The 57671-nt window shown below is 47.2% G+C and carries 57 protein-coding genes and 1 riboswitch (2 of these 58 running past the window's edge); of the genes, 1 reads left to right on the top strand and 56 read right to left on the bottom strand.

The window, feature by feature from the left end:
• From KIK04_RS12155 to KIK04_RS11940, 44 genes are all read right to left on the bottom strand, one after another.
• A protein-coding gene (locus KIK04_RS12155; RefSeq protein WP_232278476.1) for a rod shape-determining protein crosses the window boundary here: on the bottom strand, positions 1-149 show its beginning. Its footprint begins 850 nt before the window's first position; 149 of the gene's 999 nt are visible here — the first part of the coding sequence; it begins with the start codon at positions 147-149; the stop codon falls past the left edge of the window.
• A gap of 218 nt (positions 150-367) precedes the next feature.
• Positions 368-655 (bottom strand): sporulation transcriptional regulator SpoIIID, encoded by a 288-nt coding sequence (gene spoIIID / locus KIK04_RS12150; protein WP_028543932.1) that lies wholly within the window; start codon positions 653-655, stop codon positions 368-370.
• Between the two features lie 232 nt (positions 656-887).
• A complete protein-coding gene (locus KIK04_RS12145; protein ID WP_232278475.1) occupies positions 888-1679 on the bottom strand; it encodes a M23 family metallopeptidase in 792 nt (263 codons plus the stop codon).
• Between the two features lie 135 nt (positions 1680-1814).
• On the bottom strand, positions 1815-3182 hold the full coding sequence (gene spoIID / locus KIK04_RS12140) for a stage II sporulation protein D (protein ID WP_232278474.1): 1368 nt from the start codon (positions 3180-3182) through the stop codon (positions 1815-1817).
• A gap of 307 nt (positions 3183-3489) precedes the next feature.
• A complete protein-coding gene (locus tag KIK04_RS12135) occupies positions 3490-4878 on the bottom strand; it encodes an Ig-like domain-containing protein (RefSeq protein WP_232278473.1) in 1389 nt (462 codons plus the stop codon).
• Between the two features lie 346 nt (positions 4879-5224).
• The gene (gene murA, locus KIK04_RS12130) at positions 5225-6547 is read right to left on the bottom strand and encodes a UDP-N-acetylglucosamine 1-carboxyvinyltransferase (protein ID WP_232278710.1); all 1323 of its coding nucleotides are present in this window, start codon (positions 6545-6547) and stop codon (positions 5225-5227) included.
• 370 nt (positions 6548-6917) lie between these two features.
• Positions 6918-7178 carry a DUF1146 domain-containing protein gene (locus KIK04_RS12125; protein ID WP_232278472.1) on the bottom strand — a complete coding sequence of 87 codons (261 nt, stop codon included), beginning with the start codon at positions 7176-7178 and terminating at the stop codon, positions 6918-6920.
• A 40-nt stretch (positions 7179-7218) separates the two neighbouring features.
• Positions 7219-9642: a S8 family peptidase gene (locus tag KIK04_RS12120; protein WP_232278471.1), complete on the bottom strand. Its 2424-nt coding sequence runs from the start codon at positions 9640-9642 to the stop codon at positions 7219-7221.
• A gap of 210 nt (positions 9643-9852) precedes the next feature.
• Entirely contained in the window at positions 9853-11406 is a 1554-nt protein-coding gene (locus KIK04_RS12115) for an NADH-quinone oxidoreductase subunit N (protein ID WP_232278470.1), read from the bottom strand.
• Positions 11407-11410: 4 nt separating this feature from the next.
• Complete coding sequence (locus KIK04_RS12110) at positions 11411-13036, bottom strand: complex I subunit 4 family protein (RefSeq protein WP_232278469.1); 1626 nt, start codon at positions 13034-13036, stop codon at positions 11411-11413.
• A complete protein-coding gene (gene nuoL, locus KIK04_RS12105) occupies positions 13037-14983 on the bottom strand; it encodes an NADH-quinone oxidoreductase subunit L (protein WP_232278468.1) in 1947 nt (648 codons plus the stop codon).
• 15 nt (positions 14984-14998) lie between these two features.
• Positions 14999-15310, bottom strand: coding sequence for an NADH-quinone oxidoreductase subunit NuoK (gene nuoK, locus KIK04_RS12100; RefSeq protein WP_232278467.1), 312 nt, complete (start codon positions 15308-15310; stop codon positions 14999-15001).
• A gap of 1 nt (position 15311) precedes the next feature.
• Positions 15312-15836: an NADH-quinone oxidoreductase subunit J gene (locus tag KIK04_RS12095; protein ID WP_232278466.1), complete on the bottom strand. Its 525-nt coding sequence runs from the start codon at positions 15834-15836 to the stop codon at positions 15312-15314.
• 1 nt (position 15837) lies between these two features.
• Complete coding sequence (gene nuoI, locus KIK04_RS12090; RefSeq protein ID WP_232278465.1) at positions 15838-16281, bottom strand: NADH-quinone oxidoreductase subunit NuoI; 444 nt, start codon at positions 16279-16281, stop codon at positions 15838-15840.
• Positions 16282-16297: 16 nt separating this feature from the next.
• Entirely contained in the window at positions 16298-17308 is a 1011-nt protein-coding gene (nuoH, locus tag KIK04_RS12085) for an NADH-quinone oxidoreductase subunit NuoH (protein ID WP_232278464.1), read from the bottom strand.
• Positions 17308-18408, bottom strand: coding sequence for an NADH-quinone oxidoreductase subunit D (locus KIK04_RS12080; RefSeq protein ID WP_232278463.1), 1101 nt, complete (start codon positions 18406-18408; stop codon positions 17308-17310). Before KIK04_RS12080 ends, nuoH begins: the two co-directional genes overlap by 1 nt.
• 5 nt (positions 18409-18413) lie before the next feature.
• Positions 18414-19304, bottom strand: coding sequence for an NADH-quinone oxidoreductase subunit C (locus KIK04_RS12075; protein WP_232278462.1), 891 nt, complete (start codon positions 19302-19304; stop codon positions 18414-18416).
• Entirely contained in the window at positions 19301-19819 is a 519-nt protein-coding gene (locus KIK04_RS12070; protein WP_232278461.1) for a NuoB/complex I 20 kDa subunit family protein, read from the bottom strand. Before KIK04_RS12070 ends, KIK04_RS12075 begins: the two co-directional genes overlap by 4 nt.
• Positions 19795-20178, bottom strand: coding sequence for an NADH-quinone oxidoreductase subunit A (locus KIK04_RS12065; RefSeq protein ID WP_232278709.1), 384 nt, complete (start codon positions 20176-20178; stop codon positions 19795-19797). The genes KIK04_RS12070 and KIK04_RS12065 overlap by 25 nt, the downstream gene beginning before the upstream one ends.
• 589 nt (positions 20179-20767) lie before the next feature.
• Positions 20768-21742 (bottom strand): MraY family glycosyltransferase, encoded by a 975-nt coding sequence (locus KIK04_RS12060; RefSeq protein ID WP_232278460.1) that lies wholly within the window; start codon positions 21740-21742, stop codon positions 20768-20770.
• 165 nt (positions 21743-21907) lie between these two features.
• Complete coding sequence (locus KIK04_RS12055) at positions 21908-22318, bottom strand: F0F1 ATP synthase subunit epsilon (protein WP_232278459.1); 411 nt, start codon at positions 22316-22318, stop codon at positions 21908-21910.
• Between the two features lie 66 nt (positions 22319-22384).
• Positions 22385-23791, bottom strand: a complete 1407-nt coding sequence (gene atpD / locus KIK04_RS12050; protein ID WP_232278458.1) for a F0F1 ATP synthase subunit beta — start codon at positions 23789-23791, stop codon at positions 22385-22387.
• A 35-nt stretch (positions 23792-23826) separates the two neighbouring features.
• Entirely contained in the window at positions 23827-24687 is an 861-nt protein-coding gene (atpG, locus tag KIK04_RS12045; RefSeq protein WP_269671020.1) for an ATP synthase F1 subunit gamma, read from the bottom strand.
• A 108-nt stretch (positions 24688-24795) separates the two neighbouring features.
• The gene (atpA, locus tag KIK04_RS12040) at positions 24796-26310 is read right to left on the bottom strand and encodes a F0F1 ATP synthase subunit alpha (RefSeq protein ID WP_232278456.1); all 1515 of its coding nucleotides are present in this window, start codon (positions 26308-26310) and stop codon (positions 24796-24798) included.
• 35 nt (positions 26311-26345) lie between these two features.
• Complete coding sequence (locus KIK04_RS12035; protein ID WP_232278455.1) at positions 26346-26894, bottom strand: F0F1 ATP synthase subunit delta; 549 nt, start codon at positions 26892-26894, stop codon at positions 26346-26348.
• On the bottom strand, positions 26891-27376 hold the full coding sequence (atpF, locus tag KIK04_RS12030) for a F0F1 ATP synthase subunit B (RefSeq protein ID WP_232278454.1): 486 nt from the start codon (positions 27374-27376) through the stop codon (positions 26891-26893). The genes KIK04_RS12035 and atpF overlap by 4 nt, the downstream gene beginning before the upstream one ends.
• A gap of 134 nt (positions 27377-27510) precedes the next feature.
• Entirely contained in the window at positions 27511-27735 is a 225-nt protein-coding gene (gene atpE, locus KIK04_RS12025; RefSeq protein ID WP_232278453.1) for a F0F1 ATP synthase subunit C, read from the bottom strand.
• Between the two features lie 104 nt (positions 27736-27839).
• On the bottom strand, positions 27840-28649 hold the full coding sequence (atpB, locus tag KIK04_RS12020; RefSeq protein WP_232278452.1) for a F0F1 ATP synthase subunit A: 810 nt from the start codon (positions 28647-28649) through the stop codon (positions 27840-27842).
• A gap of 35 nt (positions 28650-28684) precedes the next feature.
• Positions 28685-29059 (bottom strand): ATP synthase subunit I, encoded by a 375-nt coding sequence (locus KIK04_RS12015; RefSeq protein ID WP_232278451.1) that lies wholly within the window; start codon positions 29057-29059, stop codon positions 28685-28687.
• Entirely contained in the window at positions 29052-29294 is a 243-nt protein-coding gene (locus KIK04_RS12010) for an AtpZ/AtpI family protein (protein ID WP_232278450.1), read from the bottom strand. The genes KIK04_RS12015 and KIK04_RS12010 overlap by 8 nt, the downstream gene beginning before the upstream one ends.
• A gap of 175 nt (positions 29295-29469) precedes the next feature.
• Positions 29470-30633, bottom strand: a complete 1164-nt coding sequence (wecB, locus tag KIK04_RS12005; RefSeq protein WP_232278449.1) for a non-hydrolyzing UDP-N-acetylglucosamine 2-epimerase — start codon at positions 30631-30633, stop codon at positions 29470-29472.
• A 54-nt stretch (positions 30634-30687) separates the two neighbouring features.
• The gene (gene upp / locus KIK04_RS12000; RefSeq protein WP_232278448.1) at positions 30688-31317 is read right to left on the bottom strand and encodes a uracil phosphoribosyltransferase; all 630 of its coding nucleotides are present in this window, start codon (positions 31315-31317) and stop codon (positions 30688-30690) included.
• A 354-nt stretch (positions 31318-31671) separates the two neighbouring features.
• Positions 31672-32730 (bottom strand): glycine-rich domain-containing protein, encoded by a 1059-nt coding sequence (locus tag KIK04_RS11995; protein WP_232278447.1) that lies wholly within the window; start codon positions 32728-32730, stop codon positions 31672-31674.
• Between the two features lie 153 nt (positions 32731-32883).
• Positions 32884-34134 (bottom strand): serine hydroxymethyltransferase, encoded by a 1251-nt coding sequence (gene glyA / locus KIK04_RS11990; protein ID WP_232278446.1) that lies wholly within the window; start codon positions 34132-34134, stop codon positions 32884-32886.
• 285 nt (positions 34135-34419) lie between these two features.
• A complete protein-coding gene (locus KIK04_RS11985; protein ID WP_232278445.1) occupies positions 34420-35064 on the bottom strand; it encodes a TIGR01440 family protein in 645 nt (214 codons plus the stop codon).
• 44 nt (positions 35065-35108) lie between these two features.
• Positions 35109-35567, bottom strand: a complete 459-nt coding sequence (gene rpiB / locus KIK04_RS11980) for a ribose 5-phosphate isomerase B (protein WP_232278444.1) — start codon at positions 35565-35567, stop codon at positions 35109-35111.
• Positions 35568-35779: 212 nt separating this feature from the next.
• Positions 35780-35860: riboswitch (ZMP/ZTP riboswitch) on the bottom strand.
• A gap of 42 nt (positions 35861-35902) precedes the next feature.
• A complete protein-coding gene (locus tag KIK04_RS11975) occupies positions 35903-36484 on the bottom strand; it encodes a low molecular weight protein arginine phosphatase (protein WP_232278708.1) in 582 nt (193 codons plus the stop codon).
• A gap of 66 nt (positions 36485-36550) precedes the next feature.
• On the bottom strand, positions 36551-37117 hold the full coding sequence (locus tag KIK04_RS11970; RefSeq protein ID WP_232278443.1) for a manganese efflux pump MntP: 567 nt from the start codon (positions 37115-37117) through the stop codon (positions 36551-36553).
• 98 nt (positions 37118-37215) lie between these two features.
• Positions 37216-38451, bottom strand: coding sequence for an L-threonylcarbamoyladenylate synthase (locus KIK04_RS11965; protein ID WP_232278442.1), 1236 nt, complete (start codon positions 38449-38451; stop codon positions 37216-37218).
• A 183-nt stretch (positions 38452-38634) separates the two neighbouring features.
• Positions 38635-39462 (bottom strand): stage II sporulation protein R, encoded by an 828-nt coding sequence (locus KIK04_RS11960; protein ID WP_232278441.1) that lies wholly within the window; start codon positions 39460-39462, stop codon positions 38635-38637.
• A gap of 309 nt (positions 39463-39771) precedes the next feature.
• A complete protein-coding gene (gene prmC / locus KIK04_RS11955; RefSeq protein WP_232278440.1) occupies positions 39772-40710 on the bottom strand; it encodes a peptide chain release factor N(5)-glutamine methyltransferase in 939 nt (312 codons plus the stop codon).
• Positions 40707-41780, bottom strand: a complete 1074-nt coding sequence (gene prfA, locus KIK04_RS11950) for a peptide chain release factor 1 (RefSeq protein ID WP_232278707.1) — start codon at positions 41778-41780, stop codon at positions 40707-40709. The genes prmC and prfA overlap by 4 nt, the downstream gene beginning before the upstream one ends.
• Before the next feature lie 53 nt (positions 41781-41833).
• Entirely contained in the window at positions 41834-42934 is a 1101-nt protein-coding gene (ychF, locus tag KIK04_RS11945; RefSeq protein ID WP_232278439.1) for a redox-regulated ATPase YchF, read from the bottom strand.
• 211 nt (positions 42935-43145) lie between these two features.
• Positions 43146-43934: a Calx-beta domain-containing protein gene (locus tag KIK04_RS11940; RefSeq protein ID WP_232278438.1), complete on the bottom strand. Its 789-nt coding sequence runs from the start codon at positions 43932-43934 to the stop codon at positions 43146-43148.
• Between the two features lie 199 nt (positions 43935-44133).
• On the opposite strand from KIK04_RS11940, the gene KIK04_RS11935 reads away from it, so the two are divergent.
• Positions 44134-44277: a hypothetical protein gene (locus KIK04_RS11935; RefSeq protein ID WP_232278437.1), complete on the top strand. Its 144-nt coding sequence runs from the start codon at positions 44134-44136 to the stop codon at positions 44275-44277.
• A 138-nt stretch (positions 44278-44415) separates the two neighbouring features.
• Here KIK04_RS11935 and KIK04_RS11930 read toward each other — a convergent pair whose 3' ends face one another.
• The 12 genes from KIK04_RS11930 to KIK04_RS11875 all read right to left on the bottom strand — a co-directional run.
• The gene (locus tag KIK04_RS11930; RefSeq protein ID WP_232278436.1) at positions 44416-45597 is read right to left on the bottom strand and encodes a hypothetical protein; all 1182 of its coding nucleotides are present in this window, start codon (positions 45595-45597) and stop codon (positions 44416-44418) included.
• A gap of 503 nt (positions 45598-46100) precedes the next feature.
• The gene (locus tag KIK04_RS11925) at positions 46101-48689 is read right to left on the bottom strand and encodes a beta-ketoacyl-[acyl-carrier-protein] synthase family protein (protein WP_232278435.1); all 2589 of its coding nucleotides are present in this window, start codon (positions 48687-48689) and stop codon (positions 46101-46103) included.
• Positions 48690-48703: 14 nt separating this feature from the next.
• Entirely contained in the window at positions 48704-49882 is a 1179-nt protein-coding gene (locus KIK04_RS11920; protein WP_232278434.1) for an aminomethyltransferase family protein, read from the bottom strand.
• A gap of 57 nt (positions 49883-49939) precedes the next feature.
• Positions 49940-50422 carry a 3-hydroxyacyl-ACP dehydratase FabZ gene (fabZ, locus tag KIK04_RS11915; protein ID WP_442951153.1) on the bottom strand — a complete coding sequence of 161 codons (483 nt, stop codon included), beginning with the start codon at positions 50420-50422 and terminating at the stop codon, positions 49940-49942.
• A gap of 17 nt (positions 50423-50439) precedes the next feature.
• On the bottom strand, positions 50440-50727 hold the full coding sequence (locus tag KIK04_RS11910; RefSeq protein WP_232278433.1) for a phosphopantetheine-binding protein: 288 nt from the start codon (positions 50725-50727) through the stop codon (positions 50440-50442).
• A 27-nt stretch (positions 50728-50754) separates the two neighbouring features.
• The gene (gene fabG / locus KIK04_RS11905) at positions 50755-51525 is read right to left on the bottom strand and encodes a 3-oxoacyl-[acyl-carrier-protein] reductase (RefSeq protein WP_232278432.1); all 771 of its coding nucleotides are present in this window, start codon (positions 51523-51525) and stop codon (positions 50755-50757) included.
• Positions 51494-52459 (bottom strand): ACP S-malonyltransferase, encoded by a 966-nt coding sequence (gene fabD / locus KIK04_RS11900; RefSeq protein WP_232278431.1) that lies wholly within the window; start codon positions 52457-52459, stop codon positions 51494-51496. The genes fabG and fabD overlap by 32 nt, the downstream gene beginning before the upstream one ends.
• Complete coding sequence (locus tag KIK04_RS11895; RefSeq protein WP_232278430.1) at positions 52456-52884, bottom strand: acyl-CoA thioesterase; 429 nt, start codon at positions 52882-52884, stop codon at positions 52456-52458. Before KIK04_RS11895 ends, fabD begins: the two co-directional genes overlap by 4 nt.
• 366 nt (positions 52885-53250) lie before the next feature.
• On the bottom strand, positions 53251-53454 hold the full coding sequence (locus tag KIK04_RS11890) for an AbrB/MazE/SpoVT family DNA-binding domain-containing protein (RefSeq protein ID WP_232278429.1): 204 nt from the start codon (positions 53452-53454) through the stop codon (positions 53251-53253).
• A gap of 144 nt (positions 53455-53598) precedes the next feature.
• Entirely contained in the window at positions 53599-54951 is a 1353-nt protein-coding gene (locus KIK04_RS11885) for a sodium-dependent transporter (RefSeq protein WP_232278428.1), read from the bottom strand.
• 499 nt (positions 54952-55450) lie between these two features.
• Positions 55451-57217 carry a methyl-accepting chemotaxis protein gene (locus KIK04_RS11880; RefSeq protein ID WP_232278427.1) on the bottom strand — a complete coding sequence of 589 codons (1767 nt, stop codon included), beginning with the start codon at positions 57215-57217 and terminating at the stop codon, positions 55451-55453.
• Between the two features lie 204 nt (positions 57218-57421).
• Positions 57422-57671, bottom strand: the 3' portion of a protein-coding gene (locus tag KIK04_RS11875; protein WP_232278426.1) for an energy-coupling factor transporter transmembrane component T family protein. Its footprint extends 575 nt past the window's final position; only the last 250 of its 825 coding nucleotides appear in the window; the start codon falls outside the window, past its right edge — the gene reads right to left on this strand; the stop codon is at positions 57422-57424.

Genomic DNA, 57671 nt, shown 5'->3' with positions numbered 1-57671 from the left:
CTACGAGCCTCTTCACCAACTGCCAATACGCGCTTTGAATCGCTTTCAATGGCAACAACTGACGGCTCGTTTAACACAACCCCTTTCCCTTTGACGTGAATCAGAACGTTCGCCGTTCCTAAGTCAATTCCGATATCCTTGCTAAACATAGGTTCGAGAGCCTCCATAATCATTTTAATCAGTAATATATCGATGATTTCCGACCAAATCCTGCAAAATATTTACTCATCGTTTACCATATCATACTACATGCTCTCGGTTCAATGCATATATTATCGATTAGTGCGGTATAGGATTAGCTTACGTCACACCATGTTCACGCAAAGTAAAATTTGGATATTACATACAATAATTTCGTTTAAAAAAGTTAGGACTTACCCGCAGTGAGTACTTCTCGTTTTTTCGTACTCGTCTTCTTATATTTAATCTTGGTCGCTTCCCCACCACGCAAATGACGAACGGACTTATGATATTCGAGAATGTGCTTCACTTGGTCCGCCAAATCGGGATTAATCTCAGGAAGCCGTTCGGTTAAGTCCTTATGCACTGTACTCTTGGACACGCCGAACTCTTTGGCGATTGTGCGAACCGTATGCTTAGTCTCAACGATGCAGCGGCCAATTTTAATGGTCCGTTCTTTGATGTAATCGTGCACGTTCCCGCCTCCCTACTCGGTTTAATTGGTACATTATATGAGGGGGCGGCCCACTTATGCGTTGTAACCAAGCCTGACAAGCTCGGCTTAACCGATTATTTTGCCAAGTTCGCATGTAGCAGGATACGGACAAGGGTCAATTTTTCAAAATAAAAACGGCGGGAATGTTCATCCCACCGTTATCGTGTATATAGAAGTACCTTCTCTTCACTTCTAATCCACCACGTGTATTTTAGTTTTTAGCTAACAGCGTAGTTGGGTTTACAGGCTTGTTGTCCTCATAAACTCCGAAATGCAGATGGTTTCCTAAACTTTTCTCCATCTCACTCCGACCTGCTTTGCCGATGACGTCGCCCTTCTTGACTTCGTCACCTTTTTTCAACGTCACATCAGTCAAGCTTTGATATACGGTTTGAACTCCGTTCCCATGGTCAAGCTCGACAACTTGTCCCATAACGGGGTTATGCTCTGAACGCGTTACTTTGCCACTTAAAGCTGCCAGTACATCAAACGGTTGCTGATCTTTACGTGCAAGATCGATACCGACATTCGGTGTAAATGTTTGTTTGTACTCAACTGTTGCAGCCACTTGCTCTTCTTTTGAAGCATTTGCATCAAAGAAAGACATAACGACCTCAACATCTTGCGCGTTCGCTACCGGCCATCCAAGCGCTTCGGTGGAAGCTATAACTTCTAACGCTTGGCCTTCACCTTTTTCCGCTGTGCCTTGGCCTACCGTTTGACCAGCTGTCTGCTTCGCTCCTGTGTTCGGATCGAGCGGCTTCTGGTTCGCACCTTGGTAGACCCACACTAACGTTAAGATGATTGCTGCTGCGGCCATGTAAGTTGCTGGGAACACCCATTTCTTCGCCAACAGCTTTCTCCAACCGGAAGTGTGAACCGCTTGTGCTTGTGTCCCCTCATGCTTAGGAGTTTCTGGCGTATTTGCTGTATGTGTTGTATTCGTAGATGAACTTGATGTCGTTTGGTCTTTTGAGTTTTGATTTTGGTTTTGTTCACTCATTTGTGATCACCTCAGTAACCAGTGTTACCGCGGCTATCACTTTTATACACACCATTTGCTAATTTTTAAGTTTTGAAGCTAGTACGATATGAATTTTAAACGTTCCACCTGTTAATGCCTTATTTGTCATCCTATTTAATTAATATCGTTTAATATTTTTGAAGCCTTAGCGAATTCCACTTCTTTATAGTAGTAAGTCAAAATATGAGCCGCATTCAATCCTTTCTTCGCTAACCCTTGCGCTCCGTACTGACTCATCCCTACACCGTGGCCGTATCCGTAAGTCATAATAAGCAGTTCGTTCCCATCCAACTTCCACTCTATTGCACTAGAACGTAATGCCAGCTTCTCTCTTAATTCTCTCCCTGTAAATGTATAGGTGCCGACGCGAGCCTTGGCTACTCGTTTCCCTTCGGTATAGGCTAAGATGCGCAAATGGTCTGTGGATGCTGAAGAAAGGATAGCTGCCGAATCTACTGTTGCTTTGGACTTCGAAGCTTGTTTAAATGCAGGTACAGATTGAATATCTATGCCAAGCTTGGCTAGGAAGGTGCCTACATTCAATCGCACCGTCTCTTTGTAGCGAGGTGATATATGTTTGTCCCACGGACTTGGTACGCTGCGCAAGTAGGGAATAGGATTGCGCCAGTAATCCTCCGCATTTTCGGTAAAGCCGTTACTAGTGGAAAAAAACGATGCGATGATCGGCTCGCCCTTATAGGTGAGCACGAGGTCGCGTGTTTCGTCGATGGCACGATTCAGCTTTGTCGTTGTACTATCGGGCAGTTGGTTTAGTTTGGCGAGAGGCAAGTATGCTTGGTGAGTAGTTGTGCCCGTTACGTCAGCATTTGCGCCAGCGGCTTGCGGTAATCCGCTGCGGTCTTGCTTCACTAGGCGGCGGACGATATAGGTGCGGGTGGCAATGGCCTGTGCTTTGAGCGCTTCGAGTTCAAAGCTGGCTGGCATCTCCGCTGCGACGACGCCGCGTACGTACTGCTCCAGCGCGACTGTTTCTATGCGCTGCTTGTCCGGTAAATAGACGCGAACTTGCTGCTCTGTGAAAGCGGTGCCCGTTGTATCAGGTAGCGAAGTATTCGGTGAGCTTAGCTCCGATTGCTTTGAGTTGGGTTGTCGCTGACCATGTATGTCGGGCTCAGTAGAACTCAGGTTAGCCTTTTTCGATCCATGCGAGTTGGTGTTCGTTTCGACGAAAGCCTTCTGCCCATCTGGTGCTGACGGCGGATTTTCAGGCCCAGTTCTTTCATTCGTACCCATTCCAACTATACTGGATACATCCTCATTCAAGAGCAGCGGTGGGACGAGGAGAGAGAATATCATCAATGTACATCCAAGTACCATCACCATCTTGATTCCAGGCATTAGCGAACGATTGCTAGAGCTTGACCGACTCCACAGCCCATTACGCCGTCTCACGCCTAAGCGCCAATGAAATCCACTTTGCATTTTATATATTTTCCACCACTTTTTTATAAATGAGAGCATAACTCCTTTCACCTCCTACTTTTTAATTTACAATTAGAAGTCTCGTGATTTCTTAACTCGTTCTTGTTTAAACTATGTTAATTTAGTAGATAGTAGAACCTCGTGCTTTTAAGTGTGGCCCTACCATTTCATTTCATTGCCTTCCATATATATTCACACAAAAAGGGCGTCTCAACAGTCATTAAAATGACTGCCAGACACCCTTCTCTCCATGTTGGCAAACAAATAGGTTTGTTCTTGTGTGACGGAGGTCCAAAAACGTAACCCCTCATTGGTTATTCTCCGAAATCGTCCGAGTCCCTCTAACTTACTTCAGCACCGTAACACTCAACGATGCGCTCTTGCCACCGTAAATAAACTTTACCGATGTCGTTCCTTTACTTAAAGCTGTTACCGTACCATTTTCCACCTTTACAATGCTCTTCGAAATTTTCACTATAGCTTGCGACGTGACATTGACCGTTTTGCCGCCACTGTACACGGCATTTACTTGATAGGTAGAAGCTTGATTAGCAGCCAGCTTCATCTTCGTAGGCGACACCGTTAGCTTCACAAGCTTCGGACTAACGTTAACCGACACTTCAAAGGTTCTGCCTTGGTACGTACCTACTACTATCGTCGAACCTTCGCCGATAGCTTTGATCGTGCCGCTCTTGCTTACTTTTGCAACAGACTCATTGTTGGACTTCCATTGGATGTGCTGATGAAGCGTAATCTTCTTGCCGCTGCTATAAACACCGAATAACTTAATCTGTTTCGTAGCTCCTGCAATCAGATTCGTACTCGTCGTCTCCAAATTGTAGCTCGTCAATTGTTCATTTACCTTAACCGAGATAGAAGCCGTCTTACCACCAAAAGATACACTTACCGTTGCACTTCCCGGGCTCACAGCTCTCACTTGCCCAGCAGATACTTGAACAACTGCCTTCGAAGTCTTAATCACAGCTTGCGTCGTCACATCCGTAATTTTTCCACCTTCATATACGGCCTGAACAGTGAAGGAAGCCGACTGTCCTGTAGAAAGGTTCATGCGAGCAGGCGTAACAACCAACTTCTTCATTTTCGGCGTAACTTTCACTGGAATTTGAAATGTGCGATCACGGAACGTTCCAACTAAGTTAGTCGTTCCCTCCGCAATTCCCTTAACCGCGGTACCGCGAACAGTAGCGACTTGCCCGTTGCCCGATGTCCATTTCACTTTGCTACCTAAAGAAACCTTTTTACCACTGGCATAAATGCCATTTACTTTAATCGTTGTAGAAGAGCCCGCACCAATCGTAATTGAACTAGGCACAATTTCATAATTAGCAAAATCGTCTAGAATCTTAACCTTGACCGAGATGGTCTTGTTATTGTAGGAAGCTTTCAACGTCTCAGATGATGCAGCCATTCCTTTTACTTTACCTCCGGAAACGACTAGCAATTGCGAACTTGTATGCCATGTTACATCTTTCGTTACATCTACCGTCCGCCCATCGGAATATACAACTGATATGACAGGGAGTGCCGTCTCCTTACCTACTGCCACTTCCAAACTGCTCAACGATGCTTTTAACTTAAATGTTTCCTTTGCGCTCGCAGCTAACAACTGCTCACCAGATATAAAACTAACAAACAGCATAGCAACGAACAGAGCGACTACCAATCCGCCCTGTTTCCGTAAACGTTCATGTAATGCTTGGACTACTGATCCCATTAAAAAATAACTCCTTTCGAATTTGAGTGGATGGCCAATGGCCTTCAATAGCCTTCAATAGCCTTCAATAGCCTTCAAAGACCTTAAACGACCTTCATTGACCTTCAATCACCTTATACGCCCTACAAAGATCTACAAAGATTTACAATGTCCTACTATATATAACGAACGATTCCACTCTTTTTTGAATACCTGAACAGTCATTTTTACAAAAGAGCCAGTAACCTGTAATAAAAAATGAACACCGCCGTTTAATAAATAGAGGCTTAAACATAAAAAAAAGACCGTCTCATAAGAGACAGCCTGGTTCACCCTATATTAAATACAGTTATTTATTTACGTTTAGTTATGCCCACGTCGGCTGAACGTTAAGAAGTTTACCTTCCGCTTCAGCTTTCGTAGATTCTTCTTCTAAGGATACGCGGTAAATGTCAGCACCTAATGCAGACAATTTCTCCGCCAAATGAACGTAGCCACGATCAATATGATGAACGCCGCCTACTTCAGTTGTACCTTCCGCTACCAAACCAGCGCAAATCAGCGCTGCGCCTGCGCGCAAATCAGTCGCACACACTTTCGCTCCAGTAAGCTTTACTTTCCCTGGAACGACAGCCGAACGGCCTTCAACTTTAATATTTGCGTTCATTAAATTGAACTCATCCACATGCATAAACCGGTTCTCGAACACGGTTTCTGTCACGACGGAAGCACCTTCCGCTACGAGCAGCAGCGCCATCATTTGCGACTGCATATCCGTAGGGAATCCTGGATACGGCAATGTCTTCACATCAACCGCTTTGAGTGGTTTGTCCGCGCGCACGCGAATACCGTTCTCATCAGGTTCGATCGTTACACCCATTTCCTCCATCTTGGAAATGACCGGACCAAGGTGGTCAGCGATCGCTCCCTCTACATATACGTCTCCACCCGTCATTGCAGCGGCAACCATATATGTGCCCGCTTCAACGCGGTCAGGAATAACGACATGCTCAGCAGCACGCATACGTTCTACACCTTCGATACGAATAACACCTGTACCTGCACCACGAACTTTAGCGCCCATTTTGTTCAAATAGTTCGCCAAGTCAACGATTTCAGGTTCACGCGCAGCGTTCTCAATCGTAGTCGTACCTTCTGCCATCGTTGCAGCCATCATAATGTTCTCTGTAGCACCAACGCTTGCAACGTCCAAATAAATTTTTGCGCCCTTTAATCGGCCATTAACTTTAGCTTCAATATACCCTTGTCCGAGTCCGATCTCAGCGCCCATTGCCTCAAACCCTTTAAGGTGCTGATCAATCGGTCTTGTGCCGATAGCACATCCGCCCGGCAAGGAGATGCGTGCATGTCCTGCGCGCGCCAACAGTGGACCCATGACGAGAAACGACGCTCGCATTTTGCGAACGAATTCATACGGCGCTTCATGAGAATGAAGCTGCTCAGCATTAACTCGCATCGTTTCATTGGCATATGTAATGCTGGCTCCCAGCTTGCCCAACACATTTTGTATCGTCTTAACATCGTCTAGTGGGGGTGCGTCGTGAATTACGCTAACGCCCTCTTCTCCCAATAACGAAGCAGCGATGATCGGTAGCACCGAATTCTTCGCTCCACTTACGCGAACTGTGCCCGTCAGTCGTTTGCCTCCGCGGACGATAAATTTGCTCATCATGTTTCCCTCCGCGCTCTTTTTCGCCCCATCATCTATATCCTTAAATCGAAACAGCAGCGTTATCACCATTGCGATCGAACTTACTGTTTCATCGAGCTGAATAAGTCGAGTATACGTGAATAATTATACTTAAGCTTATTCAACTAGAAAAATGATACTCTTTTTGTCACCCAAATTCCATAATAACATCGCATTGTAGAGATGGACAAGCGTTATTTTTGTCAGTTGTATGCCACATTTTTCTTGGTTGCCTTATCCATTGTTTACAAATTGCGTCGATGTTATTCGACAAATCCAGCTCCGCCGCTATTCATGTCGAATAATCGGTTTGTTTATTCATGATGACTCTTAACCACGAACAATTCCGTCAAAACAGCAAGCGCAAAGAGTTTGTCCAACCCCAATACTCGATAAAAAACTGCGCCACCGCACGTCCGACAATAATCGCCAGCAGTAATTGCAGCATTTTTCCCCGAGGTCCTTGGGGATGGCGTATAAAGAGGTCAAGCTTCAAATGTTGCAGCGACCACCAAGCGACAGCAATGCACATGAGCGTAATAAGCATGCTCAGTAATCCACCAATCCCGAGGGATGTCGTCACTTGATTCACTTGATCCAGCTCATTCATACTGATTACCTCCTTGTATTTCTGAGATGATTGTGGAATCTTAATGGCTTTTCAGCTTTTGTGGTTCAGCTATCGGTTCACTTGTCTTTACAAAAAAATGATAAAACCGTGTATCAAATTTATAGTTTGTATTTAAGCGAATATAATACGTTCCGGGTACCAATTTGACATCTGCTTTCACCGATGTTTCACCGTATTGGTTACGCGCAGCCCCAAGTTGCTTCTGCTGCTTATCCATAATGACCATGGAAACGGTCCGGTTCGACGGCAAATTGTCCACTTGAAACGCCCCCTGTAGGAGCTTATCTGTACGGAACTGAAACCAATCCGTATCGTTATCATGGGCAAACACACCCGTATATTCGGTTCCCTCACTAATCGTTACCGCTTGATACATTTTGTCGTTTGGCTCATGAAGATCCGTGTGCTGCGTAATGAATTCCACGTTCAACTTATACCCCCCTGCTGCGGGAGACGGGCGCGCTGTAACTGCATTTTGCGCTAATATATAATATTTTCCTGGCTGCAAATCAGGCAGGACAATCATCTCTGATTGACCTTCATCATGATCATCGATCCATTGGGGTTCAAATGAGCTTCCAGAAGCGCTCCTTAACTCCAACGCAGGATCAATGCGTACGGTATCGGATGTCATTTTCAACCGCAAAGTCCCTTTCGTTGGCACTTGAATGACATACCAGTCCATATCACCTACATGACTAAATGTTCCTTCCACCTGCTGTGCGCGGGCAGATAACGTATAGGCTTGAAACTGCTTATCGTTCGGTTCAAACGGATCAGCATGCACAATAAACCGCGAAGCAAGCTTGTATGTTAAAGCAGATGACTCCGAGTTGGGGTCCATCACAACTTTAAGCATGTTCTTTCCCTTTTTCACAGGGATAGAAGTCACTTGATGTCCGAGATTACGATAAGTCGTTCCCGACTTTCGATCACCCACATAGTGGGTTACTCGCGCTTTAGCCGTGCCACTTACTCGCTGATACTGAAGGGAAAGTGTGCCGTCATATGGTGCATCAAACGTATACCAATCTCGATCCTTCCCATCAGATAACACACTACTTAAAGAAGTATCGATCGGAAACAGCTGCGCTTTACTACGCAACTCATGCGTCGCTAGGGCATCATCCGTCGGTGGTGTCGTTAACGCCTTGTCGGCACGCACTAGACCGAAGCCGCTTTTGTAATCTCGGCCCTTTTCCTCAATATCTTCAGCTGTCGCCTGCAAATGCTGCCTAATTTGATACGGCTTTAAATGCGGATGTCTGCTCCAGACGAGAGCTGCAACACCCGCAACTTGCGGAGCAGCCATCGACGTGCCTTCATCTGCTTTGTAACTACCACCTAACCAAGTCGTAAACACATGCCACGGTGCCACGAGGTCAACCTCTGCTCCTGTATTGGAGCGCGGCTCCACTTTTTTTTGCGGCGTCATACCGCCAACCGCTAACACCGTTGGGTATGCCGCTGGATATTTGACAGCTACTTTGTCCTGATATAAAACACCGTCATTCCCCGTGGCTGCAATCAGTAGTACGCCTCTTTTTTCGGCATAGTTAACAATGTCCTGCATATAGGGCGAATATCGGTACAGCCCGACCGACATGACGACAATTTTGGCACCGTGATCAACTGCATATATAATCCCTGCACCAAGCTTATCTTCATCGCCAGATCCACGATCATCGAGCGCCTTAATCGGCATAATACGGGATGACCACATGACTCCAGTCGTCCCTTTGTTGTTATTGCCTACGGCGGCCAGTACTCCAGCCACACTCGTGCCATGTCCGTTATCATCTTGCGGCGGACCGCTCTCAAGCAAATTTACACCTTTAACTAAATTCATTTGTAGATCGGGGTGATCCAAATCGACCCCTGTATCCACTAACGCAATCGTAATATGTGAATTGCCCCGTGTTCTTGACCATGCGCGATCCACACCAATTTGCCGTAAATAATGCTGTTGACCGTACAGGACATCATTCGGCCTAATCGAACCTAGCATTTTATTCAGTTCGGGTTGATCGAGCAGTTTCTTACTAACCGGACTCAACGTATTCACCTGATGGTTCGGATGAACGTACTCCACGTGCTTGGACTGCTTAAGCGCAGATATCCAATCCTCCAATACAGAGTCACTATTCGGCCTTATCACGCTAATCCCAACTTCAGGCTGTTCATCTATGAGTTCACTTTGCGCCAAAAGACGTTCATCCTTGTTTCCATGCTTCCATTTTACAATCCAAGAAGTCGCTGCCGTGTTATGCTGCGCATCCCCTGCACCTGTTGATTGATCCACGTACTTCATCCAAGGGGGGTTAGAGCTGGTTGCGTCTCTTTGGCCAAATTGACCAATGATGGACCAAGTCACAAATAGTGACATAAGAACCAGTGCTGCAATTAAGCACGACATACGGGCACGACGCCATCGTATCATCATTTATCCCATCCAATATGCTTCAGTGTGGCGTTTTTGCCAAGTTAATTACATTCGCCACCAGATGGGGGATTCCTTTTAAAAAGAGTAATTTTAGGTAATTTGAACTAGAGGTCACGAAGGCGCTCATAAGCATCATTCAGAAAAAAATAGCCTGCGAAAATTGCCCCAACTGAGCAACCGCAGGCTATTCTTTAACACCCCTGTGAAACACTATCTCACAAATAAATCAACCGGAATCGAAAACGCTGTGTTTACGATTGTTAAAAATAAGTTCGGGAACGCGCCTAAAGCGATCACGGCGAGTACACACACCCCAATGACGATGCCATGAGGAACAGCGATGCGCACCTGCTCATCCGTCCCTGCTCGCATATACATTTGGCGAATAAAGCCGAAGTAAAAATAAAACGAAATGACGCTTGTTACCATAATGACAATCGCAATCCAGACCGCATGAGTGCTGACAGCCCCCAATATGATGAACAACTTGCCGAAAAATCCAGCCGTAATTGGAATGCCCGCCAACGAGAGCACAAATACAGTCATGGCCGCCGCTAACCATGGTGAGCGATGGTATAAGCCTGCATAGCCTCGCATCTCATCGTGTCCGCTTGACCGCTCCACTACCATTAACACTGCGAACGCACCAATGTTCGTGAACATGTATGCGAACAAGTAGTAATAGAATTCGGAGAAGCTTGAGGAGTGCAGCGTATTCACACCAATGATATTAATACCGATCGGTACGAGCAAATAACCTGCATTTGCTATACCTGACAACGCCAGCAGTCGTTTGGCATTCGCTTGCCGCAGCGCCATCGTCGTTCCGATAATCATCGAAGCAGCTGCCACACCAAGAATTAGCGTTGATAAGTCGATGAAAATAATAAAGCCTTCACCTAACGCAAAGTACAGGTTGTAAAATATGCGGAACAAAATGGCGAAGCCCGCTGCTTTAGACACGACTGCCAGAAAGGCTGTAACTGGCGTTGCAGCACCTTGGTACACATCGGGTGCCCATGCATGAAAAGGGGCAGCTGCAATCTTAAAGCCAAAGCCGACGAACATCAGGATAAAGCTGACGTACACTAGCGCTTCAAACGATGCGCCATAATCTCTTAATCCCGCCGCAATTCCGCCTAGGTTCGTCGTTCCTGTCATGCCGTAAACGAATGACATCCCGTACAATACAAAGGCTGACGCGACGCTTCCGAGCACAACGTACTTAAAGGCACCTTCTGTTGCTTTGCGGTCATTCTTCTTCATCCCGACAAGGATGTAAGACGTGATACTAAGCAACTCCAAGCCGACATACAGCGTAATCAAATCGCCGGAAGAAGCCATAATCATCCCGCCTACCGCAGCAGGCAACAAAAAGTAATAATACTCGCCGCGATGTGGGATTTCCTCCTCATCATCGCGCAGGCTACCCAAGCTCAGCAAGAGGACAAAGCCTGTGCCGACCAAGAGCACGATCTTGATCAGCAGTGCAAAGTCATCGATGCGATAGCTGTGATTCAGCAATTGAACTGCTTGCGATGCCTCCAGAGGCAGCTTTGCTCGCTGTACAATTTGCCATAGCACAAAGCCTAAGGAGGCCAGCACGCTACCGAGCGAAAGCCAGCCGATCACGTTTCGATTCACGCGGCGAGGAAGGAACAAGTCAATTAGCGAGATGACGATAGCTGCAATAACTAACGTCAGCTCCGGTGCCAAAGCAGCGAGATCGCCCCATTGCAGCAGTTGAACTTGATTTGCATCCATGGGCTTACCCCCTTACCTTGAATAATTCAACGATTTGATTCACGCCGTCTTCAATCGGTGCTGTCACAAAGGATGGGAACAGACCAATTAAAATGATGCATGCCGCCAGCACCATAATCGGTATCGCTTCCACTAAGCGTGCATCTTTCAATCCCTCATGCTTCGCCTGAATCGGGCCATAAGAGATGCTGAGCACCCCGCGCAACACGTACACGGCGCTCAAAATAATACCGAGCGCACCCAGTATAGCTGCCCATGGCAGTGTACCGAACAAGCCGAGCAAGGACAGCAGCTCTGCAATAAAGCCGGATAGCCCTGGCAAGCCGAGCGATGCCAAGCCTGCCAGCAGTAGCATGCCGCACAAGAAAGGCACACTTTTTGCTAAGCCACCAAGCTCGTCTAAACGTGTTGTATTCGTGCGCTCAAGCAAGCTACCCACGAGCAGGAAGAACAGTGCTGAAATAAATCCGTGCGATACCATTTGCACGACTGCACCCTGCATGCCAATATCGTTCATAGCGGCAATCCCGAACAACACAAAGCCCATGTGGCTAATACTCGAATAAGCGAGCATAAGACGGAACTCCGTTTGTACAAAGGCGAGAATAGCGCCATAAATAACATTCACAAGGCCGAGTACAGCCAATATCGTTGACCACTCCGCGGTCTCACGCGGGAATAAGGCGATGCCGAATTGAATTAAGCCGTACGCCCCCATTTTTAGCAGCACGCCTGAATGCAGCATGACGACAGGGGCTGGTGCCTCTGCGTGCACGCGTAGCATCCACGTATGGAACGGAAATATCGGCAGCTTAATACCAAAAGCAAGCAGCAGCAAAATAAATACCGTCCAACGCATCTCTTCCGATAAGTAGAACGGATTAGGTTCGTTGGCGGGCGGCACGTTGACCGGAGAAGACTCGTTATATAGCTGCTCCTTAATCGTATCGATATTCGCCGTATACATATAGTGGCCGCCGCCCGATGCAGCCGGATTCTCCGCAAAGCCAGCTGTCGCCGTCAAAATAACGAACGCTACGAGCAAAAATGCTGAACCTAAACCGTTGTACACTAAGAAACGGTTCGCCGCTTTTTCACGATTCACAAAGCCCCAAATGCCAATTAAGAAATAGGTCGGTACGAGTGTCCATTCAAAGAACATAAAAAATAAGAACAAATCACGTGCCATAAACACGCCGAGCATACCGATTTCAAGCAGTAGGAACAAAATAAAGTACGCTTTCCAACGCTTCTTCATATAAAGTGAAGCAAACGCCGCCATCGACACGACAATCGTCGTCATTAAGACGAGCGGCAACGATAGGCCATCAATTCCTATATGATATTGAATGTTAAACGTCCACGCATGAAAGCCTGAAGCAACCGCTTCTAAATTAAGTGGAACTGAAATCCATTCCAGTTGCTCCGTTAGTGCTGTACCGTGCTTTAGACCGTCATAACAGGCGTAAATGATAAGGGCTAGCGTCAAGGGCAACAAGGTTGCCGCGATGCCTACGGTCTGAATCGCCCGCTTATGTTTAGCAGGAATACACAATAATAACAACACCCCAACGAGCGGGGAAAATATAAGTAACGATAATATCGGCCATGAGGTTAACCAGCTAATCATTTACCAGAACCTCCTTCCTAACGCTAGTACAAACAGTACGAGCGCAGCGAAGCCAAACACGGACAACAAGCCATACGTTTGCAATTGTCCGTTCTGAACACGGGTCGACGTTCTGCCGATGCCGACCGCAAATCCGGTGACAAGACGAACAATCCCGTCCACCACCCACCTGTCTATCGCCTTCAGCACTTGTCCGATCCCTTGCAAAGAGCGAACAAACACGACGTGGTACAATTCATCGATATAATATTTTCGCTCTAACAAGCGGTACACTGGCTTGACCTTGTCACCCCAGCCATCGCGGCGACTGCCCTTCGGACCATAGATTAGATAACCTATCCCGATTCCAAGGATGCCGACGAGAGCCGAGACCACCATAACAACAACATTAGCATGCTCTTGCGCGGGTTGACCCGTTAACCACGTTTCAAAGCTGCTGTTGAAAGGTGTGTAGATAAACCCTGCCACAATAGACATGACCGCTAAGATGATGAGCGGAATGGTCATTGCAGGCGGCGACTCATGAACATTTTGCAAATGATGCTTATGTCCATTGTCCCTCGCCCCAGCCGCGCTAGAAGCATGGGAACTGTTCGATGGGTTAGGTTCTCCCGTAAAGACGAGGAAGAACAAGCGCGCCATATAGAGTGCCGTAAAGAACGCGGCCACGACGCCAACGACGAACAGCAGCTTATTCTCATTCCATGCTACGGTCAAAATAGCATCCTTCGACCAGAACCCCGAGAATGGCGGAATACCCGACAACGCCAAAGCCCCGATGGCAAACGTCCACGCGGTCACCTTCATTTTGCGGCCAAGACCGCCCATTTGAAACATATCCTGTGTATGTACAGCATGAATCACGCTGCCTGCACCGAGAAACAGTAGTGCTTTAAAGAACGCGTGCGTGAATAAGTGAAAAATACCCGCTGTGACCGCCCCTAATCCAAGCGCCATCATCATGTAACCGAGCTGGCTTACTGTGGAATAGGCAAGCACACGTTTAATATCGCGCTGTGCAATGCCGATCGTCGCCGCAAAAATGGCGGTGAATCCACCTACGGCAGCCACGATTGTCATCGCAGTCGGCGACATGTGAAAAATATCAAACGTCCGCGCGACCAAATAAACGCCTGCCGCAACCATCGTCGCCGCATGAATAAGCGCCGAAATCGGTGTCGGTCCTTCCATCGCATCCGGCAGCCACGTATGCAGAGGGAACTGCCCTGATTTACCGACCGCACCGACAAAAATAAGCGATGCAATCCATGTTGCCAGCCCCGCAGAAATACCTTGCTGTGCCATTACATCTGTACTTGCAAACACATTGCTGATCGAAGTGAAGTCGAGCGCATGGTTCGGCATGTGCCAGAATAAGAGCAATATCGCAATAAATAGTCCAACATCACCGATCCGCGTCACGATAAACGCCTTTTTCGCAGCAGCACGCGCCGCTGGACGCTCGTACCAAAAGCCCACAAGCAAGAACGAGCATACCCCCACCAGCTCCCAAAAAATATACAACTGGAGCAAGTTAGGTGACAGCACGAGTCCAAGCATCGAGCTTGTAAACAACGCAATGTAAGCGTAGAACACGGTCTGACGCTCATCACCGTTCATATACCCTTTTGAATACACATTCACTAGTGTACTGACGAACGTTACAATGACCAGCATAAGTGCGTTCAAATTCGTCACATCAAAGCCAAACTCCAAGCGAATATCGCCAAAGCTTAGCCAATTAAAACTGCGGGTATAATCATCCGGTGAACCCGTAACCCGCTCCCACAAAATAAGGATAGATAGCGTCAACGCAGCGAGTGAGCTGAGAACGCCCACCGCTGCAGCCACTCCTTTCATCTGACGACCAAGCGCCGTCAGCACGAGGAACGCAAGCAACGGAATGAGCGGGATGGCCCACGCATATTGCGAAAAGACGGATTCCATTCTCATACCTCCCCACTACCTCTTCAAGTCATCAAATTCATCCACGTTGGCCGTTCCGCGGTTACGGTACAACGCGATTAAGATTGCAATACCTATAGCGGCTTCCGCGGCCGCGATAGCAATGTTAAAGAGCGAAAAGATTTGCCCTTTGAAGCTAGGAACTACCCCATACTTGGAAAAGGCAATCAAGTTTAAGTTAGCTGCATTCAGCATAAGCTCAATCGACAGCAGCACGATTACCGCGCTTCGTTTCGTCAATACGCCGAACAAACCGATACAGAATAGGATGGCTGCAAGCGTCAGAAGGGAGGCTAACATCGTGCCCATTTTACTCCTCCTCCTTTTTCGCCAACACGATCGCCCCGATAAAAGCTACTGTGAGCAAGACGGAGAGCAACTCAAAAGGAATGACGTGCTCCGTGAAGATTTGCTTGCCCAAGTGCAGCGTATTGTCCGTCGACAATGACGTTTCACCGCTCGGGACAGGAAATTGTGCGTTGCGAATCGAAAAGAACAGCGTACCGAACAGCGCAAGGCAGCCTACTGCTGCCAGCGCTTCTTTCCACGGTTTCACCACTTCTTCATCCCGTCCATCATGATTGGTCATCATAATACCAAAAATCATCAAGATGGAAATTGCCCCTGCGTACACAAGCACCTGCACAAATGCAACGAATTCCGCCTCGAGTAGAACATACATCCCCGCTAAGCCGATAAAGGCTAATGCAAGCGAAACGACCATATGCACCACTTTTGTGAAATTAAGCATAAGTACTGCACCGATTACGATAAGGGTCGCCAATACAAAGAAGACGATAGTCTCCCCCGTCCAATCGATGGAGAAGTTAAACATGTTACTTGGCGCCCCCTTTCGGCATGGCGGAGTTATTTTCTTGCCGCACATTCACATTGTTGTCATTCAGCCAGTTCAAATCCTTAAACAACTCATCGCGACTGAACGAGGCCAGTTCAAAGTTGTTCGTCATCACGATTGCCTCTGTCGGACATACTTCTGTGCATAAGTCGCACAAAATACAAATCTCAAAGTTGATGTCATACGTATCAATCACCTTTCCCTTTTTTTCCGGATCGGGATTAGGCTTTCCTGTTAACGTAATACACTCCGTCGGGCAAATGCGCGCGCATTGATTACACACAATACATTTGTCCGGGTCAAAATGCTGAATACCCCGAAATCGATCAGGCATTTGCAGCGGTACATCCGGGTAGGCATAGGTAACTTTTTTCGATGTCAGCGCCTTAAAGGTAACGCCCAGCCCCTTGAATAATCCTTTCATCGGCTTCACCCCTAGCCTATTTGTTAAAGATTTCGATATACGCTGCTGTAATGAATACGTTAATCAAAGCCAACGGCAGCAGCACCTTCCAGCCAAAACTCATCAGTTGATCGACACGGATACGCGGCATCGTCGCACGTAGCCAGAACAAGAAAAAGACGCAGCATGAGAACTTGAGCAAAAACCAGACTAAACCTGGAATAAAATCAAGCATCGGTAACGGCGGATGCCAGCCGCCAAAAAACAATACGGTCGTCAGCGAAGCAATCGCAATCACGTACACGTATTCCCCCAGCATGAAAAAGGCAAACCGAAAACCACTGTATTCGACATGATAACCTGCAACAAGCTCTGACTCAGCTTCCGGCAAATCGAACGGGGTTCGATTCAACTCGGATACCGCCGCGATAATAAATACAACAAAGCCGATGATTTGCGGCAGGAAGTTCCACTCCCAGAAATAGTTACCCTGCCCTTCTACTATCGTACGCAAGCTGAGGCTTCCATTCAACATAATTACACCAACAACTGAAATAACGAGCGGAATTTCGTAACTAATCATTTGTGCAGCTGAGCGCATGCCACCAAGCAACGAATACTTATTATTGGATGCCCACCCACCTAAAATGATACCAATCGTCGAGAGACTGGACAATGCTGCATAATAAAGTAATCCGACATTTAAATCGGCAAAGCGCAAACTTGGTGTATACGGAATCGTTGCTAGTACGACAAATGCAGGCACAAATGTGATGACCGGAGCCAAAATAAACAACGCTCGATCCGCCTTACTCGGTATCGTATCTTCCTTGAGCAACAATTTGAGCACGTCTGCTACCGTCTGCAACAAGCCGAGAGGCCCGACCTTAGTCGGACCGTGACGAAATTGCATCCAGCCAATTACTTTTCGCTCAAAATAAATAGCATAAGTAACAAATCCAAGTATGACAAACAAGAACACAGTAGCCCATGCTAAAAAAATAAATCCACTCTGCCAAGTAAGCGTCTGTTTAATTAAATCCTCCATTAGCAATCAACCTCCCCGACGACGATGTCAACGCCGCCCAAGATGGTAATGAGGTTCGTCATCGTTTCGCCTTTCAGCAATTGGGGTAAGATTTGCAAGTTAACGAAGGACGGACGACGGAATTTTAAGCGGAATGGCTCTGCTTTGCCTTTTGACACGATATAACAGCCAATCTCTCCGCGAGGTGATTCGATACGGGCATACACTTCACCTGCTGGCGGTCGGATTACGCGAGGCACTTTACCCATCGTTTCACCTGTACTCGGAAATTGCTCCACCGCCTGCTCAAGAATGCGCAGACTCTGTACAATCTCTTCCAAGCGAATCAGGTAACGCGCATAGCAATCACCTTCCGTAGCAACAGGCACATCAAATTCAAATCGTTCGTATAAGCAGTAAGGCTCGTTCTTTCGTAGGTCCCAATCCACACCCGTACAGCGTAAGTTAGCTCCGCTCAAGCCATAGGCAATGGCTGTCTCCGCATCGTATTTTCCGATACCTTTAATACGGGCTAAAAAGATTTCGTTTCCGCTGACGAGTCGGTCATATTCCTCAAGTTGTTTTCTCATATAGGGTATAAATTCGCGTACTTTCTCTATCCATCCGGGGGGAGCATCCCATTTGACGCCGCCAACACGCATATAGTTGTACGTTAAGCGGGCGCCGCACAATTCGTTGAAAAGATCGATGATCATTTCACGATCACGGAATGCAAATAAAAATGGACTCATGGCCCCAATGTCGAGCAAATATGTGCCCCACCAAACGAGATGACTTGCTACACGCTGTAGTTCCATGACAATAAGACGCATAAATTGTGCGCGTTCAGGTACTTCTAGCTGCATAAGCTTCTCGACGGCATGTACGAGTACATAGTTGTTCGTCATCGCAGAAACGTAGTCCATGCGGTCTGTATAAGGGATAATTTGAGTGTAGTTTAATTGTTCTGCCAGCTTTTCTGTACCACGGTGCAAATAACCCATGACAGGCGTCGCTTCGGTAATCACTTCACCGTCCAGCTTCACTATAATGCGAAATACGCCGTGTGTACTTGGATGCTGTGGTCCAACGTTTAAGAGCAACTCTTCTGTGCGAATCACGGCGGCTACACCTCCGAATCCAATGGCTCGTAGTCTTTGCGCAGCGGATAGCCGATCCAATCATCCGGCATCATAATCCGGCGCAGATCAGGATGTCCAGGGAAGTCGATGCCAAGTAAATCGAATATTTCGCGTTCATTCCAATCCGCTGTCGGCCATATCGGAGCTACCGAAGCAATGGATGGTGCTTCGCGATCTGTTTTTACTCGCACGGCTACCTCTACCTTCGTGGACAAGTTGATCATATGATAGATGACTTCCATATGTGTTTCTTGGTCAACACCAGAGACGTTGCGTAAATAATGTTGTTCCCACTCCGTATGATGACGCAGCAGTTCTGCGCTCTTGAGCCAGTGCTCATTTTTGATTGTTACGGTGGGGAGATGGGTGTTGATTTCATTAATGCCGGACTCTTCGACAGCGTCCTCTGCAACCTCTGCTTTCAGCAGCGCTACCAGCTTGTCTAGAAGCGGTTGCTTCGGAGACGGCTCCTTCGGCTTCTCTGGCTCATCGCTCGCCTTCGCACGCGGTGGACGCGCAGGGCGTTCCTTAGCCGCTCCAGCATCATCAGTTGCACATGCTGGGCCACTGCCTGCTTCGGCAGCCTGTGCCACACTTTTTCCGGCATCGCCAGCTCCCACTGTTGATGTCGCTTCACTTTTCACTGTTGATGTCGCGCCTGTTCCAGCTTCACTCTTTACTGCTGCCACATTTTCTCCGGCTTCACTCTTCACTGCCGCCGTATTTTCCCCGGCGCCTTCATCAGTCGCACGAGCCGCACGACGCTCCGCAGCCGCTTTCAGCCTTGCTGCCTTTTCTTCCTCACTTAACGGTGCACGTACAGGTTTGTCTGTCGTTGCCTTTTCAGCAGCTTCGTCCTTGTTCTGCTCACTCATCTATTCGTCACCCGCTTTCCGGTCTTCGCCTCGTAGCGGATTTTTTCTTGGAGTTTGTTGATGCCATAGATAAGTGCTGCTGGGTTCGGTGGGCAACCTGGAATGTACACATCAACGGGGACAACTTGGTCCACGCCCTTTACGACGGCGTACGACTTCACGTATGGTCCTCCTGCCGTTGCGCATGAGCCCATAGCAATAACCCACTTCGGCTCTGGCATTTGGTCATACAAGCGTCGTAACAAAGGTGCCATCTTCTTCGTCACCGTGCCTGCTACAATCATGACGTCCGACTGGCGTGGCGACGTACGAAACAGGACACCAAACCGGTCTAAATCATAATGCGAGGCTCCCGATCCCATCATTTCGATCGCGCAGCATGCGAGACCAAACGTAAGTGGCCATAACGAGTTACTTCGTGCCCAACCTTTCAATTGTTCCAATGTGCCAAAAAAGACGTTGCGATCCAACTCCCGCCGTTCTTCCGGCGTTATCGATTCCAAAGAGAATTCCATTGCAGCACCTTCTTTTTCCAGGCGTAGATAAGACCAACAAGCAGCAATCCGACAAAAATGAGCATTTCCACGAGCGCAAACAGCCCGAGCTGCTTATAAGCCACCGCCCATGGATACAAGAAAACGGTTTCGACATCGAAAATAACAAACATAAGCGCAAACAAATAATACCGGATATTAAACCGGACTTGTCCTGCACCTACTGGTTCGTTACCGCTTTCATAAGTGGTCTTCTTCATTTCTGTCGGCTTATGAGGTCGTAGCAAGCGCCCGATTGTTAGCGCAGCCACCGGCAAAAAGATGCCGAGTCCGACAAAAATGGCCACAATGACGTAATTGTTGATGTACTCCAAACACATCGCCTCCGTCGCAGCAGCGTATTTAATTGCTGAAAAACTGAGTATTATGGGATAACTCGCCATAATTATAACAAAACCTACCAACAACGTCTATGACAACCCTACCACATTTCTCCTTTTTACTTAGACTTAACGTCCGTGATTATGGGTATGCCAATAAAACGCTTGCAAGTATTTGAGAATGTGACTATTGTGTGAAATCGAATCATTTAACGGTTAGCGTTACTGAAGTGCTATCTGTGGACAAAAAAAAAGAGCCGCGGGGGAACCACCCGCGGCCAATGGAGGATGAGGAAACTACCTACAAATCAACCAACCTACTGCCTACAAACAATCAACCAAGAAGAATGCTTCTTACATGAACAGAGTTAACAAGATAATCTAACTCGCTTTCGTCAATTCAGTTAAGATATTCACTTGAGAATGATTATCAATATTAACTGTCTTTATTATATGAGTAATATGTACTGCCGTCAAGCACTTTTTAATCCATTTTTTCGGAACTAAATCTTACCTTTTTATTTTCATACAAAAAAAACCGCCAAGCTATCACTTGACGGTTCTGTATACAAAAATGCATCTGTATGATCTAGGCTTGTACGAGCAGCAGTATGATCGATGTTAAGCTAAAGCATACACTGACCAGACAGAGCACCATAACGACCTGCTTCTGGTTTAAGCCTGTTTTCAACAGACGATAGTGTACTTGGCTTGCATCGGCCTGATAAATCGGCTTACCGTTTAGTAGCCGCTTGATCACAACGAAAATATTATCAAAAATCGGGACTCCGAGTGCCAATATTGGAATAAGCAAGGACAACATCGTTGCCTGTTTAAATGCACCATCGAGTGCGATTACACCTAACATAAAGCCAAGGAAGGTTGCCCCGGCATCGCCCATATAAACTTTAGCAGGCGGTTTGTTGTATTTTAAATAGGCAAGCCCTACACCAACAAGAATGATTGCCATCATGGCAGAGTCGCTTTGTCCTTTAGCTAATGCAACGACGAATAGCGTCATGGCTGAAATAGTGGATAAACCGCCAGCTAAACCGTCCATTCCATCTGAAAAATTAATGACCGTTGTCACGCCAAATATCCACGTAATCGTCAAGCCAAATTGCAACCATACTGGAAGTACTACAAATTGTTCCGTAAACGGATTATAAAATCCTGAAAAAACGACACCAGATGCGTAAACGACACAAGCTGCTGACACTTGCACAATGAATTTCGGCAACGCCGGAAACTCTTTGCGGTGTATCTTGTACCAATCGTCAACAATTCCGACCATAAGAATAAGTAGAGCGCCAACCATAATACCTAATGTTTTTTGGCTCCACACGGGACCAAATGCTAGAAAAGAAATAGCAAACCCGACAAACAAAGCGACCCCAGCCATTAAAGGAATCGGCTCCTTGTGTAATTTCCGTTCATTATCTGCAATCGGCTTGTCGACAAAGCCAATACGTAAAGCAATAATCCGTGTTAATGGAATAAGTATATATACAATGATGAGTGCTATTGCAAATGCCGCTGCATAAAAAATATTGGTTCCCCCCATCTCCATTTGTCCATAATGTAATGATAAAATCGGTCAATAAGATTCGTCAAATCACATTTCCCTCATAAATCACTAACAATAGTGTAGCAGGAATTGACCGTAGTTGTCATATTACGCAAAAAAGCCGGGATCTACGATCCCGGCCTAACGCTATGAAATAGCGAATTATTTACCTGATACTCTAATACGTGTCGTCGCACGTTGAAGCGACAATTCAGCACGACGGTGATCAACCTCGTCCTGCTTGCTGCGCTGTGCCAACGAAATACGCTGTTCCGCACGAGCTTTAGAAGCTTTCGCACGTTCCATATCGATATCTTGTGGCAACTCTGCACTTTCTGCAAGCACAACGACTTTGTCCTTTCGTACTTCCACAAAGCCACCGTGAACGGCAATCAACTGCTCGCTTTTGCCCGATTTCACTTTCATCGGACCCACTTGCAGCGGCGTTACCATAGGAACATGGTTCGCCATAATACCGAGTTCACCATCAGCGCCTTTGACGGTAATGATGTCCACCTCTTGCTCCAACACGATACGCTCAGGAGTGACAATTTCCAACTTAAAGGTGCTCAACTGCGGTTTCCTCCTTCCGTTCTACTAACCCCTGAAGGTTAATAGAGCGTTTCACGTTAAGACGCCTTACAGCGTCTTAGCTTTCTCCACAGCTTCTTCGATTGTACCAACATACAAGAATGCTGCTTCTGGAAGGCCGTCATGTTTGCCGTCCAAGATTTCCTTGAAGGAGCGAACCGATTCTTTAACAGGTACATACTTACCTTTTTGACCTGTAAACGGCTCTGCCACGTGGAACGGCTGGGACAAGAAGCGCTCGATTTTACGCGCGCGCGCTACTGTCAGCTTATCTTCCTCGGACAATTCATCCATACCAAGGATCGCGATAATATCTTGCAACTCTTTATAGCGCTGCAACAGGCGTTTAACACCTTGTGCAACGTTATAGTGCTCTTCGCCGACAACTTCTGGAGTCAGGATACGGGAAGAAGACGCCAATGGGTCAACCGCAGGGAAGATACCCATCTCGGAAATACGGCGCTCCAAGTTCGTCGTTGCATCCAAGTGAGCAAACGTCGTTGCAGGAGCCGGATCCGTATAGTCATCCGCAGGAACGTAAATTGCCTGAATGGACGTAACGGAACCTTTTTTCGTAGAAGTGATACGCTCTTGAAGTTGACCCATTTCTGTAGCCAACGTAGGTTGGTAACCTACCGCGGACGGCATACGTCCGAGCAAAGCGGATACTTCGGAACCAGCTTGTGTAAAGCGGAAAATATTATCGATAAAGAGCAATACGTCTTTGCCTTCTTCGTCACGGAAATATTCCGCCATCGTCAGGCCTGTCAACGCAACGCGCAAACGTGCTCCAGGTGGTTCGTTCATTTGACCGAATACCATCGCTGTTTTCGCGATAACGCCGGATTCGCTCATCTCATGGTACAAGTCATTACCTTCACGTGTACGCTCACCAACACCAGCAAATACGGAAATACCGCCATGCTCTTGTGCGATGTTGTTAATAAGCTCTTGAATTGTTACCGTCTTACCTACACCCGCACCGCCGAAGAGGCCGATCTTACCACCCTTAGCATAAGGTGCGAGCAAGTCGATAACTTTAATTCCTGTTTCAAGAATTTCCGCTTGTGTGGACAACTCGTCAAATCCAGGTGCTTGACGGTGAATCGGATTTACCGTTTCACGGCTTACTTCACCTGCATTATCAATAGGCTCACCCAATACGTTAAATACGCGACCCAATGTTACAGTTCCAACAGGTACTGTAATTGGAGCGCCCAAATCTGTCGCTTCCATACCGCGCACCATACCGTCGGTGGAGGACATCGCAACGCAGCGTACTACGTTATCGCCCAAGTGGACGGATGCTTCCAACGTCAGGTTGATGTCAGGCGCACCAGGAGTTGTCGCTTTTTGTTCAATCTTAATCGCGTTCAAAATTTCCGGGAGCTGACCACGTTCGAATTCAATGTCAACAACCGGACCCGTAACGCTCAACACGCGTCCTTTGCTCATCTCGTTCCCTCCTACTGAAAAACTGCGCTATCCTGCTAAGCCTGAGCGTTTGCCCCTGCTACAATTTCCGAAATTTCTTGCGTAATCGCCGCTTGGCGCGCACGGTTGTATGTCAGTGAGAGCGAGGAAATCATCTTCGTTGCATTCTTCGTCGCACTACCCATAGCCGTCATTTTCGCACCAAATTCACTCGCCTTCGCATCTAACAATGCGCTGTAGATGAGTGTCTCAGCGTATTTAGGCAGCAACTGCTCCAATACAACCTCCGGAGAAGGCTCGTACTCATAAGAAGCTGTTGTTCCGCCAATTGCATCCTCTGCCAATGGCAGCAAGCGCTTCTCAACGGGCACTTGCGTAAGCGCATTGACAAATTCGTTGTAGAACAGATTCAGTTCATCGTACTGCTGTTCTTCAAAATATTTAACCGCCTTATAAGCGATCGTCTTAATGTCAGCAAACGTAGGTGCATCCGGTAATTCCGTGACATGCTCAACGATCGGCAATTCACGACGACGGAAATAATCCCGACCTTTGCGTCCAATGACAAACAATACAAACTCATCATTAGACTTATGGCGTTCACGAATTGCTTGCGACACTGCACGTAGCACGTTGGCATTGTAACCACCTGCCAGGCCGCGATCCGACGTGATAACGAGATATCCCGTTTTCTTAACCGGACGCTTCTCTAGCATTGGATGTTGAATGCCCTTCGTACCAGACGCGATGCTGGATACGACCTCTTTCAGCTTCTCTGCATAAGGACGAGCTGCTTGAGCTGCCTCTTGTGCACGACGAAGCTTCGCGGCAGCAACCATTTCCATTGCCTTCGTGATTTGCTTCGTGCTCTGTACGCTCTTAATTTGGCGTTTAATCTCGCGCATTCCTTTAGCCACTTACGTTTCACCTGCCTTTAACGCTTTGCGCGTGGCAAAGCAGACTTCTTCAATGCGCATGCCGGGACATCCATCAGGCGGCCCCGGCTCATGCGCTATGTTGTATCGTTAAGCCGAAACGGCAAAGCCTTTTTTGAACTTCGTTACCGCATCTACAAGCGCTTCTTCGTTCTCTTTCGTCAAATCTTTCGTATCACGAATCGATTGGAAGATAGCTTCTTGGTTGCTCTCGACAAATACCAAGAACTCTTGCTCGAAGCGACGGATGTCATTCAATGGAATATCATCAAGGTGGCCTTTAGTTGCCACATAAATGCTAACAACTTGCTTCTCAACCGGAAGTGGTTGGTTAACACCTTGTTTCAAGATTTCCATCAAGCGGTCACCACGATTAAGACGCGCTAATGTCGATTTATCCAAGTCAGAGCCGAACTGGGAGAATGCTTTCAACTCGCGATATTGTGCGAGGTCAAGCTTCAACGTACCAGCAATTTTTTTCATCGCCTTGATTTGAGCCGCTCCACCTACACGCGATACGGAAAGACCAACGTTAACCGCTGGGCGTTGACCGGAGTAGAACAAGTCGGACTCCAAGAAGATTTGTCCATCTGTAATCGAAATAACGTTTGTCGGGATGTATGCCGATACGTCATTCGCTTGTGTCTCAATGAACGGCAACGCCGTCAAAGAGCCACCACCGTTTGCATCGCTCAGCTTCGCTGCGCGCTCTAGCAAGCGGGAGTGCAAGTAGAATACGTCACCCGGATATGCCTCACGGCCCGGAGGACGACGGAGAAGCAACGAAAGCTCGCGGTATGCGGAAGCTTGTTTAGTCAAGTCATCATAGATGACAAGCACGTGCTCGCCTTTGTACATAAAGTATTCGCCCATTGCGCAACCTGCGTACGGCGCCAAGAACAGAAGCGGAGACGGCTCGGATGCGGAAGCTGTTACGACAATTGTGTAGTCCAATGCGCCATGACGACGCAATGTTTCTACAACTTGTGCAACCGTCGATTGCTTCTGACCGATAGCAACGTAAATACATTTTACGCCGTTACCTTTTTGGTTCAGAATCGTATCGATTGCAATTGTCGTCTTACCTGTTTGACGGTCACCGATAATAAGCTCACGTTGACCGCGGCCGATCGGAACCATCGAGTCGATTGCTTTAATACCTGTTTGCATTGGCTCATGAACCGATTTACGGTCGATTACACCAGGAGCTGGGGACTCAATTGGACGGAATTCCGTCGTGTTAAGCGGCCCTTTGCCGTCTACTGGCTCACCAAGCGGGTTTACAACGCGACCGAGCAAAGCTTCGCCAACCGGAACTTCCATGATGCGGCCTGTGCGCTTCACTTGGTCTCCTTCGCGAATATCTTTGTACGGGCCAAGAATAACGATACCGACGTTGCTCTCTTCCAAGTTCAGCGCCATACCCATAACGCCGTTGGAGAATTCGAGCAACTCACCGGACATACAATTTTCCAAACCGTGTACGCGGGCAATACCATCACCGACTTGAATGACGGTGCCGACTTCTGCCACTTCGATTTGAGATTTATAGTTCTCGATTTGACTTTTAATCAGCGTGCTGATTTCATCAGGTCTGATGCTCAATTCGCTTCACCCCATTCTACCGTGCTATATATCAACTACCGTGCTTGAGATTTCAACGTCTTTTCCATGCGCGTCAATTTGCTAGACAGGCTGCCATCGTAAAGACGGTCGCCGATGCGAACTTGCATTCCGCCAAGGATAGAAGCATTCACTACGTTATGCACTCGCACTGACTTGCCCAATGTGCTGCCAAATTGGAATGCAACAACTTGCTTCTCCTCTTCGCTCAAAGCGTAAGCGGATGTAACTTCCGCGTCTACCAAACCAATAGCTGCACCCGCGATGCGGACATAGCTATTCGCCACATCTTGCAGAGCATGGATGCGGCCGCGCTCAATCAACATATCCAACGTGTTCAGTACAAAGTCAGATACATGTCCTTGAAGTGCACCTTTCAGCACACTGCTCTTGTCAGCCAAATTCACATTTGGTGACGTCAACAACAATTTCAGTTCACGATTTGCGTGCAGCAATTCAGCGATAAGCTTCAACTGCTGCTCCGTTTCAGCAACCGCCTGACGTTCTTGAGCGAGTTCGAACAATGCTTTAGCGTAGCGTTTCGCTACAACAGTTTCTTGGCTCATTGTTTTTCCCCTACCTCTTTCAGGTATTGGCTAACCAATTGTGCCTGTTCCTTCTCGTCCAACTGCTTCTCAATAATTTTGGAAGCAATAGCGACAGACATGCTGCTAACCTCGTTACGCAACTCGGCAACTGCTTTGTTTTTCTCGCTTACGATATCGCGAGCAGCTTCGTCTTTCAAGCGAACTGTTTCACTCTTCGCCTTAGCAACAATTTCATCCGCTTGACGAACGCTAGTTTGTTTAGCTTGCTCAATGATGTCATAAGCTTCTTTGCGTGCTGCAGCAAGCGCTTCTTTCTGCTCATCCACAAATCCTTGAGCTTGAGCACGGCTATTAGCCGCCTCATCGATATGCTGCTTCACCAATTCACGGCGTTTTTCCATAACAGCAAACAATGGCCCAAAAGCATATTTGTTAAGCAAAAAGTACAAAATAAGGAACGCGATAATCGCGAGTACAAATGATGTCGGTTCAAAATGCAAACTACGTCACTCCTTTCCGAAGCGAATCGCTCATTCTTCTAAATACATACGTACGGGCGGAAACGTGACCCGCCCCTCTTAAAAGGAAGGCGCGGATGACCGTCGCCTTCCCCGCCAATCTTTATGCCATTCTATTAAGCTCCAAGGTAGAACAAGAACGCCAATACAACACCGATGATAGGAATTGCTTCAACGAGACCAACACCGATAAACATTGTTGTTTGCAAAGCGGATTTTTGTTCTGGTTGACGAGCAATACCTTCAACTGTCTTACCTACGATAATACCGTTACCAATACCTGCGCCCAATGCGCTCAAACCTACGACAATAGCTGCCGCTACATAAGCTAAAACACCCATCTTGTGTATCCTCCTTAAAATTTATCATGATTAATGATTACTGATTTATTACTTTAAATCAAGCTACGAAACTTGTAGTCTCGCAGTCGATCTAAACGCTAGCATCAATGCTCCTCGTGCGTATTTATCGATTGGCCGATGTAAACCATCGTCAAGATCGTAAATACAAACGCTTGGATAGTTCCGACGAAAATACTAAAACCTTGCCATACGACGAGACCTGGAATTGCAAATGCTCCAGCGCTTATCAAGACGCTTATGAGTACCTCACCGGCAAAAATGTTACCGAAGAGACGCATACCGTGTGTGAGCAATTTCGCAACAACCTCCATCAAATGGATAGGGAAGAACAAAATTGACGGCTGGAAATAGTGTTTCAGGTAGTTCTTCGTATTTGTGAACAAGCCTAAAGCGTGGACAAGCAAGAAAATCATAAATGCCAAGCCCATCGAAACGGAAGCATCAGCTGTTGGCGATTTCCACCAAAGAAGTCCAATGTGGGCCTCACTTGGGTCCTTGCCTTTAGCTTCAAGTGCTGCCTTCGCTTTTTCAAACGCGGCATCATTAGTAGAAACAATCTCTTGTCCAAAGAATGTTCCTGGTCGGTCGTGCTCTGTTACGATAGCGAAAGGTAATCCCAGTACGTTAGCCACAAAGACGAACATAATGAGCGTCATCCCAAGGGAGAGGTACACTTTCCCTTTTTTCCAATCCATCGTACTTGATATCATGTCGCGAATAAATTCCGCGATCATTTCCAAGACGTTTTGCATTTTCCCTGGATTTTCGACTGATAAGTTGCGCGTAGCAATTTTCGCAATGGTGAATACGGTGACGCAAGTAACGAGCAACATGATAAGAACTGAAAGGTCGAACCGCAAACCGAACAGCTCAATTATCGGTGTTCCGTGCATAGTTTCTCACCCCTTTCTACTATGTAGCGTAATGGTTACTTCTTGCGAATAGCAAACATTGTAAGCACCATGTGCGCCAATGTAGCAAACGGAAATCCAAACATCGTTGCGACTACGCTGAACATGTAAGCGTTATTATACGCTAGTAGCATAGCTAAGATGGCAACGGAAGCTCGTGTAATAAATCCTAGATTCACCCGACGATGCTGTCCTGTTTCTACCATGTGTGAGATAATGTGAATCTTCTTAGCTAGGAGGAAAGTGTTAATTAAGCTGACCACTATGCCTAATGCCAGTCCATTCGCAATTGTGCGGTATTGTGCTGCCACAACTCCGAACAGGACACACGCAGCAATCGCGTACAATCCAATGCGAATGACTTTACGCACAGGCGACGTAAATTCATCCATCTGTCTCCTCCAGCAAACTCTTAATTAGCATAACTATACCAAAGATGCTTCCGAATAATCCGATAAGAAAACAGACAATAGTCCATAGCTTGCCTGAATCAAATTGATGATCCAGCCAAGAACCGAGATAAAAAGAGCCGACGGTGCAAATTGCAATCTCGACACCGATCGCGCTCGTTAAGCCAATAGCTTGCCATGGGCCAAACGCACGCTTCGGTTTTGATGATTTGACCATAATCACCCATCCTTTTAATCCCAGTTCATTGTACTGAAACCATTCAGATCTTGTCAATTCAATTCATTGCTATTATTTAGTCAAAAACAACAGCAATTCGTGTAAATTGTGTAATTTTCGCACTCGCATAACCGTACAGTATAACTGTATGCTCTACTGTGGCTAGGCAGGAGTGTTATCGCCCTTCATTTGTGAACGTTGTGTGAAATGAATCTGGGCGTTCACTTTGCACGCCGAAACTGTGCAAAATCGCACTGACAATGCGCTGTGACGCCTTGCCATCACCGTACGGATTAGCTGCTCTGCTCATGCGAGAATACGTCGCTTCATCCGACAAGAGCGCCTTCGTACGAGCGTAAACTTTCTCCTCATCTGTGCCAACCAACTCCAACGTACCCGCTTCGATTCCTTCTGGTCTCTCTGTCGTGTCGCGAAGCACAAGCGCCGGAATACCGAATGATGGCGCTTCTTCCTGCATACCTCCCGAATCCGTCAAGATTAGGTGCGTATGTGGATAAATGTTGTGGAAATCTACAACATCTAGCGGATCGATAAGTTTAATACGCGGGTGATCGCCAAGCATGGCATGCGCAGGCTCGCGTACAGCCGGGCTCGGATGCACCGGATATACGATGGCGATGTCTTCGAACTCGTCCGCAATGCGACGAACAGCACGGAAAATGTTACGGTGCGGCTCACCTTGGGACTCACGACGATGCGCTGTCATCAGCACAAGGCGCTTGCCTTCAGCCCAATCCAACACCTCGTGCGTGTAATCGTTACGAACCGTGTACTGGAACACATCTGTAGCTGTATTACCTGTAATATAGATTTGCGGCTCTTGCTTATTTTCTTTGCGCAAGTTGTTAGCCGACCAATCGGTAGGCGCAAAATGCAAATCAGCAATGACGCCTGCCAATTGACGATTCATTTCCTCTGGGTACGGAGACAGCTTGTCCCACGTACGTAAGCCAGCTTCGACGTGACCTACTTTGATTTGCTGCAAGAATGCCGCGTAACTAGCTAGGAACGTCGTCAATGTGTCACCATGTACAAGTACGATGTCCGGCTTCACTTCTTCCAGTATCGGCTGCAAGCCTTGTAGGACACGAATTGAAACATCGTTCAACGTCTGGCTCTGCTGCATAATATTCAAGTCATAATCGGGCTTAATATTAAAAATTTCAAGCACTTGATCTAACATCTGGCGGTGCTGTCCTGTTACGCACACGATGGATTCAATATGCTCGGGATGTTTTTGCAATTCCAAAATAAGCGGTGCCATTTTGATCGCTTCAGGGCGAACGCCGAACACCGTCATTACTTTAATTTTAGACATGAATCTGTCCTCCGTTAGCTCTAATTCAGTCGCCAGCTTATGCACTATACAATATTACTTCGTGCCAAATAGACGATCACCTGCATCGCCAAGGCCTGGCACAATATAGCCATGATCGTCCAATCTCTCATCAAGTGCAGCCAAATAGATGTCTACGTCTGGATGAGCTTCTTGGAACAGCTTTACGCCTTCTGGAGCTGCGATCAGACACATCAACTTCATTTGCGTGCAGTTGCGCTTCTTCAACGCATCGACAGCAGCAATTGCTGAACCGCCCGTAGCAAGCATCGGATCGATGATGATAAGCTCACGTTCGTGTACATCAGTAGGAAGCTTTGTGTAATATTCAACTGGTTGTAACGTTTCCGGGTCACGGAATAAGCCTACATGACCGATTTTCGCGCCGGGGATCAACTTAACGACACCGTCTACCATACCAAGACCTGCGCGCAAAATAGGGATCAAACCGAGCATACGGCCAGCGATAACTTTCGTCTCTGTTTTTGCTACAGGAGTCTCGACGGTTATCGTTTGCAGACGCAACTCACGTGTAATTTCATATGCCATCAACGTGGCAACTTCATCAACTAACTCACGAAACTCTTTTGTCGTCGTGCGCTTGTCACGAATTAATGTTAGCTTGTGCTGAATCAATGGATGATCGCAAATGATCACTTTGCTCATAGAACAATGTCCCTCCGCTATAAACTCTCTTCTCGTCACGACCAAAATGGTCCTTGTTGTAAACAGGGTCTATTATAACATTGACAACCTAGGACTGCACGTGTTCGACATCACTTTTCGGCCAACTTCTGATAATTATCGTCTTTATCTGCTGATCGTGTGCTTTACTATTTGTAAGCATTCCTGAAGATCGTTATACATAATCCGTAAAAAAGAGGCCGCTGCACTTGTCGCATCGACCTCTTCATTTGGGTATGATCCTTTAATTTTTACATCCTTACATTTTTACATTCATAATTCTATAATCACATTTCTATTGCCCGCGTACCCGTACACGTTCCCATTCAAGCCTGATTAGCCACTAGAGCAGCCCGATCCACAGCCGGGGGATGCGTCTCCATCTGATGAACACGAGGAGACAGGTGATTTTGATGGTCGGGACGAGCATGAATATGCAGTACCGCAGCTGGACGTGCTCGTGGCCGCCTTATGCTGATCATTGCTTATATCATCCAAGAAAGGCTGCATTGCTTTTTCATAGTCATTATCGTCTGTCATATTCCAAGATATGATTAGCATGATTGTTGCTGCCCAAGTTAAATCGCGACTATTGGAACAATCCGAGCAGCTACAAGACTTTCGGTGTACATTATTCCCTCTGCCTTCAAGATCAGACTCCCAATTGGATAATTTCGCTGATTCTATACTTGTTCTAGCTTGGCTCACTAAATAATTGACCGCTGTACTTACTTCCTCAATCGTGACAGAGGTCACGGGATGAAAAAGCTGTCCGGCTGTAGATGTCATGGAGCGCTCTGTTGTACTCGACTCCAATAACTGAAGTATGTTAGAGTCCATTCGATATTGGAAAAACTCCCCCCATATCGCCTCCGTATACGGTGTATGCGCAAACAACTGGCTATACACCCAATCAAACCATGCCCGTGCATGTGGCATTGGCTCTAATTGCGCAGCAACGTTTGGGCGGTGGTGAAGTTTAACACCTATATAATTTTGACACCAGCTGTCGTATTCCTCTGTGAACATAAGCATTTCATGCCATAAATCATCTACTTTTATGCTAAACATATGCGACTCACGCAAAATACCGCTAATGATAAAAAAACGATCCAGCTCCAGTTTGCGCCATTTGTATTCCGCAACTGACATCTCTGGGTGCTCAGCGAATGTCCGCGTACGCAAATGATTTGCAAAGCCAGCAGGCCATGCCTCCTCATAACGCACAACTAAAGGATATACAGGATGCTCCCTGTCTACGCCAAGATGCAGAGGTGGGTTTCCTTTAAAGACAAGTTGGCGATTTCTTCGTTTAGTATGTTCCCTATACAAATAAAGGATTACAAGAACAGAAATAATTACAATCGAAATTATTAGTCCCATGATTGAAGTCATCCGCACCTTCCCCCTTCGCCTCTACAAAATCATTTCTCCTCTCCATTGTAATTGCATTTGGGAAATTCGGGAAGAGATGTGTCAAAAAGAAAACCCGAAAATGGCTATGCTGTAATAGCAAAACCACCTTCGGGTTCTCAATTGTTAATGATATTAATATTTAAGCGCAGGATACAACGGATATTGCGCTGTAAGATCGCGAACTAGACCGCGCGCTGTGTTAAGTGTCGCTTCGTCTGTCGGGTTCTTCAGCGTCATAGCAACAGCTTTAGCGATTGTGCGCATTGCTGCTTCATCCATACCGCGTGAAGTCGCCGCTGGCGTACCAAGACGAATACCGCTCGTTACAAACGGGCTTGTCGGATCGAACGGGATCGCGTTTTTGTTCGCTGTAATGCCGACAGAGTCGAGCACTTTTTCCGCGTCTTTACCTGTAATGTTAATGTTACGTGTATCGATAAGCATCAAGTGGTTCTCTGTACCACCGGATACGAGGTTCAAGCCTTCCGCAATCAAGCCTTCTGCCAATGCTTGAGCATTCTTCACCACTTGCTCCGCGTGCTGCTTGAAGGACGGATCTAATGCTTCGCCAAGCGCAACAGCTTTCGCCGCGATAACGTGCATCAACGGGCCGCCTTGTGTACCAGGGAACACAGCTTTATCGATCGCTTGTGCCCATGATTTACGGCATATAATCAAACCACCACGTGGACCACGCAATGTCTTGTGCGTCGTAGTCGTAACGAAGTGTGCATGTGGTACTGGGTTAGGGTGCAAGCCCGCAGCAACAAGACCGGCGATATGCGCCATATCAACCATAAACAATGCGCCTACATCGTTAGCGATGGCAGCAAGTGCTTCAAAGTCGATCGTGCGTGGGTATGCACTTGCACCTGCCACGAGCATTTTCGGACGATGCTTAAATGCCAATTTGCGAACTTCATCGTAATCGATGCGGAACGTTTGCTCGTCCACACCGTATGCAACGAAGTTGTACAGAACGCCAGAAGCATTAACTGGGCTACCGTGCGTCAAGTGTCCACCGTGCGCCAAGTTCATGCCAAGCACCGTGTCACCAGGTTTCAATGCTGCCAAGTAAACAGCCATGTTCGCTTGTGCGCCAGAGTGCGGTTGTACGTTGACGTGTTCTGCACCGAACAACTCTTTAGCGCGGTCGCGTGCGATATCTTCGACGATATCAACGTGCTCACAGCCGCCATAGTAGCGTTTACCAGGGTAGCCTTCCGCATATTTATTCGTCAGCACTGTGCCCATTGCTTCCATAACCGCTTCGCTGACGATATTTTCAGATGCTATCAATTCGATGTTGTCACGTTGACGTTGAAGCTCCAAGTTCATTGCCTCAAGTACTGCAGGGTCTGCTTTTCTCAAATGATCTACCATTTAATTCCCTCCCAAATAATTTACTGATTTGGATTTCTCTCGACAATAGTCGAAAACGATAAGATCTAGCGAAGGCTGAATGTTTTACAGTGTAGACCGATTTCCTACACTAACACCATACATTCTGTTGACAGATCTGCAAACTACTGAAGGTGATTGTATCCATGTTGATGCTGTGCCATTTGAATGATTCAGCGCGATATCACAAATGCACATGCACATGCGCATTCTTACGGTTATTCGCGTGCTTATTCGAATGGATATTCGAGTGCTTATTGCAAATGCTTATTCACAGTTGCCCGCTGCATCCTGCGGCAGCTGATAGACGGCCCGCTCACCGCCAATAAGCTTCGGACGCGTACGCGCCATCGCGACGCGTGCCTCACCAATAAAGCGCACCTCAGTACGCAATGGTACGGCAACGTGACGCAAGTGCATGCCAATAAGCGTCTCCCCGATGTCAATGCCCGCATGTGCGGAAATAGACTCCGCCAGACAAGCATCTGGCAAGTGCAGGTATGCACTTGCAGCCATAGAGCCACCCGCTTTCGGCACCGGAACTGCTGCCACCTCTTCGAGGCGGTACATGTCCAATGTCCGCCGCTCTACGACTAATGCACGGTTCAAATGCTCGCAGCATTGATATGCGACATGGAGCCCATATTCCGTGCGCAGTACATCGAAGCCTGCCAGCAGTTGCTGTGCGATCTCGATAGCTCCTGACGTTCCTATGCGACGGCCGATGATTTCACTCGTACTGCATCCGATGACGACGATTTGGCCGGACTTTAGCTCAGCCGCCTCTACAAGCGTTCGTGCTGCACGTTCCGCTGCTGCTGTCACTTGCTCAACACGCTCAGCGGATTGTGCATCACGGGAACGCTTAAGCTCATTTTCAACATGGTCAATGCTGCTGTTGTTATCATTCATCCTGACCACCTCCCGCTAAATGAAGCATCTATGTGGCTTGGTGTTTATGTTGTGGAAATGTACTTCTGTTCGATTTCCGACACTTTACGAAGGCGACCCATATGGCGTTCACCTTGGCTAAATTCTGTCGATAACCAGACACGCGCGATTTCTTGCGCCAGTCCTGGACCGACGACACGCTCGCCCATCGCCAGCATGTTCGTATCGTTATGATCACGCGTCGCTTGCGCGGAAAATAAATCATGTACAAGTGCGCAGCGAATACCTGGCACTTTGTTGGCTGCGATCGACATACCAATGCCTGTACCGCATAGCAAAATGCCACGGTCTGCCTCACCTTTTGCAACCATTTCAGCTACAGGTAAAGCATAATCCGGGTAGTCTACGGAATCGGAACAATTGCATCCCACATCGATAACCTCATGTCCAAGCTCCTGAATAACAGCGATAATATCATTTTTCAGACGCACGCCACCGTGGTCTGCTCCAATTGCAACTTTCATCTTTTCATCCTCCAATCAAAATCGTAACCTATACGTGTAACATAACCATTCATTAACAGCACTAACGCAATACGGAACGATAAACTAGTTCATCCAAGTCCAAGTTCGTATCCATCTGCACGGCTATTCATGACCAAGCTATAGGCTTATTATAGCGAATTTTTTACGTAAAGACGAAAAAAAGAGCATAGCATGACTAATGTCATACACTGCTCTTTTGCCCAGGCGACCGGCCGTATCGTTCGATGCTCCACCGTGGTTGCCCACTTCCGTCGCCAGTTACATCGAACCTTGCGTTTGCATTTGATCATAGCGCATTGCCTTAGGAAACGCAATTATTTTTTCGCAAGCTTATCTAACAATAATTCGACCATCGCTCGAATTTCCGCAGCTGTTGCTTGATACTGTTCAAGCGAGCCGCCAAAAGGATCCGAAATATCTAAATTGGGACACTGTCGCTGCAATTCAATCAGTTGTGCCCGCTCTTCTTCTGTTGGCTGTGTGCCAAGCGATAACTTTAATTGCAAATCAGCAATTAGCGCCTGCAACGCTTGTTGTGCTTGCTCTGCCTGTTTATGATCTAAGACGTATTCCTTTAAGGTATACGTCTTGTCCGTCATTTCTGGAAATTGATACAGCACTTGCTGCTTGTGTCCTACTGTTAAGGTCAGTACTAAATCAGCCCACTGAATATCTTCTTGATTCACACTCGTGGATTGAAAAGAATCATTGGAAGCATCATACTGCTTAAGTACTTGAGCAGCATGCTCCGACATCGAAGTGCCGTTCCAAGCGGCCACGCCTGCTGATTTCACTTCCACCTCAATACCACGTTCCTGCGCCAGCTTGCGCAATAATGATTCCGCCATCGGGCTGCGACACGTATTTCCGGTGCAGACAAACAATATTCGATTCATCATGCAAATCTCCCTCCGTCCTGCTTTACAAAGTAGCTAGATCGAGTTGTATATATTTTACCCTTTTCAAGAGGGAAACAAAAACAAGACACCAAAGGCTAACAAAATAGCACCGCCCGCTGCCTCACCATATTCACCTAGCCGCTGTCCGATGCGATTGCCAAGCATTAATCCAAGCACAGACATCAAGCCACCAAACAAACCAAAGGCACAGATCGTCAACCATAGATCGGAACGGTAAAGCCCTAATGACACACCCACGGAAAAAGCATCTACGGAAACGCTGGCAGCGAAAAGAAACATGCCTCCGAGCGTACTAATATCAATCCAATCCGATGAAGAACCTTTTAAAGAGCTATATAGCATATGAATCCCGAGCATGATGAGCAAGCCGCCTGCGGCAAAGGTAGTCATGTTCCCGAGCACAGCTGTCATATACACACCTGTAAGGATACCAATTAACGGCATTAATATGTGAAACATGCCTATAACGAAGCTAACTCGAAGAGCATATATGTGCCGTACTCCTCTCATCCCGATGCCTAAGCAGAGTGAAAAAGCATCGAATCCAAGCGCAACAGCCATAATGATTATCGTTGTCCACTGTCCCGCCGACTCGATCGTCTCCCACATGGCTCTCTCTCCTCGTCCCATTATCTATTTCAACCTATGCGGACAAGGTCATAAACATGACGGAATGGGACTGGTGATTAGAGTATGCTACTCCTTGCTTATAGTTGGATGACTCGATGCCCTGCCGCCTTCACCAGGCGGTTCATGACAGCCATACCGATTCCTTCAGAAGGACATGCTTCTGCATAAATAACGGAGGCCCCTGCTTCGTCAAAGCTGCGTAACGCATCGTACAGACGCTGCGCCGCTTCTTCTAAGTGGGCTAAGCTTCCTAACGAGACGACAGAGTCGGCCTGATAACGGGATACGGTTTCGTTGAAAGCAAGCACTCCCGTCGTCTCACCGCGATGCTTTGCCTCGTCTAGTGCATGTTGTATCCATGTCGAGACTTGATCCGTATCGCGGCCTTGCACGAGCTGCATGGTACCCTTAGGGGCGTAATGTGCATATTTCATTCCCGGGGAACGGGGGGCCGCATCGTTTCCATGATCCGCTTGTGTACCGGATGCCCATTCAGAACCTCGCACCATATCTCCCGCAGGATCTACTGCTGGATCGACCGTGACGACGGCTACTACTTCACGCAGCATATCTACGGTAATTCCACCTGGACGCAGCACGTGCACACGATCGCCAATAAGCTCTACAACGGTGGACTCCAGTCCAACACCTGTAGTCCCACCGTCAACGATGCCGCCGATGAGGCCGTCTAAATCGTCACGGACATGCTCGGCTTTGGTTGGACTTGGTCTGCCGGAGCGGTTTGCACTCGGTGCAGCAACAGGGCAGCCCGCTGCTGCGATTAAAGCAAGGGCAATCTCATGTGCAGGCATGCGCACACCTACCGTGTCCAAGCCAGCCGTTACGCGCGGTGATAATGAATCCGGGCGAACGGGAAGGACGATGGTGAGCGGCCCAGGCCAAAAGCGCTTCATCAAGCGACGTGCTGTATCTCCATAAGGCATGACCAGCGCGTCAAGCTGGGCTTGCTCGGCAATGTGAACGATAAGCGGATTGTCTGATGGACGTCCTTTAGCTGCAAAAATACGTTCCACAGCAGCGGTATTGCGAGCATCTGCACCTAGCCCGTACACCGTTTCCGTTGGGAAGGCTACTGTCTGTCCAGCTGCCAACATAGCAGCCGCTTCTCGCAGCATCGCACCCTGCTCAGTAGTAGAAATAGTAGGCGTAGTAGGGGCATTGGAAACATTAGAAGCATCGGCTATATGCCACCAACGTGTCGTACTCGCTTCTCCTTTTTTCAACCCTAACTGCTCACTTCGGACGTGCGCCGCTTGCCCGTGCTGCGTATGCTGCTCATTCTGTTCGTTCATATTCAATCCGTCCTTATATTTAATCATGTTTATTATTAACAATAGAAAAGATGCCGAATCGACTCCGACATCTTCTTTATTTAAGGTTACAAGTTCAATTATTTAGTTTTAACATATACACCTTGTTCTCGCTAGTCCAATCTCAAATCACATATTGACTGCTGCTCGCTAACTACTCGCTGATTATCCAAACAACGCTTTCAACAAGTCGCCTACTAGGGTGAAAAAGGAAGCGATAAGATCCCACAGAAAAAATCGAACTTCTTGCGTTTGACCAGAGTTATTAGAATGATCAAAGTTATCAGCGTTATGTGAACCATTAGAAGCGGAGTCGCTCTCTTTTGCTGTTGCAGATTCGGATTTGTTGTTGTTCGTCTGCTCGGATTCACTGCTCTTCGCTTGCGCAGTGTCCCCATCTATGAAACAGAGTGGAGGAAATAGTACGCACCACCAGTTCTGACCTTCACCAGTGCCTAACGTTATACGTAGCGCCTCGTAGTCACCGGCAGGATAGGCTTGTCCTCCATACCATTTTGCCGGAAAAGGTACGACTTTCAGTTCTAACTTTGCGGTATAAGATACGTTGTATGATTGCAATACTTCGCTGGCAGCTTCATCGAGCTGCTCCATATTTGCAGTTATGAGTTCGCGGGCTTCTGCACGCGTTTGTGGCTGTTTGGCTTGTCCTTGACTGTCATCTGCGGCTAACCAACCGTTCATCACTTCTACGATGCGGTCTCTTACCGCACGTTTGATGATTTGGTCTTGTGCACGATCAGAGTTAGCCAAAATACGAAGTCGGATCGCATCCTCGGGAATAACGGTCGAATTGACAGTCGTTGCTGTTGTGGATGTGGTTGTTATATTTGAAGTCGTTGTTACTGCTGATGCCTTTGTGGTTATTGTCGTTCTTGCTTCAGCCGCTTGCATGCGGCTTTGTTCCCAACTCATCACGGTTCCCGTCACTAATGTAATAACAGCTAAACCGAGCACGAATACACGTAAGTTCATGTGATTCTACTCCTTGTGAGGTTGGGCGCGCCTCTTGTCTATCATTATGTCCGGTAGGAATCTATTTAAACGTGTAATCTATCATTTGCACAAAAAAATAGAGCCCCCGTTGGGGGCTCATGTGTACACGATGTATATTACCTGCTTGAGCATGCGGAGATTCCCGATCACTTGCTCTATGCACGCTCACTTATGATCACTTAGCACACTTAGAGCACCTTAGCTCACTTAAAGTACTTAGAGCACGTAGCACACTTAAAGCACGTAGAGCACTTAGAGTGCCTAGCTCACTTAGAGCACTTAGCTCGCTTAAGCCCGCACGCCGATAACGTGCCGTTCTATGCCCGCTAAGTCCTCCACGATGCGCAGGCGGGCGTTGTAGCCCGCAGCTTCGAGCATAGCTGCCACATCACGAGCTTGCCCTTGGCCAACCTCAAAGCCGATTAAACGCGGCTGCTCGGCTAACAGGGATAGCATGGCAACAAGTCGGCGGTAAGGGTCTAGCCCGTCCGGCCCGCCGTCCAGCGCCGAGCGCGGCTCATGATCGCGCACCTCGCGCATAAGCCCTGCAATGTCCTCCGCAGGGATATAAGGTGGGTTGGACACAAGAATGTCCAACCGCTTGCCTGCGAATGGCTCTAGCAGGTCGCCCTGCTGCCACAGCATACGCTCTGCTACGCCAAGCGACTTGGCATTGCGCCGTGCGACTACAAGCGCCGCAGGTGAAATGTCGGCGGCGGTCACCCGCCATGCTGGACGCTCATGCGCAAGCGTACAGGCGATAGCACCACTGCCCGTGCCGATATCAGCCACGGCAAGCGTCGCATCATCCTGCCACAGACAGCCTGCTTCTTCGAGCAGCGCCTCGACGAGCAGTTCAGTCTCTGGACGCGGAATAAGCACGTCCGATGTAACCGCAAACGGCAAGCCATAAAAATATTGCTCTCCGATAATATATTGCGTCGGCTCACCAAGCGCCCGCCGTGCTATGGCTTCCTCGTACAATGCACCTGCCTCATTTGCTTCAGGGAACTCATCCATCAGGCGAACCAAATATTCCGTCCGCTCCATGCGCAGCACATGACGCAGCAGCAGCTCAGCATGATGCGCCGCATCGTCTACCCCGTTCGCCGATAAAAAAGAAGAAGCCTGTACCCAGGCTTCCCTTATCGTTAACGGCAAAGCGAGGCAGAAGCGGTCATGACCTTGCGGTCCCGCACCATTCAACCCGTCGCTTTGTCTACTCATGCTAAATTCTCACGCTCCAACAACTCTGCTTGCTCCGTCATTGTCAACGCCTGCACGATCTCTTCCATATCGCCATTCATGACTTGATCCAGCTTGTGCAAGGTCAAACCGATACGGTGATCCGTTATACGGCTTTGTGGATAGTTGTACGTACGAATGCGCTCAGAGCGATCTCCCGTACCAACTTTACTCTTGCGCTCGCCCGCATACTTCGCCTCTTCTTCTTGACGTTTAATGTCAAAAATACGGGCACGAAGTACTTGCAACGCCTTCGCTTTGTTATCGTTCTGCGACTTGCCGTCTTGACATGTCGCCATGATACCTGTCGGAATATGTGTAACACGTACCGCCGACTTCGTCGTATTAACAGACTGTCCGCCTGCACCAGAGGAACAGAACGTATCAATACGAATATCTTTATCTGAAATTTCAACTTCGATCTCATCAATTTCCGGCATAACCCCAACCGTCGATGTGGACGTATGAATACGACCGCCCGATTCTGTTGCTGGAATACGCTGAACGCGGTGCGCGCCGCTCTCGTACTTCAACTTACTGTACGCGCCTTTGCCGCTAATCATGAAAATAACTTCCTTGAAGCCGCCCAAGTCGCTGATGTTCGCTTCCATCAGCTCCGTACGCCAGCCTTGGGAGTCTGCATAACGCGTATACATGCGGTACAAATCAGCCGCAAACAACGCTGCCTCGTCGCCACCTGCTGCGCCACGAATCTCAACGACAACGTTCTTATCGTCGTTAGGATCTTTAGGCAACAGCAAAATACGAACGCGTTCCTGCAACTCTTTTTCACGCTCTTGCAGCTCTTCGATTTCCATTTTTACCATTTCACGCATTTCATCGTCCAGCTTCTCTTGCATCATAGCTTTCGCTGCTTCAAGCTCACTAGACACGGTCTTATATTCCATAAAAGCTTCGTACGCCGGTTGTAGGTCAGACTGCTCTTTCGAGTAGTCGCGCAATTTTTTAGGATCACTCGCTACGTCGGGATCGCACAATAGCTCACTCAATTTGTCATAACGATCCGCTAGGGATTGCAAACGGTCTATCATCATGCCACGCTCACCTCTCTCATCCTCATTTAATCATAAGCTAGCTTTATCTATTAAACGTTAAAACGGAAGTGCATAACATCGCCGTCCTGCACCACGTATTCTTTACCTTCCAAACGCAACTTGCCTTGCTCTTTAACCACGTTCATCGAGCCACCTGCAACTAAATCGTTGTAGGATACAACTTCTGCGCGAATAAAGCCGCGTTCAAAATCAGTATGAATAACACCAGCTGCTTGCGGCGCTTTCATGCCCTTACGAATTGTCCACGCGCGAACTTCTTGAACACCAGCAGTGAAGTACGTGTACAAGCCAAGCAAGCTGTATGCCGCATTGATCAAACGGTCTAGACCTGAAGCTTCCAAACCAAGCTCCTCAAGGAACATCGCTTTGTCTTCGCCTTCAAGCTCAGCAATTTCAGCTTCTACCTTCGCGCTAATAGGTACTACTGCCGCATTTTCAGCAGCTGCAAACTCACGAACTTGCTGTACATACGGATTGTTGTCCGCATCTGTTACGCCATCTTCGCTAACGTTCGCCGCATACAATACAGGCTTCATCGTCAACAAATGCAAATCGCGAACAGTCAGCTTCTCATCTTCGCTCAACTCCAAGCTGCGTGCTGGCATGTCGTCATACAGAGCTGCCTTCAAGCGCTCCAACACTTCAACTTCAGCTAAGATTTTCTTGTCGCCGCTCTTCAAGCTTTTTTTAGAACGATCCAAACGCTTCTCGACTGAATCCAAATCGGCCAAGATAAGCTCAAGGTTGATCGTTTGAATATCGCTAATCGGGTTGACTTTGCCGTCAACGTGCGTAATGTTCTCATCTTCAAAACAACGTACAACGTGCACAATCGCATCAACTTCACGAATATGAGCAAGGAATTTGTTGCCCAAGCCTTCGCCTTTGCTCGCGCCGCGAACCAAACCTGCAATATCAACAAATTCAAATGCAGTTGGAACCGTGCGGTTAGGAACAACAAGTTCAGTAAGCTTCGTCAAACGCTCGTCCGGAACTTCTACGACACCGACGTTCGGGTCAATCGTACAGAATGGGTAGTTAGCAGATTCTGCACCTGCTTGCGTAATTGCGTTGAATAATGTGGATTTACCTACGTTCGGCAATCCAACGATACCAGCTTTCAATGCCATATATGATTACAACTCCTCAACAGTATATATTATCGTCATCGTGTTATTGCTTTATTGTATACATTCGCAGATTGATTTGGTTCGATCTATAGGCGCAACCTGCGTGTCGCTTATCCAGTAAAAATTCCTTAACCATTATAACCAACAACGCAGAAAAAACCTAGTCATCGACTAGATTTTTTCCGCATATTTATCCTATTAAACTTTTGTATCAGTAATCATCGTCCTTAATATGAATCCACGTTGCTTGCCGAAAACCGAGTACATCGTCGTCCGCTTGCAGCCATGCCTTAAAGTTTTCATCATCTTCAACTTGATTATCATTGACGATCGGGATAAAAACTTCCTTCACAACCTCTCCATCCCCAAACACAACCGTTTTGACCTGATCATCAAAATCTTTACCTGCATCTGCTGTTCCACTGCACAAGCACACCTGAGCCGTAATTTCCCCTTCATCCCCTTTGATACGTTCAATCGTAAGAATGACTCCCCCTTCGTCTTCCCACAGCCCATAGTCTGATAAGGTGAATTGAATTTTGCCTCGTTTTTTCCCGCCCCCTGGATCTCCGCATTCCGCTTGCTCACTTGCAGCTGTCGCCAACGTCGTTTTGTTTTTCTCATCTTTTACCGTCAGCTTTACGTTTTTGCTACTTTTCGGATCTTTAACCGAATAAATAGTGGCTGAACTTTTTCCATTAATCAGCACATAACCATCGTCCTTATATTTCTCTTGTCCGCTCGTCTTCCAATTGACGCCCCGTGCTTTTGTCGATTTGTTGTCAATGACCCATTTGTGAAAATTCGGTTTGTCCGAACAAACCGCATAGGCGACAACTAGCTTTTTTCCTGTCTCTTCATCATTGATTTCCAGTTCTGCTTCCGTTGTTGCCACCGCTTCTTCATTTGCAAATCCTGTGCCAGAGAACGATAACAATAGCATGACAACCAGCATGACTTTACTTAACCAACTTGTCAGATGAGAACGCTTTGTACGCATCGCTTAATCTCCTTTTACACAAATTGATACAATTTGTATCCAAGATAGCATATGATACGTTATGTATCTTGTCAAGCTACAGTGGATAAGCTTTGTGGCGACAGCAAACAATGAAACTGTAAAAGCTGGAACCAGACTACAGTTTGGTCATAAAGGACAATCGTTAGGTCATGATATGGCGCAAAAAGGAGGAATATTCGTGGAAAATAAAACACATCGCGGAAATTACAAAGGCACGACAAATACCCATGCCAAAAATCAAGACATGGCGTTCGTAAACGATACGATCGAAAACGCGAAAACAGCAGTTCCTTTTCAACAGCAACACAAAAAGACGGATTAATTGTTCCGCCTCCATCAAAAGATATGAAATAAAGTTAAACATGGGCGCAGGGTATGAGCGTTTGCAGCAGCCATGCTCTGCCTCATGTTATTATGCGGGGCTATATACATGTTCCCATTCTAATTGTTCCGCATAAAGTTATCCTAAATGGTCAATTTCCAGCCTAATATCATGAATAAGGTGCTGGATACAATAGCGCTCAGCATTAGGTAGTTCAACTCCATGCTGAATACATAAATGTAGCACTCGCTTTAATCCAACCGTCATTTCAGTTGATGAATCTCCTTCTCCAAACAAAGACAGCAGCATACTGTCCGCCACCAGCATTGGCGCAGTCCAGTTCCATTGCAGCCACTCTTCATCCCATTGCACAATGGAACCACCGATTTCCCAAGTGACTTTGCGTGCACAGAGTTGGTGTGCTTGTATACTTTTTTCTAGCGTTTCACTCCAAAATGTGACTCGCTCCTCGACGCTAGTCTGCCTTAACGCGTAAACGGCTGCTTGCGCACAAATGGCCGCAGGCGCCCCGTCTCCCCACGGAAACAAAAGCCGGTCGGTTCTTGGTAATGCGCAGCCCTTACTTAAAGCTAGCCAATCATCAGTATGCATCGTTGCTCTCGTTTCGTCTGACGATACACACATACAAACGACACGCAGCGCTTCATAAATGGTATCCCCACAATGTTGTCCAAAGGCTATCGCAGGGCTAAATGGCTTGTTAAGTCTTTGACGACAATAGGATAAGGCAGTAAGCGCATTCCACCGCACACGATTACGATGAGACGAGTAGACGGCTCGTTGCAAGCCAGCTTCTATTCGTTCATCCTGCGATTGCAACATATGTAATAAATAAACGACTTGTATCGCCGTCGTTTCTTCATCTTCCAACAGTTCCAGCCATTCTGGGAGCCGCTGCAACAGCACTTGTTCCCAATGATGCGCAATGGCTGCCACTCGCTCGCGCTCCACGTTCTTGAAACATGAAGTCGTTTCAGCAGCAGGCTTTAATGGTGCCGTCCCAAATATGGGGGCGTCAAGTGCAGACGCACAACGGAGCAAATTTGCCATACCATTTAAAATAACAGCTTTCGCCACTGTCTTATACGGAACAGCAACGATATTCAGCAGTGTGTCTGCAAGTGAGAACGCTGCGTCTGATACGACGTCTTCATGACATAGTTGTTCGAACAGCTCAGTCGCCGCTTCCGCGGATTGTTCCACTGTACCGTTCTCCATAATACATAGTAAACCTGGCATATTGTCTTCTGAGCTGAATGAAAGTAATTGCCACTCTGCTCCATTCGCCATGCCCATCATTACGCCTCCAACTGTAACGCCAACGGATCGGCGTGGTTTTATTTTCCATTATAGCATGTCGAAACGTGAAGCTGGAACCTGTTTTTTTGCAATGGACGGAAGGACGTTTCTTTCATATATGCCAATCATTAATAAATCATACCTTTTTTGTACGATTTTTATGTTTCCTGTTTCAAACGCCATCATAGTGGTGAATATAAAATAGCATGACATTCTCCCCCTTTTAAGATACGACGGAACCCCCTTGCGTTAGTAGCGGACGCAAGGGGGTTCGCATTTTATTAGCGATGTCCTCGTATTACGGAAAGCCAAGCTAAAATGTCTTTCAAATAGTGGACACATTTCTCTATGGGAGATACACGACATCCTATGCAACAAATTCAATATGTAGTGTTCACGTTCAACTCAAACCCTACATACGGACTGCCTACTACACCAATTCGCGCTCTGAACAATCCCCCCTATTGTCCTCTTTTGTATAGACATTATGGCCGTTTGTCCTCTTATGGAGAACATTCAGCATCCCCATTATATTTGCCAACAACTAACGCGTTATAATTGCCGCCATAAGCAAATGAACTAATAAGAGCATGATCCACTTTAGCTTTACGCAACGATTCTGTTACAAAATCGACTTTGACGCTCCGCAGTGGTTCATTCAAATGCTGAATACCTGGAATGGCCGATTCGTTCATCGCGTACAAGGCTGTCAACAGGCCAATTCCGCCTGCTGTACCATGTGTTTCGCCGAACATCGACTTCGGCGCACTAACCGGAACATCGCCGCCAAATACCCGCTCCAATGCTTGGGCCTCGGCGTAATCAAACATGCGATGACCGTTGGCGGCCGCTGCAACGTAATCGATTTGTTCGGCAGACATGTTGGCGTCTGCCAGCGCTTTTTGAAACGCGGCCGACCATTCTTGTCCGCGTGGATTAACTCCTCCGATTGCCCGACAATCCGAGGTCATGCCGAAACCTTTGAGCTCCGCCACAATTCGCGCTCCGCGTGCAAGAGCTGCTGCTTCACTCTCTACGACGAAGCAGACACTGCCGCTCCCCAGCACAACGCCGTTCCGCTGCTCATCAAATGGACGCATCGTTGTCGGCGTTAAAAATCCCGACAAGCGCTGATGCCCAGCCAGCATCGGCTCATTAAATTCATCCGAGGAGACGACAAGTACCGTTTGGCACGAACCTGATTGAATCATCGCGTTAGCGTAGAAAAGCGCGTTGACGATAGAAACCCCACCAGCCGCAATTGTAGACGTTGGTCCTTTAATATTAAAATGGATACATATGTGGCCCGCGGCTGCATTCATTACAGTGTTTGGAAACAATTTGGCATTGGCCATCTTTGCGCCTTCTTGCAGCACAACCCGATTGAACGATTCGACCGTCTCGATCGGTCCTGATCCGGTAGCAAACAGAACTCCGATTTGCTCGCTGTTATGGCGAGTCACTGACAATTTCGCATCTTCCAGCGCCATCTTCGTGACAGCTGTCGCTTGCTTACTTAACGTATCCATTTTGCGCAGGAGACTCGGATTAATCATTTTACTGTAGCGGAGTTCAGGAATTTGTCCTGCCTCACGCTGAATGTAGCCACTTGTATCAAAGCTTGAGATCGGGCTTAACCCGCTTTGATGCTCGCGTAGCAAACTATAGATTTGCTCCAGGTTCGCGGCATTGCCAGCAATAGCACCAACTCCAGTGATAACTACTTTGTGGCGCTTTTTTGGAAAATGAGCTGACTCTTCTGCGTCTTGCACTTGAGCTTGCCCACGTGCTTGTTCATGTGCTTGTTCACGTGCTTGCTCATGTGCTTGTTCCTGAGTTACTTCGGGAACTTGCTCTTGAATCCGCACTTCACACTTCTTATGCTTACCGAACAACACAGTAGCATTGTTCCCGCCGAATGCGAATGAATTTGAAAGGATGACGTTCAAGTCGGCAGAACGGCCTGCGTTCGGAACAAAGTCGATATCGAACTTTTGACTCTGCACATCAAAATTGACCGTTGGCGGTATAAATGAGTTCTCAATCGCTAGTACAGATGCCACTGCTTCAGCTGCTCCAGCTGCGCCTAACATATGTCCAACCATTGATTTGGAAGACGATACGGGAATGCTCCCCGCAGTCATTAGCGCGCGCAACGCTTTCGGCTCCGAAGTATCGTTGGTCGGCGTTCCCGTGCCATGCCCGTTAATATAATCGACATCATGCTCGGACAACCCCGCCTTACGCAGTGCCCCTTTCATCGAGCGGAGCGCACCAGCACCACCCGGATCAGGTGCTGTTAAATGATAGGCATCCGCTGACAGCTCATAATCCAGCACTTCCGCAATAATGGTTGCTCCGCGTTGCAAAGCAACATCCATTCGCTCTAGCACTAGAATGGCCGCCCCCTCACCTAAGTTGAGGCCATCACTCTTGCTGTAAGGCGCACAGGCCGTTGGGCTTAAAGCTTGCAAGCTGTTGAATCCGCTATAGGATAAGCGAGTAAGCGGGTCTACGCCTCCTGCCAGCATCACATCCGCTGCGCCCATTCGGATCATGTCGCAGGCGTAGCCAATCGCGTTCGTTCCAGCTGCGCATGCATTGGAGATAACGCTGCGCGGGCCTTTCAGTCCTAAATCATGCGCGATATTATCGCACGGCGTATGAATCGGATACATGAATAGCAACTCTTCATCCGTTTGCTCCAAGCCGTCCCGAATCCATTGCTCATGAAACAATTCGCCACTGCGCATTCCACCGAGCGAAGTTCCTAGAACAATGCCTGTTCGATAAGAGTCAAAAGCTTTTAACTCTAACTGGGAATGCTTCACCGCTTCTCTAGCAGCAATGACCGCAAATTGCCCTGCACGGTCCATGCGCTTACATTCATCCTCATTAAAATAGTGCTCTGCCTTATAATCGCCAACCTCTCCTCCGACGGTGGCTGCAATGTGGGTCATATCTACTGCTCGAATCGGCTTTATGCCGCTATTACCAGCAACGATGTTACGCCAAAATTGTTCAACTGAATTGCCGTTGGCGCAAATAATTCCGATTCCCGTTACCGCAATTTGAGTGTGTTGGTTAGGCATACGGCCAGAGCCTCCTAAATCATTTTAATAGACCAAGATTTCGGGATGACATATGGAGATGATTGCGTTGTTAACCGTATGCGTTCACCTGTACGATCCAAAGCTTCTATTTGAATACCAGATACCGCAAAAGTCTGATCCACTAAAGCTAGCCCTAAGTACTTGTCCAAGATTGGGCTATATACAACCTGCACAATTGAACCTATCTTGATGTCTTCAATGATGACTGAATTTCCAACTTCGAGAGATAGTACGACCTCCGCACTGGCCTCCACTTCGGCCTCGTTCTCTGCCTTTGCCGTAAAGCCAACTAATCTCTGATTCACCGATTGCTGCAACGGCCCCATTAACGCATCGCGTCCGATATAATGCTCCTTCGGAAAGCTTACGAACCATTCCACGCAAGCTTCATACACCGAAATACTTCCGTCCACTTTGGCATTTGGCTGTCGCACCTCCAGCATGGCGATCTCCAAGGCTTCTGCACCGACAGGAGCCACTACATAACGTTCGTCTTCGCTCTGCTCATCGTCTTCGTCGCCGCTAAATTCCATAAGCTGCTCCCATAATGAGCAAGCCATTTCATGCGGGGCAACAACTTTATAGCCATACTCCCCCGTAAAACCGCTGCGAATAAATAGCATCTGTACCCCTTGAATGTCGGTCTCCACAAACGATTGGTACGGAAGCGAAGAAATTTCAAACGTGATGAGCGTCTGTGCCAGTTTCCAAGCATGCGGGCCCTCAAAGCCGATCAAGCTATGTGTCGATCCTAGATCTTCTAATTCGACGTTGTCTGCTCCTCCACAACGCTCGCGCAACCAAGCTGTGATCGTGTCTCGTTTCATGGCCGAAGTTTCGATAAGAAACGAATCCTCCAAACGATACAAGCTCACGAGATCAAGGATATCTCCCTTGTCATCTAGCATTAAAGTGAATACAACATGCTCCGTGTCGAGAAATTCAATATCTCTTGTCACAAGCTCACTTACAAAATCGACAGCGCCTTCCCCGCTAATTTTAAACAGGCCTGAGCCTGACAAATTGACAATGCCGATCCCTGTACGAATCGTGTTATACTCGGCACGAATATCTCCATAAGAAGCAACAACACCGTATCCACCATCATCGCGGAGCGTACCGCCACTAGCAAATTTTTCAGTTAAGGCCGATATGTTAAGCAGCTTATCCATGTTCATCACCTTTTTTTTATAAAATAATGTCTCTAGCTCGCGTGATTACGACTTCACTTACACTCGCTGCGATACACTCATCGTCCCCTCTGCCACAATATGCTTATCCACCATGGCACACACTTTAACTTGCGACAACGCGCCGACCGAACGGCCCAACTTTACTCTTAATTGCAACTGATCTCCCGGTGTAACCGGTTTCATGAATTTGAAATCTCGGATCGCCACTAAGTAACCAACACGTGAAGCCGCTTGCTCATCGATTACGAGCTCATCGTCACTCGTCGTTTGCATTTGCTGCATAGCTCCTGTGCAGTAAACAACAGCTGTCATCTGCGCCAGCGCCTCGACGATGAGTACACCTGGCATAATCGACTCAGTCGGAAAATGTCCCTCGAAGAACGGCTCGCTTATCGTTACATTTTTAATACCGACGCCGCTCACTCCTGGTTGAAGCTCTACAACGCGATCAAGTAACAAAAATGGCCATCTATGAGGAAGCAGCTTACGAATTTCATCCGCATTCAGCACGATTTTCAACCAAGATTCCTCCTTCTCTATGTCTGCGAGTGTGCCGTAATATAGTCCGCCAGCTTGTTAACTGAACCGAACACTTCCATGTTGTCATCAAAAATAGTAACTTCGAACTCGTCCTCAATGACGACAATTAACTCCAAAGCATCAATCGAATCCAGCCCTAAACCACGGCCGAACAACGGCTGATCATCCGTAATAAATGCTGGTTCCAACTCCATATCAAGCCGCTCTACGATAATGGCTTTTATTTTGTCCGTTAGCGCGCGCCGTTCCTCCGCTTGCAGCTTCGTTTCTTGATACGTTCTCATAATTCGCCTCCTGATTGATGTACTTGCTTAACCGTTCGTCATTCCTCCGTCTACTGTGTACACTTTCCCTGTAATATAGGAAGCGCGCTCAGAAGCTAGAAATGATACTAAATATGCAACCTCTTCTGGCCTACCGATCCGCTGCAACGGAATCATATTCACGTACTTATTGAGAATGGCTTTGTCTACTTTTTTCGTCATATCCGTATCAATAAAACCCGGGGCAACGACGTTTGCCCGTATATGATAGGGCGCTGCCTCCAATGCGAGGCTACGCGTAAATGCAATCATGCCGCCCTTAGATGCTGCATAGTTGGTCTGACCAGGCGTACCTGTAATTCCACTGGTAGAAGCTACATTAATAATGGCGCCCGCCTGCTGCTTAATCATGACTTTCATCGCCTCGCGGCAGCACAGAAAAGTTCCGCGCAAATTGACTTGCATCACTTCATCCCATTTGGCTTCGCTCATCGCGGCCACATAACCGTCATTCGTAATGCCTGCGTTATTCACCAAAATATGAAGCTGTCCGTATTCATTTTTAATTTTTTTGAACAACTGCTTGACCTCAACCTCATCAGCCACGTTCGCTTTCCATGCGACCGCTGTGCCACCTGCAGCGGTAATTTCGGCGACTGCCTCTTGAGCTGCGCGTTCATTGCGTACGTAAGTCAGCACAACAGTTGCCCCATTAGCGGCTAAATCATAAGCAACGGCGCGACCAATCCCTTTGGAGCCACCCGTAACAAGTGCAATTTCTCCGTTCTTAAACAATGGCAGCCCTTCCTTCGTGTTCAAGGTTGCGGTATACCCGCTCGGTTCGCAGTAGCTTCTCCAACGTCATCGGCGTATCCACAGCAGCCGTCTGCCAATCATAGCCGATGGCACGCATCATTCCGATTAGGGTGCTACTTGCACCGACTTCGATGACTTGGCTGACACCCAAATCATGCAGCGTGTTCATGGACTGATCCCACAAGACAGGCTGGGTACACTGATCTCGGATATCGTTCACAATTTCATTCATACATGTAACCGCTTTCGCATTACCGTTCAAAACAAGCGGGATGGATGCATCGTTAAAGTGTAGCTCTTTCACATAAGTCATTAACTCTGCTTCCATTTCGGCCATCAGTCGAGAATGAAAGGCATGACTAACCGCGAGCGGCTTCGTTCTCACCCCAGCTTGATTGTTCAAATACTCAACAATACGCTGAATATTATCCACTGCGCCCGAAACAACCATTTGGCTCGGCGTGTTATAGCTAGCCACATCCACTTCCATCTCGTGGATGGTCTCGATAAGCGCCGCACGTTGTTCTGGCTTGGACATAACGACTGCGGCCATACCGCCTTTTTGCGCTACCGCAGCCATACACAAGCCACGCTTTCGCACGAGGCGAACCGCTTCTGCAAATGGTAGCACCCCTGCGGCGACTAAGGCCGAGAACTGGCCCACGCTGTGACCGGCTACAACGGAAGGCGCGATTCCTTCGTTCATTAACAGCCGGTATATGCCAACGCTGACCGTTACGATCGCAGGCTGGGCATATTCGGTCTTCGTTAGCTCACGCTCTGGCCCTTCAAAGCAAACCTGTTTCAAATTGAAACCCAAAGCGTCACTTGCCTCCGTAAAAGTATCTTCAAACGCCGCCCCGTATTTTCGACAAAATCCTTTTCCCATCCCTACAAACTGCGAACCTTGGCCTGGAAATAAGAATGCTGTCTTCATGCATTTGCCTCCCAATACTTCGTAATCCGCTCACGAAAAGGCTCTGGCAATTTAAAAACCGTTTGTCCATCTGGCGTCATCAGCGTATGCGTTGATCTTCCTTCAGCTAATAGCTGTCTACCATGCTTGCTATAAATTTGATACGTAAATTCGAGCATCGACTTTGTCGGTATATGCAACATTGTTTCCACGACTACGGTGTGGCCGAATCGGGCCGGAGCATAATACTTGCACTGAATGTCTATCACCGGGTATACGAACTTCCTGCTTTTGAAAAAAGCGTACCCTCCAACGACGCGAGAAGCTTCCACGCGCCCCATTTCAAACCAAACTAAATACGTACAATGGTGCACAATGCCCATTGGATCACATTCGATGTAACGTACAGGGATTTCAAGCGCGACTGGTTTGCTAATAAGAATCACCCCATCTATGAAGTTTAGTTAGTGTTTGAACTACTTGTCGGATAATTAGGTTTACTGTTCTTGTTGTGAGTCGTGATGAGTGGCATGATGTGAGTTCATGATGCTGTGTAATTGCGGAAGAACGTGCTGTGAAAAAAATGAAAAATAAATGCGGAAATATAGTTCTTAATACCTATTCACTCACTCGGAATTGTTACTTTTTTCCTCCTTTGAACTCATATATTCGTCAGAATCGACTATTTTCCTCTTTTACATTTACAAAAACTTAATATTTTTTCGACAATAAAATCGAAAAAGGCCTTCGCAGTATCCTACACTCTGCGAAGGCCTTGTCTAGTAATTATATTTTTATATGCAAAGATCCTGTCAAAGCGCTACAGGTTCCGATGTTCGCTCTAAGGGAATGTTGCGATTTCGTTCACTTTCGACTTTGCGGATGATGACTTCACCTGTAAGCTCGTTCCATTCCATATCGAATGTATCTCCATAGTCTGCGTTCAGTTTTGCTAAAATATCTTTTGTAAAAATAACGCCAAAGCTGTTTCCGATTCGCATTAGCTTACGTCTCAATGTAATCACCTCCTTTGCTTCACGATCATCACCCACGGATAATTACCCTAATCTGAGTGAGTGAAACAGTTCATTCCAAAAAAGTTATAAAAAAACCGCTCCCCGAAGGAACGGCTTTTTTATACTTGTTATGGATGCAGGTGCTTACACAAGACCGATCGATGACAAGAAAATAAAAAGAATCAAGATTGGGGCTACCACTCGCATAGAGAAGCGCCACCACTTCATCCATGTTGGCGAAAGTCCCGTCTCTTCACCGGAGCCTTTCCACACATAGCCAACCAATATCGTTACAAGCAAACCGACTAGCGGCAGCATGATGTTCTGCGTAATATAGTCCATCCAATCGAAGAACGTCCTGCCTCCCCATGTGTACCCACTAAGAACACCACCTGCCGACAACGTACACGGTAAGGCGATAGCGTACATCGCGATCATGATCCAGATGGTAGCCTTGCTACGGCTCATCTTAAACCGACGCATCATGTAAGCAACAGGCACTTCTGTCAATGCCAGACAAGAAGTTACTGCCGCGATGGCGAGCAAAATAAAGAACAGGCCACCGAATAAATTGCCGTATGGCATGGATTCAAAGGCTGCGGGCAAAGCAACAAACACTAAGCCTGGTCCAGAACCTGGTTCAATCCCAAACGTAAACGTCGTTGGGAAAATAATTAGACCCGCGATTAATGCATAAATCAAGTCCCCAGCCCCTACTGCTAATGTAGCAGCCGGCAGTGATTGATTCTTGTCCACATATGCGCCATATGTAAGCATAGCCCCCATACCTAAAGACAAGGAGAAGAAGGCTAGTCCAAGCGCAAGCAACGCCGATTCAAACGTGATTTGTGAAAAGTCAGGGTAAAGGAAGTATCTAACTCCTTCTGCTGCACCGTCCAACGTTAGCGTACGTGCTAGCATAATTAGCAATATGACAAGCAAGCCAGGAATAACGATTTTATTGAACTTCTCAATTCCACTCGAAATACCACGCGCTATAACGAATCCTGTCATGACCATGACAACGATTTGCCAAATGATCGGGGACGTACTGGCGGTAAATGCGGTAAACTGACCCGCGTAGTCGCCATTGCTAAACAAATTACCTGATAAAGATTGAACAGCATAATGCAGCGTCCAGCCTGCAATTGTACTGTAAAAAGTCATAATTAAAAAGGCAGCAAGGATACCAATAAAGCCTAGCCATCCCCACCATTTTGAGCCGCCTAGCTTCTTAAAAGATGTATACGCATCACCGCGTCCTGCGCGACCGATAGCCAACTCTCCAAGTAAAACGGGCAAACCAACAATAATTAGACATAGTACGAACAACAGGAAGAAGGCTCCCCCACCGTTCTGGCCTGTTACATACGGAAACTTCCACATGTTTCCGAGACCCACTGAACTTCCGATAGCAGCTAATATGAATCCCGTAGAGCTAAATTGCTCTGTCTTGCCGGAGTTCTGCTGCTCCAAAGACTTTTTCCCTTTTGCCATGGCTCTCCTTGCCACTCCTCATTGTGTATGTAGATTCTGATTGCATGTTGTCAGCATTTTGCACAATTCAATATGTATCGCTCCATAGTGCCATATATGGACGAATACGTTCATTTCGATCCATATATCGATAATTTGAAGCCGCTAAGTGGATTTATGCAAAACGCTCGTATGTATATATCATGCAATTCCGGTTGCAAATATAAACTGCATTATATGCAAAACCGCGCTAAAGCGCTAAGGTAATATTTCACAAACACATTGCAAGCGCATACTGTCCATAAGCGGCTATCATTGCACCTAGTATGTCCAACTATGACGGACATCATCGAACTTTAACGGATCTCGTAGAACTGCATTAGAACTTGTATTAGAACTTCATTAGATGTCATTAGACTTCAGACTTCATTAGATTTCATTAGATTTCATTAAACTTCATTGAAAATAAAAAAAAGAAGATGGCCAATACGCCATCTTCTTTCTCTACATTCGTTCCTATTTAGCTGTCCGTTTTCTTATCAATATGGAACCGCGCAACTCTGTCTTGTAAGCTAGTTGCCATTTCGTAAAGCTGATCCATCGTCTGCGAAATGCTGTCCATAGATACTAACTGTTCCTTCGCCACCGTTGAAACGTTCTCTACTTGCCGCGAAGAATGGTCAGCAATATTCGCCATTTCTCCCATCGAAGCTGCTACTTGTTCGGAACATGCACTCATTTCCTCAGTCGATGCCGACACTTCTTCCATCTGCGCGACAACTTCATGTACGCGCTCATTAATGCCTTTGAATGTGTGCCCCGCTTGCTCCACCGCCAGCTTACCTTCATCTGTACGCTGTCGCACTTCACCCATCGATTGCACGACAGCATTCGTATCGATCTGAATCGATTGAATAAGCTGCTGAATATGGTGCACTGATTCGGTAGACTGCTCCGACAATTTGCGTACTTCTGTCGCTACGACGCTAAAGCCGCGCCCATGCTCGCCTGCTCGAGCAGCCTCAATTGAGGCGTTAAGGGCGAGCAAGTTCGTTTGCGATGCAATATCCCGAATCGCATTGACGATGTTACCAATGCGGTCGGAATGCTCATGCAACAACTGTACACGCTGAGAGGTCTGGTGCACAGAGTCTGTAATGCGCTCCATCTCTTGAATAACGTTGGCCATCGCGACGTTACCTTCCTCGGTCATCGCGCCTGCTTGTCCCGCTATTTCTGCTACAGAAGTAGCGGTTTGCACAATATCTTGAATGCCACGCGACATTTCTTCCATCGCTCGGCCTGTTTCGTCTGTCGCTTGCTTCTGCATTTTTGAACCTTCAGATACTTCGTTCATAACACCAACCGTTTGTTCCGAAGACTGGTGTGATTTTACCGTGAACTCCACCACGTCAGCTGTTCCGTTTAATATTTGGTTAGAGCTTGTCTGAATATGGGCAATAAGCTCGCGCAAGCCCACAACCATCGCATTGAAATTGCGTGCAAGCTGTCCGACATCACTCTTCGACTCGTCACTACTCTGTACCGTCAAATCTCCCTGCTCCGCTCGCTCCATCAGCGCCATCATTCGGCGCAGTGGCTGTCGTATCGCATACATAATAAAGCCTGCAATGACCATACAAATGACGGATACAATGACGATGGTCAGGATAGATACGACTTGACCTCTTTCGCCATCCTTGACCATTTGTTGATAAATCGTTTCAGCAGCTTGCAAGTTGATTTCTTCCAACTGCACCATCACTTCAAAAGCAGCTTTCTCCGCAGCCTCTCCTCGCTCAGCATACAATTGCTGTGCCTCGGTGAATTTACCTTCTACGGATAGTTGCTCCAGCTTCACTCGTATTTGGCGATACTGGTCCAGTTTTTCATATAAATCCTTTGCGAGTTCTTCATCGCTTCCTGATTCAGCATGATCTTTGCCTTCACCGATTGATGCTGCTTTAAACTCTAAATAATAGCTATTTACGGCATTCATATGTTTTTGTAAATTCGCTTGATGCTTTTTCGCCCGCTCTATGCTCGGCACATCAATCATCGTTTCAAGCCCGATTGTTCCACGCTTATAAGATACCATCATTTTTTCAATCCACACGACGGACATCATATGATGGGTGTAAATTTCTTCAACATCGTCCATCGTCTTGTTTAAATGCACGAATGACGACAAGCCTAGTGATACAAATCCAACAACCATAACAACTAGTAGAGTCATAAACTTTTTTGCAATCGACATATTGCGGATTATGGATTGAATGGCTTTCATGTTCTACACCTCTTCCTCACGTAACTGTATATGTATTTGGCTGGAAAATTGGAACACCCTCTAATTAGGTATATGGAACCATTATAACCATTCCTCCACTAAGTATATAGACCCATCAGCAAACTGATTTTATACATATTCATATTTATATTAATCATAATGTTTGGTAATTGAAAGCCCTTTACAGCATTTTTAAAAGGTTTATTAAAATGGATACCAAAACGTTCCGAAGCCTTGGATACGTATGTAAATCGCTATAAGCAGCATGATTAGGCTGATTGCGGCTACTGCACTATCGATGCTACGCCACACCGTCGCTGAATACCAGCTACGCAGCGGATGCTTGCCGAACCCGCGCAAATCCATCGCATTCGACACTTGCTCAATACGTTGTAAAGAAGATTGCACCAGTGGAATGGCAATCCATGCAACGTGCTTCAGTCGTTGGCTGATT

Origin of the sequence: Paenibacillus sp. 481 (genome assembly GCF_021223605.1) — a bacterium.
Classification (GTDB): domain Bacteria; phylum Bacillota; class Bacilli; order Paenibacillales; family Paenibacillaceae; genus Paenibacillus_B.
Note: the sequence above shows the minus strand (reverse complement) of the source record. Positions and strands in the feature narration are given on the sequence as shown.

Bases quoted from the DNA above. Each gene is read 5' to 3' on its own strand.
- KIK04_RS12145 (WP_232278475.1), bottom strand. From the start codon at position 1,679: ATGAGTGAACAAAACCAAAATCAAAACTCAAAAGACCAAACGACATCA.
- spoIID (WP_232278474.1), bottom strand. From the start codon at position 3,182: ATGCTCTCATTTATAAAAAAGTGGTGGAAAATATATAAAATGCAAAGT.
- KIK04_RS12135 (WP_232278473.1), bottom strand. From the start codon at position 4,878: ATGGGATCAGTAGTCCAAGCATTACATGAACGTTTACGGAAACAGGGC.
- murA (WP_232278710.1), bottom strand. From the start codon at position 6,547: ATGAGCAAATTTATCGTCCGCGGAGGCAAACGACTGACGGGCACAGTT.
- KIK04_RS12125 (WP_232278472.1), bottom strand. From the start codon at position 7,178: ATGAATGAGCTGGATCAAGTGAATCAAGTGACGACATCCCTCGGGATT.
- KIK04_RS12120 (WP_232278471.1), bottom strand. From the start codon at position 9,642: ATGATGATACGATGGCGTCGTGCCCGTATGTCGTGCTTAATTGCAGCA.
- KIK04_RS12115 (WP_232278470.1), bottom strand. From the start codon at position 11,406: ATGGATGCAAATCAAGTTCAACTGCTGCAATGGGGCGATCTCGCTGCT.
- KIK04_RS12110 (WP_232278469.1), bottom strand. From the start codon at position 13,036: ATGATTAGCTGGTTAACCTCATGGCCGATATTATCGTTACTTATATTT.
- nuoL (WP_232278468.1), bottom strand. From the start codon at position 14,983: ATGGAATCCGTCTTTTCGCAATATGCGTGGGCCATCCCGCTCATTCCG.
- nuoK (WP_232278467.1), bottom strand. From the start codon at position 15,310: ATGGGCACGATGTTAGCCTCCCTTCTGACGCTTGCAGCCATCCTATTC.
- KIK04_RS12095 (WP_232278466.1), bottom strand. From the start codon at position 15,836: ATGTTTAACTTCTCCATCGATTGGACGGGGGAGACTATCGTCTTCTTT.
- nuoI (WP_232278465.1), bottom strand. From the start codon at position 16,281: ATGAAAGGATTATTCAAGGGGCTGGGCGTTACCTTTAAGGCGCTGACA.
- nuoH (WP_232278464.1), bottom strand. From the start codon at position 17,308: ATGGAGGATTTAATTAAACAGACGCTTACTTGGCAGAGTGGATTTATT.
- KIK04_RS12075 (WP_232278462.1), bottom strand. From the start codon at position 19,304: ATGAGTGAGCAGAACAAGGACGAAGCTGCTGAAAAGGCAACGACAGAC.
- KIK04_RS12070 (WP_232278461.1), bottom strand. From the start codon at position 19,819: ATGGAATTCTCTTTGGAATCGATAACGCCGGAAGAACGGCGGGAGTTG.
- KIK04_RS12065 (WP_232278709.1), bottom strand. From the start codon at position 20,178: ATGTGTTTGGAGTACATCAACAATTACGTCATTGTGGCCATTTTTGTC.
- KIK04_RS12060 (WP_232278460.1), bottom strand. From the start codon at position 21,742: ATGGGGGGAACCAATATTTTTTATGCAGCGGCATTTGCAATAGCACTC.
- atpD (WP_232278458.1), bottom strand. From the start codon at position 23,791: ATGAGCAAAGGACGCGTGTTGAGCGTTACGGGTCCGGTTGTTGACATT.
- KIK04_RS12035 (WP_232278455.1), bottom strand. From the start codon at position 26,894: ATGAGCCAAGAAACTGTTGTAGCGAAACGCTACGCTAAAGCATTGTTC.
- atpE (WP_232278453.1), bottom strand. From the start codon at position 27,735: ATGGGTGTTTTAGCTTATGTAGCGGCAGCTATTGTCGTAGGTTTGAGC.
- atpB (WP_232278452.1), bottom strand. From the start codon at position 28,649: ATGCACGGAACACCGATAATTGAGCTGTTCGGTTTGCGGTTCGACCTT.
- KIK04_RS12015 (WP_232278451.1), bottom strand. From the start codon at position 29,059: ATGGATGAATTTACGTCGCCTGTGCGTAAAGTCATTCGCATTGGATTG.
- KIK04_RS12010 (WP_232278450.1), bottom strand. From the start codon at position 29,294: ATGGTCAAATCATCAAAACCGAAGCGTGCGTTTGGCCCATGGCAAGCT.
- wecB (WP_232278449.1), bottom strand. From the start codon at position 30,633: ATGTCTAAAATTAAAGTAATGACGGTGTTCGGCGTTCGCCCTGAAGCG.
- upp (WP_232278448.1), bottom strand. From the start codon at position 31,317: ATGAGCAAAGTGATCATTTGCGATCATCCATTGATTCAGCACAAGCTA.
- KIK04_RS11995 (WP_232278447.1), bottom strand. From the start codon at position 32,730: ATGACTTCAATCATGGGACTAATAATTTCGATTGTAATTATTTCTGTT.
- glyA (WP_232278446.1), bottom strand. From the start codon at position 34,134: ATGGTAGATCATTTGAGAAAAGCAGACCCTGCAGTACTTGAGGCAATG.
- KIK04_RS11985 (WP_232278445.1), bottom strand. From the start codon at position 35,064: ATGAATGATAACAACAGCAGCATTGACCATGTTGAAAATGAGCTTAAG.
- rpiB (WP_232278444.1), bottom strand. From the start codon at position 35,567: ATGAAAGTTGCAATTGGAGCAGACCACGGTGGCGTGCGTCTGAAAAAT.
- KIK04_RS11975 (WP_232278708.1), bottom strand. From the start codon at position 36,484: ATGAATCGAATATTGTTTGTCTGCACCGGAAATACGTGTCGCAGCCCG.
- KIK04_RS11970 (WP_232278443.1), bottom strand. From the start codon at position 37,117: ATGTGGGAGACGATCGAGTCGGCGGGACAGTGGACAACGATAATCATT.
- KIK04_RS11965 (WP_232278442.1), bottom strand. From the start codon at position 38,451: ATGAACGAACAGAATGAGCAGCATACGCAGCACGGGCAAGCGGCGCAC.
- KIK04_RS11960 (WP_232278441.1), bottom strand. From the start codon at position 39,462: ATGAACTTACGTGTATTCGTGCTCGGTTTAGCTGTTATTACATTAGTG.
- prmC (WP_232278440.1), bottom strand. From the start codon at position 40,710: ATGAGTAGACAAAGCGACGGGTTGAATGGTGCGGGACCGCAAGGTCAT.
- prfA (WP_232278707.1), bottom strand. From the start codon at position 41,780: ATGATAGACCGTTTGCAATCCCTAGCGGATCGTTATGACAAATTGAGT.
- ychF (WP_232278439.1), bottom strand. From the start codon at position 42,934: ATGGCATTGAAAGCTGGTATCGTTGGATTGCCGAACGTAGGTAAATCC.
- KIK04_RS11940 (WP_232278438.1), bottom strand. From the start codon at position 43,934: ATGCGTACAAAGCGTTCTCATCTGACAAGTTGGTTAAGTAAAGTCATG.
- KIK04_RS11930 (WP_232278436.1), bottom strand. From the start codon at position 45,597: ATGATGGGCATGGCGAATGGAGCAGAGTGGCAATTACTTTCATTCAGC.
- KIK04_RS11925 (WP_232278435.1), bottom strand. From the start codon at position 48,689: ATGCCTAACCAACACACTCAAATTGCGGTAACGGGAATCGGAATTATT.
- KIK04_RS11920 (WP_232278434.1), bottom strand. From the start codon at position 49,882: ATGGATAAGCTGCTTAACATATCGGCCTTAACTGAAAAATTTGCTAGT.
- KIK04_RS11910 (WP_232278433.1), bottom strand. From the start codon at position 50,727: ATGAGAACGTATCAAGAAACGAAGCTGCAAGCGGAGGAACGGCGCGCG.
- fabD (WP_232278431.1), bottom strand. From the start codon at position 52,459: ATGAAGACAGCATTCTTATTTCCAGGCCAAGGTTCGCAGTTTGTAGGG.
- KIK04_RS11885 (WP_232278428.1), bottom strand. From the start codon at position 54,951: ATGGCAAAAGGGAAAAAGTCTTTGGAGCAGCAGAACTCCGGCAAGACA.
- KIK04_RS11880 (WP_232278427.1), bottom strand. From the start codon at position 57,217: ATGAAAGCCATTCAATCCATAATCCGCAATATGTCGATTGCAAAAAAG.